Source organism: Amycolatopsis palatopharyngis, assembly GCF_003385185.1.
GTDB lineage: Bacteria > Actinomycetota > Actinomycetes > Mycobacteriales > Pseudonocardiaceae > Amycolatopsis > Amycolatopsis palatopharyngis.
Genome location: NZ_PQHZ01000022.1, coordinates 55,011 through 105,083, shown reverse-complemented (window position 1 = coordinate 105,083; position 50,073 = coordinate 55,011). Strand labels below are relative to the sequence as shown.

Annotated in this window: 43 protein-coding genes, 2 tRNA genes and 1 other RNA gene (1 of these 46 cut by a window edge); 18 read left to right on the top strand and 28 right to left on the bottom strand. The window is 68.7% G+C overall.

The genetic code is table 11. The features are described from left to right. Nucleotides 1-102: 102 nt before the first annotated feature. From ffs to D0C15_RS18375, 5 genes are all read right to left on the bottom strand, one after another. Nucleotides 103-197: signal recognition particle sRNA small type (gene ffs, locus D0C15_RS18395), an RNA gene on the bottom strand. Between the two features lie 80 nt (nucleotides 198-277). Then, a complete protein-coding gene (locus D0C15_RS18390; protein WP_116046968.1) occupies nucleotides 278-1,816 on the bottom strand; it encodes an acyl-CoA synthetase in 1,539 nt (512 codons plus the stop codon). A 119-nt stretch (nucleotides 1,817-1,935) separates the two neighbouring features. After that, nucleotides 1,936-2,187: a DUF397 domain-containing protein gene (locus tag D0C15_RS18385; protein WP_116046965.1), complete on the bottom strand. Its 252-nt coding sequence runs from the start codon at nucleotides 2,185-2,187 to the stop codon at nucleotides 1,936-1,938. 376 nt (nucleotides 2,188-2,563) lie between these two features. Next, the gene (locus D0C15_RS18380; protein WP_116046963.1) at nucleotides 2,564-3,415 is read right to left on the bottom strand and encodes an SAM-dependent methyltransferase; all 852 of its coding nucleotides are present in this window, start codon (nucleotides 3,413-3,415) and stop codon (nucleotides 2,564-2,566) included. A gap of 60 nt (nucleotides 3,416-3,475) precedes the next feature. After that, nucleotides 3,476-4,333 (bottom strand): helix-turn-helix domain-containing protein, encoded by an 858-nt coding sequence (locus tag D0C15_RS18375; RefSeq protein WP_116046960.1) that lies wholly within the window; start codon nucleotides 4,331-4,333, stop codon nucleotides 3,476-3,478. A 244-nt stretch (nucleotides 4,334-4,577) separates the two neighbouring features. Between D0C15_RS18375 and gndA the strand changes: the two genes are divergently transcribed. After that, complete coding sequence (gene gndA, locus D0C15_RS18370; protein ID WP_116046958.1) at nucleotides 4,578-6,017, top strand: NADP-dependent phosphogluconate dehydrogenase; 1,440 nt, start codon at nucleotides 4,578-4,580, stop codon at nucleotides 6,015-6,017. A 67-nt stretch (nucleotides 6,018-6,084) separates the two neighbouring features. Here the strand turns inward: gndA and D0C15_RS18365 are convergent, their stop codons facing one another. Beyond that, the gene (locus D0C15_RS18365) at nucleotides 6,085-6,855 is read right to left on the bottom strand and encodes a S1 family peptidase (protein ID WP_116046955.1); all 771 of its coding nucleotides are present in this window, start codon (nucleotides 6,853-6,855) and stop codon (nucleotides 6,085-6,087) included. 285 nt (nucleotides 6,856-7,140) lie between these two features. Between D0C15_RS18365 and D0C15_RS18360 the strand changes: the two genes are divergently transcribed. Together D0C15_RS18360 and D0C15_RS18355 are read left to right on the top strand one after the other, a co-directional pair. After that, nucleotides 7,141-8,484: a TrkH family potassium uptake protein gene (locus D0C15_RS18360; RefSeq protein WP_116047004.1), complete on the top strand. Its 1,344-nt coding sequence runs from the start codon at nucleotides 7,141-7,143 to the stop codon at nucleotides 8,482-8,484. Beyond that, complete coding sequence (locus D0C15_RS18355) at nucleotides 8,477-9,142, top strand: potassium channel family protein (protein ID WP_245975949.1); 666 nt, start codon at nucleotides 8,477-8,479, stop codon at nucleotides 9,140-9,142. The genes D0C15_RS18360 and D0C15_RS18355 overlap by 8 nt, the downstream gene beginning before the upstream one ends. Before the next feature lie 19 nt (nucleotides 9,143-9,161). Here D0C15_RS18355 and D0C15_RS18350 read toward each other — a convergent pair whose 3' ends face one another. After that, nucleotides 9,162-9,851, bottom strand: a complete 690-nt coding sequence (locus D0C15_RS18350; RefSeq protein ID WP_116046953.1) for a haloacid dehalogenase type II — start codon at nucleotides 9,849-9,851, stop codon at nucleotides 9,162-9,164. Between the two features lie 105 nt (nucleotides 9,852-9,956). Between D0C15_RS18350 and D0C15_RS18345 the strand changes: the two genes are divergently transcribed. Next, nucleotides 9,957-10,580, top strand: coding sequence for a CGNR zinc finger domain-containing protein (locus D0C15_RS18345; RefSeq protein WP_245975947.1), 624 nt, complete (start codon nucleotides 9,957-9,959; stop codon nucleotides 10,578-10,580). A gap of 13 nt (nucleotides 10,581-10,593) precedes the next feature. Here the strand turns inward: D0C15_RS18345 and D0C15_RS18340 are convergent, their stop codons facing one another. From D0C15_RS18340 to D0C15_RS18300, 9 genes are all read right to left on the bottom strand, one after another. Beyond that, on the bottom strand, nucleotides 10,594-11,814 hold the full coding sequence (locus tag D0C15_RS18340; protein ID WP_245975940.1) for a cation:proton antiporter: 1,221 nt from the start codon (nucleotides 11,812-11,814) through the stop codon (nucleotides 10,594-10,596). Between the two features lie 244 nt (nucleotides 11,815-12,058). Beyond that, nucleotides 12,059-13,306: an ABC transporter substrate-binding protein gene (locus D0C15_RS18335; RefSeq protein ID WP_116046948.1), complete on the bottom strand. Its 1,248-nt coding sequence runs from the start codon at nucleotides 13,304-13,306 to the stop codon at nucleotides 12,059-12,061. A 14-nt stretch (nucleotides 13,307-13,320) separates the two neighbouring features. After that, nucleotides 13,321-14,469, bottom strand: a complete 1,149-nt coding sequence (locus D0C15_RS18330; protein WP_425455403.1) for a branched-chain amino acid ABC transporter permease — start codon at nucleotides 14,467-14,469, stop codon at nucleotides 13,321-13,323. After that, a complete protein-coding gene (locus D0C15_RS18325) occupies nucleotides 14,462-15,340 on the bottom strand; it encodes a branched-chain amino acid ABC transporter permease (protein ID WP_116046946.1) in 879 nt (292 codons plus the stop codon). Before D0C15_RS18325 ends, D0C15_RS18330 begins: the two co-directional genes overlap by 8 nt. Continuing rightward, on the bottom strand, nucleotides 15,337-16,179 hold the full coding sequence (locus D0C15_RS18320) for an ABC transporter ATP-binding protein (RefSeq protein ID WP_116046944.1): 843 nt from the start codon (nucleotides 16,177-16,179) through the stop codon (nucleotides 15,337-15,339). Before D0C15_RS18320 ends, D0C15_RS18325 begins: the two co-directional genes overlap by 4 nt. Continuing rightward, nucleotides 16,176-16,988, bottom strand: coding sequence for an ABC transporter ATP-binding protein (locus D0C15_RS18315; protein WP_116046942.1), 813 nt, complete (start codon nucleotides 16,986-16,988; stop codon nucleotides 16,176-16,178). The genes D0C15_RS18320 and D0C15_RS18315 overlap by 4 nt, the downstream gene beginning before the upstream one ends. Nucleotides 16,989-17,283: 295 nt before the next feature. After that, the gene (locus D0C15_RS18310) at nucleotides 17,284-17,904 is read right to left on the bottom strand and encodes a response regulator (protein WP_116046940.1); all 621 of its coding nucleotides are present in this window, start codon (nucleotides 17,902-17,904) and stop codon (nucleotides 17,284-17,286) included. Continuing rightward, nucleotides 17,901-19,049, bottom strand: coding sequence for a GAF domain-containing sensor histidine kinase (locus D0C15_RS18305; RefSeq protein WP_116046996.1), 1,149 nt, complete (start codon nucleotides 19,047-19,049; stop codon nucleotides 17,901-17,903). Before D0C15_RS18305 ends, D0C15_RS18310 begins: the two co-directional genes overlap by 4 nt. 129 nt (nucleotides 19,050-19,178) lie before the next feature. Then, nucleotides 19,179-20,942, bottom strand: coding sequence for a glycoside hydrolase domain-containing protein (locus D0C15_RS18300; RefSeq protein ID WP_245975939.1), 1,764 nt, complete (start codon nucleotides 20,940-20,942; stop codon nucleotides 19,179-19,181). A 353-nt stretch (nucleotides 20,943-21,295) separates the two neighbouring features. Here D0C15_RS18300 and D0C15_RS18295 point away from each other — a divergent pair, with 353 nt between their 5' ends. The 10 genes from D0C15_RS18295 (at nucleotide 21,296) to D0C15_RS18250 (ending at nucleotide 30,371) form a co-directional block, all read left to right on the top strand. Further along, on the top strand, nucleotides 21,296-23,275 hold the full coding sequence (locus tag D0C15_RS18295; protein WP_116046938.1) for an SDR family oxidoreductase: 1,980 nt from the start codon (nucleotides 21,296-21,298) through the stop codon (nucleotides 23,273-23,275). Nucleotides 23,276-23,322: 47 nt separating this feature from the next. Continuing rightward, nucleotides 23,323-24,051 carry a TetR/AcrR family transcriptional regulator gene (locus tag D0C15_RS18290; protein ID WP_116046936.1) on the top strand — a complete coding sequence of 243 codons (729 nt, stop codon included), beginning with the start codon at nucleotides 23,323-23,325 and terminating at the stop codon, nucleotides 24,049-24,051. A gap of 86 nt (nucleotides 24,052-24,137) precedes the next feature. Continuing rightward, entirely contained in the window at nucleotides 24,138-24,410 is a 273-nt protein-coding gene (locus tag D0C15_RS18285) for a hypothetical protein (RefSeq protein ID WP_116046934.1), read from the top strand. Between the two features lie 65 nt (nucleotides 24,411-24,475). Further along, nucleotides 24,476-25,216, top strand: coding sequence for an SIS domain-containing protein (locus tag D0C15_RS18280; RefSeq protein WP_116046932.1), 741 nt, complete (start codon nucleotides 24,476-24,478; stop codon nucleotides 25,214-25,216). 67 nt (nucleotides 25,217-25,283) lie between these two features. Next, a tRNA-Ser gene (locus D0C15_RS18275) sits at nucleotides 25,284-25,373 on the top strand. A gap of 223 nt (nucleotides 25,374-25,596) precedes the next feature. Continuing rightward, entirely contained in the window at nucleotides 25,597-25,857 is a 261-nt protein-coding gene (locus tag D0C15_RS18270; RefSeq protein ID WP_116046930.1) for a hypothetical protein, read from the top strand. A gap of 6 nt (nucleotides 25,858-25,863) precedes the next feature. Next, entirely contained in the window at nucleotides 25,864-26,109 is a 246-nt protein-coding gene (locus tag D0C15_RS18265; RefSeq protein ID WP_116046927.1) for a hypothetical protein, read from the top strand. A 25-nt stretch (nucleotides 26,110-26,134) separates the two neighbouring features. Beyond that, entirely contained in the window at nucleotides 26,135-28,921 is a 2,787-nt protein-coding gene (locus D0C15_RS18260) for an FtsK/SpoIIIE domain-containing protein (protein WP_116046925.1), read from the top strand. After that, nucleotides 28,914-29,279, top strand: a complete 366-nt coding sequence (locus D0C15_RS18255; RefSeq protein ID WP_116046922.1) for a hypothetical protein — start codon at nucleotides 28,914-28,916, stop codon at nucleotides 29,277-29,279. Before D0C15_RS18260 ends, D0C15_RS18255 begins: the two co-directional genes overlap by 8 nt. 78 nt (nucleotides 29,280-29,357) lie before the next feature. Continuing rightward, on the top strand, nucleotides 29,358-30,371 hold the full coding sequence (locus D0C15_RS18250; protein WP_116046920.1) for a hypothetical protein: 1,014 nt from the start codon (nucleotides 29,358-29,360) through the stop codon (nucleotides 30,369-30,371). 7 nt (nucleotides 30,372-30,378) lie between these two features. Here the strand turns inward: D0C15_RS18250 and D0C15_RS18245 are convergent, their stop codons facing one another. From D0C15_RS18245 to D0C15_RS18225, 5 genes are all read right to left on the bottom strand, one after another. After that, on the bottom strand, nucleotides 30,379-32,862 hold the full coding sequence (locus D0C15_RS18245; RefSeq protein WP_342768583.1) for an endonuclease/exonuclease/phosphatase family protein: 2,484 nt from the start codon (nucleotides 32,860-32,862) through the stop codon (nucleotides 30,379-30,381). A gap of 332 nt (nucleotides 32,863-33,194) precedes the next feature. After that, a complete protein-coding gene (locus tag D0C15_RS18240; RefSeq protein ID WP_116046915.1) occupies nucleotides 33,195-34,127 on the bottom strand; it encodes a TauD/TfdA dioxygenase family protein in 933 nt (310 codons plus the stop codon). Between the two features lie 264 nt (nucleotides 34,128-34,391). Beyond that, nucleotides 34,392-35,879, bottom strand: coding sequence for a dynamin family protein (locus D0C15_RS18235; protein WP_211323250.1), 1,488 nt, complete (start codon nucleotides 35,877-35,879; stop codon nucleotides 34,392-34,394). Next, the gene (locus tag D0C15_RS18230; protein WP_116046913.1) at nucleotides 35,879-37,678 is read right to left on the bottom strand and encodes a P-loop NTPase family protein; all 1,800 of its coding nucleotides are present in this window, start codon (nucleotides 37,676-37,678) and stop codon (nucleotides 35,879-35,881) included. Before D0C15_RS18230 ends, D0C15_RS18235 begins: the two co-directional genes overlap by 1 nt. A gap of 93 nt (nucleotides 37,679-37,771) precedes the next feature. Next, complete coding sequence (locus D0C15_RS18225) at nucleotides 37,772-39,265, bottom strand: IniB N-terminal domain-containing protein (RefSeq protein ID WP_116046911.1); 1,494 nt, start codon at nucleotides 39,263-39,265, stop codon at nucleotides 37,772-37,774. Nucleotides 39,266-39,538: 273 nt separating this feature from the next. On the opposite strand from D0C15_RS18225, the gene D0C15_RS18220 reads away from it, so the two are divergent. Both D0C15_RS18220 and D0C15_RS18215 read left to right on the top strand, forming a co-directional pair. Then, entirely contained in the window at nucleotides 39,539-40,789 is a 1,251-nt protein-coding gene (locus D0C15_RS18220; protein WP_116046909.1) for an Hsp70 family protein, read from the top strand. 44 nt (nucleotides 40,790-40,833) lie between these two features. Beyond that, on the top strand, nucleotides 40,834-43,332 hold the full coding sequence (locus D0C15_RS18215; protein ID WP_116046906.1) for a helix-turn-helix domain-containing protein: 2,499 nt from the start codon (nucleotides 40,834-40,836) through the stop codon (nucleotides 43,330-43,332). 98 nt (nucleotides 43,333-43,430) lie between these two features. On the opposite strand, the gene D0C15_RS18210 is transcribed toward D0C15_RS18215, so the two are convergent. From D0C15_RS18210 to D0C15_RS18190, 5 genes are all read right to left on the bottom strand, one after another. After that, the gene (locus D0C15_RS18210; protein WP_245975937.1) at nucleotides 43,431-44,174 is read right to left on the bottom strand and encodes a class I SAM-dependent methyltransferase; all 744 of its coding nucleotides are present in this window, start codon (nucleotides 44,172-44,174) and stop codon (nucleotides 43,431-43,433) included. Nucleotides 44,175-44,231: 57 nt separating this feature from the next. Next, nucleotides 44,232-44,319 (bottom strand) — tRNA-Ser (locus tag D0C15_RS18205). Nucleotides 44,320-44,421: 102 nt separating this feature from the next. Further along, a complete protein-coding gene (locus D0C15_RS18200; RefSeq protein WP_116046904.1) occupies nucleotides 44,422-44,631 on the bottom strand; it encodes a CsbD family protein in 210 nt (69 codons plus the stop codon). Nucleotides 44,632-44,726: 95 nt separating this feature from the next. Further along, nucleotides 44,727-45,209 (bottom strand): nucleoside deaminase, encoded by a 483-nt coding sequence (locus D0C15_RS18195; protein WP_116046902.1) that lies wholly within the window; start codon nucleotides 45,207-45,209, stop codon nucleotides 44,727-44,729. A 5-nt stretch (nucleotides 45,210-45,214) separates the two neighbouring features. After that, on the bottom strand, nucleotides 45,215-45,697 hold the full coding sequence (locus tag D0C15_RS18190) for a tRNA adenosine deaminase-associated protein (RefSeq protein ID WP_116046900.1): 483 nt from the start codon (nucleotides 45,695-45,697) through the stop codon (nucleotides 45,215-45,217). Nucleotides 45,698-45,795: 98 nt separating this feature from the next. Between D0C15_RS18190 and D0C15_RS18185 the strand changes: the two genes are divergently transcribed. Beyond that, the gene (locus D0C15_RS18185) at nucleotides 45,796-47,022 is read left to right on the top strand and encodes a M20 metallopeptidase family protein (protein WP_116046898.1); all 1,227 of its coding nucleotides are present in this window, start codon (nucleotides 45,796-45,798) and stop codon (nucleotides 47,020-47,022) included. A gap of 6 nt (nucleotides 47,023-47,028) precedes the next feature. Then, on the top strand, nucleotides 47,029-48,006 hold the full coding sequence (locus D0C15_RS18180; protein WP_116046896.1) for a prephenate dehydrogenase: 978 nt from the start codon (nucleotides 47,029-47,031) through the stop codon (nucleotides 48,004-48,006). Nucleotides 48,007-48,124: 118 nt separating this feature from the next. On the opposite strand, the gene D0C15_RS18175 is transcribed toward D0C15_RS18180, so the two are convergent. Continuing rightward, nucleotides 48,125-48,364, bottom strand: coding sequence for an antitoxin (locus D0C15_RS18175; protein WP_116046894.1), 240 nt, complete (start codon nucleotides 48,362-48,364; stop codon nucleotides 48,125-48,127). Between the two features lie 105 nt (nucleotides 48,365-48,469). Further along, nucleotides 48,470-50,073 carry the 3' portion of an FUSC family protein gene (locus D0C15_RS18170; protein ID WP_116046892.1) on the bottom strand. Its footprint extends 349 nt past the window's final position, so only the last 1,604 of its 1,953 coding nucleotides appear in the window; its start codon lies beyond the right edge, outside the window — the gene reads right to left on this strand; its stop codon occupies nucleotides 48,470-48,472.

The following is a 50,073-nucleotide window of genomic DNA, read 5'->3' as shown; positions in this document are numbered from 1 at the left end:
CACATTGGGGACGTCTAAGTTCCCGAATGCCACATTGGGGAACTTCGGAAGGGCGGGAGGGCCGCACAGGGGGGCGTGGGGGCTCCCGACACCGAGCGGGCAATAAGGGGACCCCGCGCACCCGTCAGAGCCTGCTTATCCTTGCTGCCTTCCGGCCCTGGGGAGGTTCACAGGGTGGACGCCGCGCGGGGTCCACAGACCAGTGTACTCACGCCGCGCCGCGCCCTCGGGCGGGGGACGCGAGCGCTGCCGTGCAAGGAAGTAGGCGCCGTCGGCGTCACCGGTGCACGGTGGCCGCACTGCCCGCGTAGTTCTCCCGCAGCACGCGCTTGAGCAGCTTTCCCGTGGCATTACGTGGCAAGACGTCGGTGAACTCCACCCGGCGCGGGCATTTGAAGTGGGCCAGGCTCTCCCTGGTGAAGTCGATCAGTTCGTCCGCGCTGACTCCTTCGGCCGCGGGAACGACCACGGCGAGCACGGTCTCGCCCCACTTCTCGTCGCGAACGCCCACGACGGCGACGTCCGTCACCCCGGGATGGCGGTGCAGCACCTGCTCGACCTCGATCGGATACACGTTCTCGCCGCCCGAAATGATCATGTCCTTCTTCCGGTCGACCAGCCGGACGAAGCCGTCCGCATCGGCCACCCCGAGATCACCGGAGTGAAACCAACCGCCGCGCATGGCCTCGGCGGTCTCCGCCGGTTTTCCCCAGTAGCCGGCGAACACCGTCGGCCCGCGCAGCACGAGTTCACCGACCGCGCCTGTTGCCACGTCGTGGTCGTCGGCGTCGACGAGGCGGGCGTCCACGTGCATGAACGGCCGTCCGACCGAGCCGGCGTGGGAGACGACGAACCGGCTGTCCAGGTAGAGCGCCGCCGGGGAGAGTTCGGTCATCCCGAAGCCTTCCATGAACGTCCAGCCGAGGCCGGTGAAGTACTCGATCACCGGCAGCGGGCAGGGCGCGCCGCCGCAGAGCGCCCACCGGAGGGCGGAGAGGTCGAACCGCGCGATGTCCGGCACCTTGGTCAGCGCCGCCCACATCGCGGGGACCATGAACTGGGTCGTGACCCGCTCCTCGGCCATCAGGCGCAGTGTCTGCTCCGGATCGAAGTTCCGCTGCACCACCACCGTGCCGCCCGCGTAGAGCACCGGGAGCGCGGAGAGGCCGAGCGCGCCGATGTGGAACAGCGGGGCTACGGCGAGCGTCGTGTCGTCGCCGGAGATGCCCCTACCCGCCGTGATCAGGTTGACGGCGTTCCACAGCATGTTGTCGTGCGTGAGCATCGCGCCCTTGGGCCTGCCGGTGGTCCCGGAGGTGTACATGATCACGCACACGTCGTCCCCACGGACGGCGGCCGGTGGCCTGCTGCCCGGATTTCCCGTGATCAGTTCGTCGAGCCCGGCCCCGTCGCCGATCGCCAGTGTGTGCGCGACCCGGTGCCCAGCCTGACCAAGTGCCGCCTCGGCGGTCTCTCGGTAAGTCGCGGACACGGCCAGCGCCAGCGCGCCGGAGTCCTCGAGCACATAGGCGATCTCCGGCGCGGCCAGTCGCGTGTTGACCGGCACGGTGATCGCGCCCAGCCTCGCCGTGGCGAACAGGAGCTCGAGGTACTCCGCCGAGTTGTCGGCCAGCAGCGCTACCCGATCGCCCTGCCGGACACCGAGAGCGTGCAATCCTTCCGCGGCGGCGGCAACCCTGTGTTCCAGCTCGGCATAGCTCGCACGCCGCCCGGTGGCCACGTCCACCAATGCCGTTGCCGAGGGGACGCGCGCGGCTCTGCGCGTGATCCAGTCACCGATGCCGGCGTTCGTCATTGACCGCTCCTCCCGGATAACCATTAGACCGTACGGTCGGTCAGTCAGGGTCACAAGGTTCTCCCCGGCCGAGATTACGGGGCGGCTGTGTTCCTTGTCACTCGCAGTCGCGGTGCCAGCTAGGCCGGAAGGTCGAACTGGCCGGCTTTCACCGCCTCGAGAAACGCGTTCCACTCGCCGGCGTCGAATACGAACACCGGGCTCTCCGCGAGCTTGGTGTCTCGCACTCCCACCCGGCCGGAGCCGAGGTTGACCTCCACGCAATTGCCACCGTTGGGCTCACTGGCGAACGACTTCTGCCAGGTCGATGCGTCGAAGAGGTTCACCGCCACCAGCGGGTCATAATCGGCCTGACCTTCGTAATCGGCCATGACGGTACCTCCGTGCCAAGTCGCGGACCCGTAGCGAGGTCGCCAATGCGCTCTCGCTTGCCGTGCCCCAAAGTTTCGTACCTGCCCACGCCGTGCCGCCGTCCGAGCGACATTGCAGCGAGTTACTCGACAGCGTGATTAATCAGCGAGTAGGATTATTACTAGCGGGTACACGGGCTTCTGCGCAAATCGTGCGGAAGTGACGAAGCGCACCCGTGCAGGCGCAAGACTGGGGAGGACGAGAAATGGCATACCGCTGGCCACCTGGCACTACGCACAGTGGCGCGAACGGCACTCGCAGTACAGCACTGATCGAAGTGAGCAGGTGATCCGGATGGCCGTGCGACTGGAGGTCTGCGCACCCGCACCCACCGAGTCACTCCTTGAGAGCGACCCCGCCGAGGACACAAGCGGCGGACGGGTTGTCCGCAAGCAACGCGGGCGCCTGGGATTCAGCCTCGTCCGGACGCCACTCGGGCACCCAGGTGACACCGGGATCGACGAGGTCGAAATCGCCGAAGAACGACGTGCAGCCGCGATGCGTACGCAGGCAGACCGGCGTACTCGACCGCTTGTACTGCTCGACGACCAGTTCCAGCTGGGACTGCTGTTCCGCGGGAACCCCGTCGTCAGAGGCGTGTGACAGTACGAGATAGGAACCGGAAGGCAGCAGGTCCCGGTAACGCGCGACGGCGTTGCCGGCCTGCTCGTCATCTGGCACGAAGTGCAGCACCGCGACCATCAGCAGGCCGACCGGCCGGTCCGGGTCGAGCAGTCCGGTGTCAACGGCCCTCGACCAGGTACGCCGCACATCGAGCAGATCACCACGCAGCACCGCATGCCGTTCCGGATCCCCGTAGGAGTCCAGCAGCATCTCCGAGTGCGCCACGGCGACGGGCTCGTTGTCGACATAGACACAACGAGTCCGCGGGTCCAGCTTCTCCGCGACCTCGTGGACGTTGCCCACGGTCGGCACCCCGGAGCCGATGTCGAGGAACTGTGTGATGCCCTGCCGGACGCAGTGACGCACCGCTCTGCCGAGAAAGTCCCGGTTCGTGCGGGCCATGGTCCTGGCCATCGGCACCTTCGCGATCGCCAGCTCACCGAACTGCCGGTCGATGGCCCAGTTCGCGGTCCCGCCGAGCAGGTAGTCGTACACCCGCGCGGCATTGGGCCGCTCCAGATCGATGTCCTTGGGCACGAACTTCGGATCGGTCCACTCCCCCACGCGACAACCCCCTGTAGATGTGGCGAAACCCACCAGAGATTACTGCAGTGCCGGCAGAATTCAGATACTCATCTGTGAGCGGTACAGCTCGGCCAGCTCTTTGAGGAACTGCCGCGTGTCATGGCGTTCCAGTGCCGCACCACGTAGCCGATCCCAGGAGTCGACGAAGATCTGGAAGTCCTTGACGTCGTCAAGGTAGAGCCCGCCCGCCGAATGCTCAATATAGGCGAAATCCCTGGTGCGATCGGGAAAACGCATGATCGTGAAGTCGTTCGGGACAGACGCGAGCCGGGCGTCGAAGGGCAGGATGTGGATGTAGACCCGATCGCGCTTGTCCAGTTCCAGCAGATGCTCCATCTGGTCGAGCATCACCGCGGGTGCGTGCCCGCCCGGTGCCCGGCGCAGGGCCGATTCGCTCATGATGAACCGGTAGTACGGCGGTTGCTGCTGGTCGAAAACGGCCTTGCGATCGAGTCGGTTACGTACCAGCGAGGTCACGTCGGTGGCGCCGAACTCGGTGAACTGTTTGAGCATGTAGTGCTCGGACTGCAGCGGCCCCGGAATTCGCTCTCCGTGCCAGGTCATGACCTCCGCTGCCGCGGGCTCGAGATCGGTGAAGGTGCGGAACCAGTGCGGCACTACCGATCGGTAACCGGACCAATGTCCCCGTTGCCCCGCAGCGGCCCTGGCCAGGCCCATCAGCGTGTCGGCCTCGTCACCGTCGATCCCGAAGGCATCGAGCATCGCCCTGACGTCGCCCAGTTTGACACCGACGGCCCCGGATTCGATCTTGTTGACCTTGCCCTGGGTGCAGCCGAGAACCTCCGCGACCTGCTGCTGGGTCATCCCGGAGGCATTGCGCGCATGCCGCAGCTCATTGCCTAGCTGCTTGCGGCGAGAGGTCACCGTGCTGGCCATCAGAGGCCGCCCACCAGTGCCACGACACCCCACTCCCGGCAACACGGATTATTACGAAAGCTCGACAGTACCGCCTCGCGCCCCGCAATTCGAGCCCAGGTTGCCACCAGTTTCCCCAGCGCGTCCACAGTGGACCATCTGTCCACTACGGTCAAGCCCCTCGCCGAAGGTCGCACCGCTCGGCGTGACGGCGATAGTGTGCAGTGAGGCGGGACCTGCACGCGAGGAGAAGGTGGCGCAACCAATGAGTGACAAGGCGAGTATCGGGGTGACCGGACTGGCGGTGATGGGTCGCAATCTGGCCCGGAACCTGGCCCGCCACGGACACACCGTGGCGCTGCACAACCGGTCGGAGCAACGCACCCGCGACCTGGTGGAGCAGTTCGGCTCCGAAGGCGATTTCGTCCCGACCTACTCCGCGCAGGAGTTCGTCGACGCACTGGCCCGTCCACGACAGATTGTGATCATGGTCAAGGCCGGGGCACCCACGGACGCGGTAATCGAGGAGTTCGCACCGCTGCTGGAACAGGGCGACGTCATCGTGGACGCGGGCAACGCGCACTTCGCCGACACCCGGCGCAGGGAAGCGGAACTGCGCGACCGCGGTCTGCACTTCGTCGGCACCGGGGTTTCCGGCGGCGAGGAGGGCGCGTTGCACGGGCCGAGCATCATGCCCGGCGGTTCGGTGGAGTCCTACAAATCGCTGGGCCCGTTGCTGGAGGACATCTCCGCGAAGGTCGACGGCACGCCGTGCTGTGCACACATCGGACCCGACGGCGCGGGACACTTCGTGAAGATGGTGCACAACGGCATCGAGTACGCCGACATGCAGCTGATCGCCGAGTCCTTCGACCTGCTGCGTGGCGCGCTGGGTTACGAACCGGCGCAGATCGCCGAGGTGTTCCGCACCTGGAACACCGGGCGGCTCGACTCCTACTTGATCGAGATCACCGAACAGGTTCTCGCGCACCCCGACGCGGCCACCGGCAAACCGTTTGTCGACATCGTCGCCGACGAGGCCGAGCAGAAGGGCACCGGTCGGTGGACCGTACAGATCGGACTCGACCTCGGCGTTCCGATCACCGGGATCGCGGAGGCGACCTTCGCCAGGTCGCTTTCCGGGCACACCGAGCTGCGGGCCGCGGCACGCGGACTGGCCGGCCCCACCCGGACCCCGCTGACCGGAGCCGAGGCCGAGCGGTTCGCCGACGACGTCGAGCAGGCGCTGTACGCGTCGAAGGTCGTGGCCTACGCGCAAGGCTTCAACATGATCCAGGCGGGCAGCGCGGAGTACGGCTGGAACATCGACCTCGGCGCGGTCGCGTCGATCTGGCGGGACGGCTGCATCATCAGGGCGAAGTTCCTCGATGACATCCGTAGCGCCTACGAGGCCGAACCGGAACTGCCGACTCTGCTGACCAGTGGCGAGTTCCGCAAGGCCGTGGAGAACGGTCAGGACGCCTGGCGCTCGGTGATCTCCACGGCCGTGCGCCTCGGCATCCCGACGCCCGGGTTCTCCACCGCGCTGGCCTACTACGACGCGCTCCGCGCGGACCGGCTGCCCGCGGCGCTCGTGCAAGGACAGCGCGACTTCTTCGGCGCCCACACCTACCGCCGGGTCGACCGCGAGGGCACCTTCCATACGTCCTGGGCAGCCGAAGGCCGCCCCGAGGAACAGGCGTAGACACCGCTGTGGCCACCTTGGGGGTGTCTCTCCCAAGGTGGCCACAGCTGGTACCAGGTCCGGCCGGTCAGGCGCCGGTGTGCTGACCGATCCAGGAGGAGTAGGCCGGGGCCGAGGTGTAGATGGACGGCCCGGTGGCGCAGGTCGAGTCACCATTGCCGCTGCGGCTGGTGACGCCGATCAGCTCCCACTTGCCGCCCGCCTCGACGATCTGCGGACCACCGGAGTCGCCGTAGCAGGCACCGGAGTCCCCACCGGGGTTGTCCGTGCAGAGTTCGACGCTTCCGTCGATGTCGCTGCACTCACCGGCGTCGAGCACCTGCGTGTCCAGCTGCTGCAACTGCACAGGAGCGCCACATCCGCCGCGCTCCGGGCATGTCTGCCCCCAGCCGATCAGCCGGGACTTCGTATCCGATTCGGTCGCCGATCCGATGGGCACCGTCGCGGCCCGCACCGGCGAGGCGAGCTTGACCAGCGCGATGTCCGCACCTGCGCTCTGCCCGTCGTAGTCCGGGTGCACGATGATCTCGGCGGCCTGCGCCTCCTCGCCGCCCTGGGTCCGGTCGTTGCTGCCGATCCGAGTCGTGACCGAGTCCGCCGAGGTGCCCTCGACGCAGTGTGCGGCGGTGAGCACCCAATCGGACTCGATCAGCGAGCCGCCGCAGAAGTGGTTGCCCCCGTTCTGCAGCGACACCATGAACGAGTACTCCTGGTCGGCATCCGATCCGCCGACGATGTACGGCATGACGTCAGCGCTCGCCGACCCGGCCCCGACGACGCCGGCGAGAACGCACGCAGCGCTCGTCACCAGCCCCACGGCCAGAGAACGTGCCTTCATGTCTGCCTTCCTTCCTGATCACTTCGCCCTCTCCCCGCGGAGGGACTAACGGAAGGTAAGCAAGATCGGTGAATCGGTAACACCCGCCGAAAGTTCCGAGTAACACTTCAGGGTGTTTTTGATTCCAGTTTGATCACCGAGAGTCGAAATGCCCGAATCGACTTACCCCCGAACGAGTCACATTCGAATCGCGTGCGCCGTAGGCCAACCATGGCTACGTTGATCAGCGGAGATGTCATCGGCCGGAACGGGGGGACGCATGTGGTGACACACGTGCGCTCCGGCATGCGCAGACTGCTACCGACCTGGCGGCAACCGGCGCAGGTCGTGGTGACCGCGTTCGCGCTGGCGATTCTCGCGGGAACCGCACTGCTGATGCTGCCGGTCTCCAGTGCGTCGGGCGACGTGACGGGAATCGTGCCCGCACTGTTCACCGCCACCTCGGCCGTCTGCGTCACCGGGTTGATCGTGGTGGACACGCCGCTCTACTGGTCGACTTTCGGCGAGGTGGTGATCCTCGGGCTGATCCAGATCGGCGGGCTCGGCATCATGACGCTCGCCTCGCTGCTCGGGATGCTGATCTCCCGGCGCATCGGACTGAGGATGCAGCTCAACGCCCAGACCGAGACCAAGACTCTCGGGCTCGGCGACGTCCGCCAAGTCGTCTCCGGAGTCGTCCGGGTGAGCCTGATCTTCGAGGTCGTCACCGCCGCGTTCCTCACCGTGCGGTTCGCCGTCGGCTACGGCGAAGACTGGGGACGCGCCGCTTACCACGGGGTCTTTCACGCCGTCTCGGCGTTCAACAACGCTGGCTTCGCGCTGTTCAGCGACAGCCTGATGCGCTACACCACCGACGCCTGGATCTGCCTGCCGATCGCGGTGGCGGTGATCGCCGGTGGGCTCGGCTTCCCGGTGTGGTTCGAACTCTGGCGCCACCGCAGGCGTCGCGGCAGCCGCTGGTCCCTGCACGCGAAGATCACGTTGCTGGTGACCGGCGCCCTGCTGGTCATCGGCACCTTCGCGGTCACGATCGCGGAGTGGAACAACCCGGAGACACTCGGTCCGCTGGGAGTGCCGGGAAAGCTGCTGGCCGGGTTCTTCCATGGCGTCATGCCCCGCACCGCGGGTTTCAACAGTCTCGACGTGGCGCAGATGGAGTCCGGCACACTGCTGGTGACCGACATCCTGATGTTCATCGGTGGCGGCAGCGCCGGTACCGCGGGCGGCATCAAGGTCACCACCTTCGCCCTGCTCGCCTTCGTCATCCTCGCCGAGATCCGCGGCGAGCCCTCGGTGCACGTGATGGGCCGCAAGCTGACCCCGAGTACGCAACGGCAGGCGTTGACCGTCGCACTGCTGAGCGTCGGCGCGGTGATGAGCGGAACCCTGATCCTGCTGACCCTGACGCAGTTCCGGATCGAGCAGGTGCTGTTCGAGACCATCTCGGCGTTCGCCACCGTGGGCCTGTCCACCGGTATCACCGCCGACATCCCGCCCGCGGGTCACCTCGTGCTCGTCATGCTGATGTTCATCGGCAGGCTCGGGCCGATCACCCTTGCCTCGGCGCTGGCACTGAAGAATCGTTCCCGACGTTACGAACTACCCGAGGAGAGGCCGATCGTTGGCTAACAAGAACCGCACGGACCGCATCGTCGTGATCGGCCTCGGCCGGTTCGGCGGCTCGCTGGCCATCGAACTGGTCAAGGGTGGCTGCGAGGTACTCGGCCTCGACAATCGCCCCCAGCTCGTTCAGCGTTTCGCCGACCAGCTCACCCACGCCGCCGTCGCCGACACGACCGACGACGAGGCACTGACCCAGCTCGGCGTGCGCGAGTTCCAGCGCGCCGTCGTGGGCATCGGCACCGACATCGAGGCGAGCATCCTCACCACGTCGCTGCTCGATGACTACGGGATCCCGAACATCTGGGCGAAAGCGGTGAACCGCCAGCACGCGCGCATTCTCCAGCGGGTCGGCGCACATCATGTCGTACTGCCCGAGTACGACATGGGCGAGCGAGTCGCGCACCTGGTCACCGGGCGCATGCTGGACTACATCGAGTTCGAGGACGGCTACACGATCGTCAAGACGATCGCTCCGGAGGAGGCGATCGGCAAGCCGCTGTCGGAGAGCGGCTTGCGGGTCAAGTACGGCGTCACCGTGGTGGGTGTCAAACGTCCCGGCGGGGATTTCACCCACGCCGAGCCGCCGACCGTGATCAACCGGTCGGACATTCTGGTGGTGGCGGGAAAGCGCAAGAACGTGGAGTCCTTCGCCGACCGCACCTAGCGGCCGGCGAGCGGATCGCTCAGTCGCTCCCCAGCTGTTCGGCGAGGTCGGCGAGATCCTTGGCGTGCAGGTCGAATCGATCCGAGGACGCAGGGGGGTCCCCGACGGGCCGGCCGATGTAGGCGGTGCGCAGGCCGAGGTTCCGCGCCGCGCGCAGATCCCACGCGTGGGCGGCGACCATCAGCAACCGCTGCGGCGGAACCCCGGCCACGGCGACAGCGAGCGCATACACGGACGGGTCCGGCTTGTAGCTCAGCGCGTCCTCGGCGGAGAGCACCTGATGCCAGCGCAGACCCGCATGGGCGTTGAGTCCCAGCAGCGCCGACCGGCTGGCGTTGGAGAGCCCGATCAGCGGAAACCGTTCCGCGAGGCGGGAAAGACCAGACACGGTGTCGGGCCAGGCAGGCAGACGCCGGCCCGACCTGGCAAGCGCGTCGACCGCGGCCGGATCACCGACTCCGGCGGCATCGGCGACGAGTTGGGCGGCTTCGCGGTCGAGACCGTCGCTGGCGATGTAGGGCCTGCCGCCCTCGAGGATATGCCGCTGTTCGCTGTCGATGTGGCGTTGCCACAGCCGCAACAGCTCCTCGACGGCGAGGTCGTCGAGCGAAGGGGCGAGGTCGGCGATACCCGCGCGGATCCCAGCGGGTTCGTCGACGAGCGTGCCGAGCACGTCGAACACGAGGGCGTCGATCTCGGGGAGCGGCATGAGCGGGTCCTCTCGGGCGCGCAGGGTGTCAGGTCGACACCCACACCGCCGAAGTAAGGGTTAAAGTTGCTGTTAGCTACAACGCTAGCGAGAGGCAGGTAAGGGATGCAAGTGGTGTTAGACGATTACGTCTGGGCGGCGGGCATCGCGACCGATCTGATCAACACCACCGCCGAGGTCTGGCAGGGCGACGACCACCTTCCCGACCTCGCCGCCCTGGTGGCGTTCGCCGATCTTCACGACCACCACGAGCGGGACGAACAGGGGCGGCGCGGGCTGTCCGAACTCGCCCGGCGGGCCAGGCCCGCCGACCTGCGGGCGGTCCGCGACCTACGGGCGACCGTGCGCGACCTGATCGATCGCCCCGAGCACGGCCATCTCGTGGCCGGCGCGAGCGCACTGACCTCCGCCATTGGCGGCGCCACCCTCGTTCCCGAATCCGCGCAGGAGCACCGCGCTCACTGGGCAGTGTCGCTGCGCCCGGAGGCTACCGTCTTCGACGCCCTCTCCCTGATCTGTGGCGTAGGCATTCTCGGCGTCGTACACACCCTCGGTGCGGGTCGATTCCGCTCGTGCGGCGCACCGACCTGCCGAGGCGCGTTCATCGACACCACCCGGCCCGGGAGGCGCCGCTACTGCATGCCGGGCCTGTGCGGGAACCGGATCAACGTCGCCAATCACCGCGCCCGGCAAGCCGCCGTGCGCGGGCCGGACAGCGCCACAGAGTGACCGACGGCTCCGGCTAGGACTTGTCGTCCTTGTTCGGCATCCCGGTCGGGAGGTTGTCCGGCGGCTCCACCCGCAGTGCCTTGGCCACGGGAACATCGGTCGAGGAGTGCAGCACGATCGAGATGGCGATCGTGACCGCGACGAGGTCAAATACCACCTCGTTGCCGGGGATTCCGGACTGCAGCACCAGCAGTCCGTACACCACCGAGGCGAAGCCCTTTGGCCCGAACCAGGCCGCGGTGAGTCGTTCCGCTCTGGACAGCAACGGTGTTCGCGTCAGCGAGAGCAGCATCGCCGCCGGCCGCACCAGCACGATGGCGATTACCGCGAAGGCCCACTCGCCGACACCGAGGTGCGAAAGCCGGTCCGGGGTGATCAGTGCGCCGAACACGAGCAGTGCCGCGAACTTCGTCACCTCGGAGAGCAGGTCCCCGAGCGGTTCAAAGTGCTCGGCCGCGACCTTGTCCATTGTGGCCAGCGTGGAACCGGCGGCGAAGGCGGCGAGGTACGGGTTCGCGTGAGTGAGATGACAGGCGGCATAGAGCATCACCGCGATGGCGAGCGGGCCGAGCGCCTGTAGTCGCGGTTCTGCCGTGAAGACATCCAGCTTCCAGGCCAGGATCACCAGTGCAGGGATCACCACGCCGAGGACGAGACCCAGCGCAAGTTCACCCGCGATCACCGCCGGGTGCGTCGGTTCGTGCGCGACCGTCGCCAGGAAGATCAGCACGAACGGCAACGCGAGACCGTCGTTGAGTCCGGACTCGACATTGAGCAGCCTGCGCAGGCGGATGGGAACGTCCTTGCGTCCCACGATGGCCGCGGCGAAGACCGGGTCCGTCGGCGACAGCACCGCCCCGATCAGCAATGCCGTCGGCCAGTCCAGGCCGGCGAGAAAATGGGCGGGCACCGCGATTCCGAGCATGGTCAACGGCATCGCCAGGCCGAGCGCGCGACCGGAGAGCCGCCAGTTCTCGCGCAGTGCCCGGACATTCGCACGCTGGCCGTCGGTGAAGAGGACGGTGAACAGTGCGATATCGGCCAGCGAACTGACCAGTGGGTCCTGCGTGCCGATCTCGACGAGCCCCAGCCCGCCCTGACCGATGAGCGCACCGGCCAGGAGGAACAGCAACGCGGTGGAGAGGATGGTCCGTGCCGCGACGCCGGACAGCGACACACTGATCAGCAGCACGATCCCGAACGCCAGCACCAACTCCACCAGCAACCCCCGCATGCGTCGCCGAACACCTACCGGCTGCACAACGTACCGCCCCCCAAGCCCACCCGCCCACCACACAGAGTTGGGGTGTCTGCAAGTACGCCCAAGCAAGATCAAAAGCTACGTCAACTGCTACCAACCGCGTTGCTCGACGGGAGTTGCGGCGCCCAGGTTGGGGGGCAGTTAGCGACGAAGTGGATCTTGCTTGGTGGTACTTGCAGACACCCCAAACTGGGTGTGGGCGGGTGAGGGGTGTGGGTTACTTCTGGTGGGGGGCGGTGTAGGCCGCCGCGTCGGGCGCCTCGAAGAGTTGCTTGACGTACTTCATGCCGCCCTCGGCAGAGGCGTCCGGCTGTGCCACGTACACCTGCCGGGTGGCGGGTGCACCTTCCTGGGAGAAGTCCAGCGGAGCGACCAGGTCACCGGTCTCGGCGGAGGTGGTCTGCTTGAGAGCGGCGGCGATGCCCTCCCTGGTCAGGTCCTTGTTCTCACAGGCCTTGTTCAGCACCGTGCCCCAAACCTCGGCCACCGCGTAGCCGTAGGGCACACCCGCGTTCGGCGGCTCGGAGTAGGTCGCCTTGTACTTCTTCGCCACCTCCTGTGCCTTCGGGATGTCCGCCGAGAACGGCACGCTGCTCGCCACGACATAGAGCTTGTCCAGCGCTCCGGCCGCCGGGCTCTTGTGCAGCACGGGGTCGAACGTCGGGTTGTTGCCGAGTACCGGCACGTTCAGCCCGAGCGCCTTGTTCGCCGCCAGCGCCGATCCCGTCTGCGTCGGCGACGTCGTCAGCAGGATCGCCTTGACGCCGTCACCCTTGAGCCCGGTGATGATGTTCGTCAGGTCGTTGTCGGTGGAGGTGATCTTCACCTCGCGCAGGTCCAGGTTGTGCTGCTTCGCGTAGTGCTTCGAGCCGCGCAGCCCGTTCGCGCCGTATTCACCGTCGATGTAGATGTGCCCGACCGTGTCGCCGTCGGCGATCATCCCCTGTTCCTGAAGATAGGAGAGACCATCGATCATCTCGACGTCGTAGGTGGTGCCGACGATCATCACGTAGGGGTTGTCCAGCAACTCCGACGACCACGACGCGGGTGCCGCCACCGCCTCGTCGTCGGCCAGGTTCTGCTTGAGCGCTGCCACCACCGGCGAACCGAGCAACTGCACGAATCCGAGCACCTTCGGCTCGATCTGCGGGTAGAGCGTCTTTGCCGTGTCGGCCTTGTAACCGTGGTCGACCTGTTCCAGCGCCACCTGCCGGCCGCAGACGCCACCCGCGGCGTTGACGTCCTTCACCCAAAGCTCGTTGCCCTGCGTGATCCCGAGCCCGAGGTTCTTGAACACGCCCGTCTTGTCGGTCATCACGCCGAGCGTGATCGTCGAGTCGGTGACCCCGGCGCCGGTCTTGACCCCGGATTCGTCTGTCCCCCCGCCACCGGAGTCTCCACCCTTGGTGCCACAGGCTGTCAGTACGAGTGCGGCGGCACACACCACGGCGAGTGATCGCTTCATGCTTGTCCTCTCTTTCATGGCTTACTGAGACGGCCCGTGATCCTGCGGCCGATCGCCGCGAGTCCGCCGGGTTCGAACAACACGACGAGGATGATCGCCGCGCCGTAGACGAAGGAGCTGACCAGAATCGGAGTGATGGCGCCGTCGCCGGTGCCGGTGAACCAACCGAGGTCGGCCGAATAGAGCGAGAGCACTTGCGGGAGTCCGTTCACCAGCAATGCGCCAACCAGCGCACCCGGCACCGAGCCGAGACCGCCGATGATCACCATTGCCAGGAACGCGATCGACACGTTGATGCCGTAGGTGCCGAACTCGCTCTCGTCGGGTTTGAGGATGTCGAACCAGAGCACGGTCATCACCCCGGCCAGACCCGCGTACGCCGAAGACACCGCGAACGCGCCCGCTTTGGCCCTGGTCACACTCACACCCATGACCGCGGCCGCGGCCTCGTTGTCCCGCACCGCGCGCCAGGAACGACCAACTCGGCTCCGGAGTGCGCCCTGCGCCAGCACGAAGGCGATCGCGGTGAGTGCGAGGAAGAGGTACCAGGTGCGTTCCGCGGCGCGAATCGGCACACCGGCGATTTCGAACTCGGGGCCGCCACTCGAGAACGGGAAGCCGAACAGCTCGAAGGTGGCCGGGGTGCGCCCGGTGGAGGTTCCACCGGTCAGCGAGGACGCCGCCTGTCCGATGTAGAGCCCGAGGAAGACGAGCGCCAGCGAGGCGACACCGAGATAGATTCCCCGCAGCCTGCCTGCCACCGGCGCGAAAGCGACACCGAGCAGCGTGCTGATCGCGACCGCGCCGACGAGCGAAAGCCCGGGATCCAGACCGAAACCGACCAGTTCCGGGTCGTCAGTTGGTCCCGAAAGGACAGTGTAGGACGTCGCCCCGGCGAGCAAGAAGAAGGCGTGCGCGAGCGACAGCTGTCCTGCCTGGCCGATGAGCATCGTCAGCCCGATCGCACCGACCCCGCCGATCATCATGTACTGGCCCGCCTTGAGCCAGGCCGTCTCCAGGTAGAGCGGCATCGCCAGCAGCACGACCAGCAACGCCAGCCAGAGCACAATTCGCACCAACCGCAGCGGATCCTTGCGCCGCAACAGGTCGGTGACGGCCGGTGGAGCGACCGGAGGCAGACTTTTCACCGCTGTCTCAGACACGTGTGGTCTCCCTCGTTCCGAACAGTCCGGAGGGCCGGACGACGAGCACCACCAGCATCACCAGGAAGACCGCACTCTTGGAGAAGTCGAAGGAGATGTACTCGGCCGAGAGCGCCTCCACCAGCCCGACGACGAGACCACCGACCACGGCTCCCACCGTCGAGTCCAGCCCGCCGAGGATCGCCGCGGGGAACGCCGCAAGCGCTATGGAGTGCGTGCCTCTGGACAGGCCCGCACCGGAGAAGTCCTGGGTGGCGATGAACAGCACCGCGACCCCGGCGAGCAACCCCGCCACCAGCCAGGCGGTCGCGGTCACCCTGGAGGACCTGATGCCCATCAACGCCGCGGCCTCCCGGTTCTCCGCCTGCGCCCGCATGGCGACCCCCCAGTTGGAGAACCGGAAGGCCAGATAGAAGGCCGTGATCAGCACGGTAGCGACCAGCAGCGCCACGAGGTGGGTGCGGAAAAGGGTGATCTCGCCGATCTGGAAGGGCTTCGCGTCCCACGCGTCCCCGATGAACGGCAGGCTCACACCGAGCCGTCGGACGATCTCCTCGGTGATGATCACGTCGACACCGATGGTGAGCAGCGCGAGACTGTTGTGATCGGCGAGTTTCGACCGCGACAGCAGCAGGCGCTCGACCGCCAGTGCCAGCAGACCCGCGCTGATCACCCCGACCACGGCCGCACCGGCCCAGCCCAGCGCATCCCTGGTGGCCACGACGATGTAGCCGCCGAAGAGCACAAGTGAGCCGTGCGCGAAGTTGATCACTTCGGTGGCCTTGAAGATCATTACGAACCCGAGGGCCAGTAGCGCGAAAACCGCACCCTTGCCCAGACCGTTCATCACGAGTTGCAGAAAGGTGTTCACACGTTCTCCTCGGCTGCGTTCTCGGCTTCGGTGTCGTTCTCGGACCCCGTGCCCAGATAGGCCCTGATCACGTTCGGATCCGCCTGCACCTGCGCCGGTGGGCCGTCCGCGATGCACTGTCCGAAGTCGAGCACCGTGACCCGGTCGGCGATGCCCATCACGAGTCCCATGTCGTGCTCGACCAGCAGGATGGAGATCCCGAGTTCCTCCCGGATCTCGGTGATCGTCGCGGCGAGCTCCGCGGTCTCCACGGCATTCATCCCGGCGGCGGGCTCGTCCAGCAGCAACAGTGTCGGTTCCACAGCCAGCGCACGGGCGATGTCCACCCGCTTGGCCTCGCCGTAGGGCAGTGCCCCTACCGGAGTGTGCAGCACCCCGCCGATACCGAGGAAGTCGCAGATCTCCGCCGCCCGCACGGTATGCCTGCGTTCGGTGCGGGTGGTCCACGGCAAGCGCAGTCCGGCCGCGATGAAGCCGCCGCTGGTCAGCGCGTACCTGCCGAGCATCACGTTGTCGAGCACAGTGGACCCCGGGGACAAGGCCGTGTTCTGGAAGGCGCGACCGACCCCGCGCCCCGCCAGCTTGTGCGGCCGCAGGTGGGTGATCTCGTCATCGCCGAGATGAACCGAGCCCTCGCTGGCCCGGTAGACACCACTGATCACGTTGAAGCAACTGGACTTTCCCGCACCGTTCGGTCCGATCAGCGCGTGCAGTGAACCGGGTCGCACGGTGAACGAGACGTCGTCGAGCGCGCAGAGGCCGCCGAAACGCAAGGTCACGTGTTCCACCCGCAGCTCTGGCACGTCCGTCCGCTCGGGAACGTGGGTGGTCGCGGTCATCCGGCCCACCTCGACAATCCGCGCTTTCCAGCTCGGCTGCCTGCCGCCAGCACCTCGTCCTGCTGCGCGGCGGCCTGCGACTCGGCGTGTCCACCGAGGTACAGCCGCTGAACGTCCTCGCTGGCGGCCAGCTCGTGCGCCGGTCCGGCCAACGCGACGGTGCCGACCTCGAGCACGACGGCGTGGTCGGCCACCCGCAAGGCCATGACCGCGTTCTGCTCGACCAGCACCACCGCGGTCCCCTGTGCGTGGATTTCCCTGATGATGGCGCCGATGCGCTCCACCACCTTGGGCGCGAGTCCCAGCGACGGCTCGTCCAGCAGGAGCAGCCGGGGACTGGACATGAGCGCCCTGCCGATCGCGAGCATCTGCTGCTCACCGCCAGAGAGCAGCCCGGCACGCTGGCGGCCCCGCTCGGCCAGCACCGGGAACAGCTCGTGCACCCGGCGTCTTGCCTTGGTCCGCTGCTCGGCGGATCGGGCGCCGATACCGCCCGCACGCAGGTTCTCCTCGACGCTCATCCGGGCGAAGATCTGCCTGCCCTCGGGCACACCGACCACTCCAAGGTGGACGATCTCCGCCGGATCCAGCCGGTCGATCCGCTTGTCGTCGTACCGGATCTCCCCACCGGCCACCGTTCCCCGGTGCATACGGAGAGTGCCCGAAACGGCACGCAACAGAGTGGACTTGCCCGCACCGTTGCTGCCGAGCACCGCGAGCACGCCGTCGGCGGATACGTCCAGGTCGACTCCATGCAGCGCCGCGACCGACCGGCCATAACGCACCCGGAGATCTCGCACGCTCAACACAGTGTGTCCCAGTTCCGGGCGACATCGCGAAAGCAGCCCAACGCAGCCTCCTCCGGTCGTGTGACTGTCGTCACTGGCTGTGGCAGTGGCGGCAATCCTGAGCTGCCCGCCGCGAAACGGACACCCCCAATTGGAGAGGTAAGCGCGATGGTTAGGTGGACGTGACACCAGAATCAGTCTGGGTAGACACGTTGCACACCGAACGTGGCAGAGCAGCCCGGCACCTGCTCGCCACCCGGAACAGCGGGGCGCTCAGCAAGCTGGTCCGCCTCGGCTGTCAGTGGAGTTTCGCGAGTTACAGCAGCCCTGCCTCGCTGGCCTTTCCGATCGCCTCCACCCGATTGCGGGCACCGAGTTTGTGCAGGGCCGACTGCAGATACGTCTTCACGGTATTGCGGGTGAGCCCGGTCGCCTCGGCGATCTCCGGATTCGTCCTGCCCTGCGCGGCGAGCCGGATCACCTCGTACTCACGCCGGGTCAGGCCACTGCGGGCGAGCGCGTCGGAACGCTGTCCCGCATCGGGCAGGATGCGCGGGTCGACCACCCGTTCGCCGCGTAACACCCGGCGCAGACCGGAGATCAGGTCGGTGCCGGCGACGTCTTTGAGCAGGCAGCCGTTCGCCCCGGCCTCCAGCGCCGCGATGACCCCCTGGTGATCTCCGTGGGCGGTGAAAACGACGATTCGAGCCGGTGCGTACACGTGCCGGAGCCCGGCGATCACCTCCGGCGCGAGCATGTCCGGCAGCCGCAGATCGAGCAGCACGAGGTCGGGCAGCAGCTCGCCGATCCGCGTGATCGCCGCACGACCGGATTCCGCGGATCCGACCACCGTGAACGTCGGGTCCGACCGCAGCAACAGGGTGACCCCGTCCCGGACGACCGGATGGTCGTCGACCACCATCACCGTGGCCGTCATCGGCGTGGCAGTGGTAGCCAGGCGCGCAGGGTGCAACCGCCGTCGTCGTCGCGCACCAGGCTCACGTGGCCACCCAGCCGCGCGGCCCGTTCGGCCAGTGAACGCACTCCCATGCCCGTACCTTCTCCCGCCTCGGCCTGCTCGCCGGTGCCGTCATCGGCCACCACGACCTGGACCCCGTCGTCACACGGTCCCATGCTCACGACAACGGAAACCGCGGACGCGTGTTTCTCCACGTTCAGCAGGCCCTCCCGGGCGACGGCTACCAGCATCGCGGTGCGTTCGGCGTCCATCGGCGGAACCGAGGCCAGTTGCACGAAGCGGGCGGGAACGCCACAGCGAGCCTCGAACGACCGCGCGTGTTCGGCGAGTTCCACCGGCAACGCCCGTTCCGGGCTCGTCTCGGACAACGCGAGCAATGCCTCCCGCAGGGCACTGGACGCGGCGGACACGTCGGATTCCAGTCTGCGCAGACGTAGGTCGAGCATCGGATTGTCCTGAATGGACTGATGAAGGTCGCGAACCTGGACGCCGATGGAGAACAGCAGTGCGCCGACCGAGTCGTGCAATGCACTCTGCATTCGCTGGCGCTCCGCGGAAACCGCGTTGTCCCTTGTGTTCTCTGCCGCACTGGCGAGTCGCAGCGCGGTGGCCGCCCGATCGGCGATTGCCTCGAGATCGTGTACGGCCGCGTCACCGAACTCGCCGGACTCGCGCAGGGCCGCGTAGGCGATCGCGACGGTCTCCGGCTTCCCGCCCTGCCGGTCGAGGATCGGCACGGCCACCATCGCCGCGAGTCCCTCTCCCCTGACCTGTGCGTCGAACTGGTGAGTGATCGTCGGTGAGCTGACGTAGTCGCTGACCCTGGCCGGTTTGCCCAGCGCCAGTACCCTGCCGCCGACCCCCTGGCCGACGGGAACGCGCAGGTTCTGCAGGTTGCCGGTCCGGTTACCGCTCAGCCACCGGATCACCGCCTCCCCCGGCCCGTCCAGATCGGCCACGAAGCCGGAATGGGTGCCGAGGGTGTCGCGAATCAGTTGCGCCGTGCCTTGCAGTGCGACCACCCGGTCGAGCACCGCGAGCAGGTCGTCGCGCTCGCGAAGGAGACCGTCGAGCACTTCGCTCCGCTCGACGGCCCGCTCCATTGCGACGCGCTGCTCGGCAGCCACGCGCCAACCATCGCATACCGGTCACCGTTCGCGGTATCCCCGACTGGAGATATGCCGGTCAGTAACCGTGCCGACAGCAGTTCACAGCTCGCCAGGCCTGTCCGCTCATCTGCCTGCCTGCAACGCTGCCCAGGTGTTCGGCCCCACGATGCCGTCGACACCGAGTCCACGGGACGACTGGTACGTCCGTACCGCACTCGTGGTGTTCGGACCGAACTGGCCGTCGACGGCGAGCTTTGCCGAGGTCGCGGCGTTGAGCGCGCGCTGTAGCCGGGACACGGCGGTCCCGGAATCGCCGGAGTTCAGCATCGGGGTACTGCCCGCCGAGAGCAGCGCGGTCCACGTCCGCGCGTCCACGGTGCCTGCCGCCCGGAGCCCGACCTTGGTCTGGAACGCCTTCACAGCGGCCATTGTGGACTCGTCCATGATGCCGCTCGGCTGCTCGCCACCGGTGTCGTGGCCGTTGGCCCGCAGCAGGCACTGCGCAGCGGTGACCGCCGTGTTCTCGGCTCCCGCGCCGAGCGCGGGATAGCTGGCGAAGCTCAGGCGCGCGGTGGCACAAACAGTGGGCTCGGGTGGAGTACCCGCTTTGACATCGAGGTAATTGCGGTCGATGTTGATCCGCACGCCACCGTGAGTTTCGGTGACCTCACCGGCGTACTGCTTGATCCGCTGACCCTGCGCCCATTTCCCGGCGCCGAGGTACGGCCCGAAGTCGGTGTCGGCCTTACCGTTCCACCAGGCTCCCCAGAGGTGATCCGGCAATGTGTAGTTGGTGCTGCCGTGATGGTTGTTCATATCGTTGATGCCGGAGGCCCCGCTGGAGTAGAAGCCGGAGAGGTAGCCGTGCTGGTGTAGTCGTTCGGTCCAGCCGGAGGTGTGCGAGAGCACCGCGGCGCTACAGCTCCCACCTCGCGAGTATGCCTCGATGTCCAGGTAGATGGCGCTACCGCCGGGCAGTCCCAAGCGTTTCGCCGCTTCCACCGCGATGTTCGCCTGCTCGACCCCCTGCTGCTTCGCGGTGGCGGGGGTCGAGGAGAACCGGGACCGGTAGTCGGTGCAGGGTGCTTGCGGGCCGACGTGGATCGGCGTCAGCTTCCACCCCTTGGAGACCTGCCTGCTGACCCAGCTCGCGGTCAGGTTGCCCTGACCACAGGCCCTGCTGCTGCCGCTGGTGTAGACGCCGATCGCCCGGTAGGAGGATGACAGCCAGGCGTCCATCGCCGAACTCGACGGCGCGGCGCAGGCGTCGAACCCCTTGCCCTTGTACGTGCCAGGCTGGGCGGTGACCGCCGCCGCGTCGACGTCCCCGGCCGCCTGCGGAACTCGCATCGCGGAGGGGCGCGCGCCATCGGTGAGGACCGCGGATCTCAGCACCGCGACGACCCCGGCGGCGTCGGTTCCGTTGTGGACCGCCGTCGCGAGTACACCGGCGTCGTCGACGGCGAGTTCGAAGCTGCCGTCGCGCCAGCTGGGCCGGCCGGGATCCAGTTCCGCGTCTGGCGGCAGCGCACTGCCCGGTTCGGTCCGCACGGGCGCGCCCTCAGCGGCCGCGAGCGCGGAGGCGTCAAGCGGTTGCAGGAGCAGGCTCGCGGCCCTGCCGACCGTGGCTCCGGCGCAGCCGGACTGGTCGCCGGGGCGGCCGAGGTAGACCGTCGGGCTGTCGAACCGGACACAGGTTCCGGGGCTCGCTGCCAGGTCCACCACCGACCAGCCCGCGGGCAGCCGCACCGAGTACCCCCGATAGTCGACGGTGCGATCACCCTGGGGCTGCGCGGCGACGGCGGCCTCCGTACCCATCAGGAGGCCACTCGCCACAGCGGCGGCAGAAACGAGCGCCATGGAGTTCTTTCGCAGGGAACGAGACATGAATGTCCTCTCGAAGAATGCGATTCGCCTTCGCTGTCACAAAAACAAACGGAAATCGGAAGGTCGTGCACAATGCGGTCCACTGGGCTTCGGCCGGAGCCCGCCTGCCCGCATGGCAAGTGCGACACTAGCTCTACCGCAGCCGCCTCGACCATGTTCCGATGGCACCTTTTCACCGGAATTCACCGCCGATACTCCGAATCGCGCAGTAACCACAATTTCACCGAACTCGATTCGCGTGAATTTGGCGAATAGTTGGGTCCGTATGCCGAGCCGCAAAGTTAGTGATACGCAAAGTTCCACACACTTGCTACACTGCCGGGATCGGCAGGCGTGCGAGCAGGGAGGCGAACGTGGGCAGCTACTTCGTGACGGGCGGAACCGGGTTCCTCGGCCGCAGGCTGATCGGCAGGCTGCTGGATCGTCCGGGCTGCGAGGCGGTGTACGTCCTGGTGCGCGAACGATCGCGGCACCGGCTGTCCGAACTGACCGAGCAGTGGCCGAATTCCGAACTCGTCGTCCCGGTCGTCGGCGACCTCACCGCCGACGAACTCGGCGTCGACCCCGCGACGCTGCGGATTCCACTCGATCACGTCGTCCACCTCGGGGCCGTCTACGACCTGACCGCGGATCCGAAGGACAACGAGAACGCCAACGTCCTCGGCACCGCAAACGTCATCGCCTTCGCCAAGCGGGCAAGGGCGAGATGGCTGCATCACGTGTCCTCCATCGCCGTCGCGGGCGAGCACCACGGGCGGTTCACCGAACAGGACTTCGATCTCGGCCAGCGACTGCCGACCTCGTACCACGCGACGAAGTTCGCGGCCGAGAAGCTGGTGCGCGATCAGTCCGAGGTCGCCTACCGCGTGTACCGGCCAGCCGCGGTGGTCGGCGATTCCGTAACCGGCGAGATGGACAAAGTGGACGGTCCTTACTACTTCTTCCCCACCTTCGCGAAACTCGCCGGACTGCCGTCCCGCCTGCCGCTGGTCGCACCTCGCCTCGGCTCCAGCAACATCGTCCCTGTCGATTACGTGGTCGACGCGATGGAACATCTGATGCACACCGATGCGGATTCCGGTGCCACCTACCACCTCGCGTCCCCTCGGTCACAATCGCTGACCGAGGTGTACAACGTGTTCGCCGCCGCAGCAGGCGGCCCGAAGGTGGTGACGACACTGCCCTTCGACCTCTCGGCAGGGCTGCGCCGTTCAGGGCGTGCGCTCACCGGCACGGGCAGACAACCGCTGCGCCTGAAGGCGACCGCGGCGGTGATCAGCGAAATCGGCATTCCCGCGGAGGTGCTACCGGTACTCAGCACACCGGTGGAGTTCGACACCACCGCCACGCGCGACGCGCTGGCCGGTTCGGGGCTCCGGTGCCCGCCGCTGCGGGAGTACGCGGGTCAGCTCTACCGATACTGGGCCGACAACCTCGATGTGGACAGAGCACGGCGCGGACAGCCGATCCGCGGGAGGACCGCGTTGATCACCGGGGCATCGGCGGGCATCGGCAGGGCCGTGGCCGTCGCGGTCGCCCGGCAGGGCGCGACCGTGCTGCTGGTCGCACGGCGCGGCGAGGAACTCGAGTCCGTCCGCGCGGAGATCACGGCCACCGGCGGCACCGCCATGGCCTACCCCTGCGATCTCACGGACGCCGAAGCGGTCGACGCCGCGGTCAAGCGGATCCTCGCCGAGCACGGGCCGGTTGACCTGCTGGTCAACAACGCGGGCCGGTCCATTCGCCGGTCGGTCGCGATGTCCACCGATCGCATCCACGACTACGAGCGCACGATGGCCCTGAACTATTTCGCCCCACTGCGCCTGACGCTGGCATTGCTGCCCTCGATGATCGAGCAGCGCTTCGGCCACGTCGTCAATGTCACCACGCAGGGCCTGCAGAACCACACCCCTCGGTTCTCCGCATACCTCTCGTCGAAGGCCGCGCTGGACGAGTTCGGCAAGGTGGCGGGCAGGGACCTGCTCGCCGAAGGGATCACGTTCAGCTCTGTCCGGTTGCCATTGGTGCGGACCGCCATGAGCGCGCCGAGCGCGAAGGTCTACCGCAGGGTGCGCTCGCTGAGCGCGGAACAGGCCGCGGATCTGGTCGTGCGGGCCCTGCGAACCCGCCGCGAGGTGCTGAACCTGCCCGCGGGGACCGCTGCCGAACTGGCCGACCGGCTCGCCCCACGCACCATGCGCACCCTCACGCATCTGGCCGCCTACCAGGCCATGCCCGAGACCGCGCCGGACACACGGAGCAAGCAACGGCGGACACATCCGGTCGTCGCGGTCGCGGCCGCACTCACCCGGCTTGTGTGGAGACCCCGCTGACCGGCGAATTCGGAGCGAACCAGGGCCGGGAGAGGTAGGTTCGGCTGATGCCCGAACGAGCGAATCCGGTCAAGGACGGGCGCGCCGCGCGCTGGGAAGGCCAGCGGGAACGCAGGCGCGCGGAGTTCGTCGAAGCCGCGATCGCGGCTGTCGAGGAGCACGGTCCCGAAGTGCTCACGGAACAGATCGCGGCACACGCAGGCGTACCCCGGCCCCGGTTGTACCGGCATTTCGACGGCAAGGCCGATCTGCAGCAGGCGGTCTGCCGTCGCATACTCGAGCGCCTCACCGACGACCTCACGCCGATCTGGCACGGCGGCCGCTCGCCGGTCGAGTTGATCACCTCGGTGGTGGACACCATCGTTCACTGGCTCACCGAGCATTCCGCGCTGTATCGCTACCTCGCCAGACACTCCGCGGGCAGCCGCCCGGGTGGCACACAGGACCGGGCGGACGCCCTGACCGACTTCACCGGCACCTTGGCCGTACGGCTGAGCAAACTGTTGCGGACCGTGCTGGAACTGGCAGGCCGCGATGTACGCGGCACCGGACCGCTCGCCTTCGGTGTCGTCGCCTTCGCCGAGGCCGCGATCGGGCGATGGCTGGCCAAACCCGAGTGCCTCACGGCGGAGGAGTTCGGCGCCGCGCTCGTACGTGGAATCTGGACCCTGATCGCGGACTTCCTCGCCGAACGCGGGGTCGACGTGGATCCCGACGCTCCGCTGCCGCAGGGACTCGCGGCGAGCATGCTGGACCCCGCCGCGTCAGCCGAGTGACCACTCGGCCGCCAGCCTCTGCGCCGGTTCCCGCGTAACCATTTGCTGTGCACCGCCGATATGACGGACGCACAGAGGAGGAACCCATGGGCAGGGTGACCGCTGCCACAAACGGGCGGCAGCTGTGGCGTTATCTGCCACGCCTGCCACGGCTGGTGTTCTTCTGCACCGGCGTCTACTTCGCGTGCACCGCTATCTGGCTGGTGCTTTGGCTGCTGAACGCGCGAAACGGCGTACATCTCACGCTCGCCGGGATTTTCGCGACACTCGGACTCGCACACCTGACCGTCGAATGCCTGCGCGTACGCCGGAAGGACTTTCGGACAATTGGTCTGGACAAATCACGAGGCGCTCTCTAACGTTGCGAGCGGCGCGGTCGACAACCGTCCACTGTGGCCACCCGAGACGAAGGAGGCGCCTGTCGATGGCCGAGAGTGCCGGGAAGCGAGTCCGCGAACTACTCGATGAGGTGGACCTCGCACGAACCGGCCCCGTCACCGACGCCGCGGCGCTACTGCTCAGAACCATCCGCGGGGACGGCATCATCCACACCGCGGGAGCTGGCCACTCCCTCGCCATGGTGTGCGAGACGTTCTACCGTGCGGGTGGCCTCGCACCGGTGAGGCCGCTCTGGGAGACGCCGGTACTGCCGCTGGCGGGTGCGGTGCCGAGCACGAAGGCCGAACGAGAGCCCGGCCGCGGCGCGGCGATCCTGCATGCCGCCGCCCCGCAGCCGCATGACGTGGTGGTCGTGTTCTCCACAAGTGGGCGAAATCCGTACCCGGTCGAGATCGCCGCGGAGGCCGCCACGCTCGGAGTGCCGGTGATCGCGGTGACCTCGCTGGCCGCCTCGGCGCAGGCGAATGACCGCTCCGGCAGCCGGATCGCCGACCATGCCACCGTCGTGCTGGACACGGCCGTGCCACCAGGAGACGTCGTCTACCCCGCGCCGGCCGCCAGGACAGGCGCGGTCTCCACCGTCCTCGGCGCCTATCTGTGGACGCTGGTACTCGCCGAACTCGACGACCTCGCCACGGCCGAGGGGCTCGAGCTTCCGCTGTGGACGAGTTCGAACGTGCCCGGCGGCGACGAGCGCAACGCCGGACTGCTGGCGCGCTACGGGCCCCGGATACCGGAACTCGGTGTGCCCACCGACACCGCCTGATCTGGTTCCAACCGCTGCTCACACCCCGTATCCCCTGGTCCTCAAGGCATCCGGTAGCCTCTTCGGCGGAGGATTGGCCGAGCGGCCTAAGGCGCACGATTGGAAATCGTGTTGGGTGTAAAAGCCCTCACGGGTTCGAATCCCGTATCCTCCGCCATCGGCTGGCGGCGTATGTCCACGCACAACGCGGACATACGCCGCTCGCCTTGTTTCAGGGGTATGACTGGCAGCAACGGGCAGCACGGGAACACCCGCCCCGATCCAACCCTCACCGATGGTCACCCGATCGATGTTTCTCTACCCCACCTGCATCTGTCCGGAGTCGGCCGGTAACGCTAAGTTTGTAACGCCGACACCACACCTTTCAAGGAGCACGACCCATGCCCGGAGTGGAAGAGATCCGCGCGGGGATCGCCCTCGCGAACGAGAAGGCTTCCGCCAGCATCGCCGCCCTGCAGCAGGCCGCACAGTCCCTCGAGGAGGCACAGCAGTCGCTGGCCTCGGCCACCACGGGTAGCACCCAGGAGGAGGTGAACCAGGCTCACGGACTGCTGGCCGAGGCCCTTCAGGGGATCAACGGCACGCAGAGCACCATCCAGGCCTGTATCTCCTCGGCCGACTCGTACTCCGCCAGGCTTTAGAAATCGATGTCTCTGGACCAGCTGCACCAGCTGCTCGCCACGGTGCACGGCAGGCTCACCGACGCTCGCGCGCATACCGACCGGGCGCGTGAGCTGCTGGAGGATTCGCGCCGGGCACTGGTCGACGCCCAGGCACAGGCCCAGCCGTGGCTACCACCGCAGCTGGCACAGGCACTCGACCACATCGACACCTTCGACGATCGGCTGATCAGCGCCGATGACCTGCTGAACCGCTACGAAGCACGCCTTTAGCCGGCGTGGCCTTGGAGATGGTCTGATGGGCAGGAAGGCCAACGAACAACGGGCACGGGTGGTCACCGCACTCGACCAGTTGCGCCACCAACTCGGCCTCGCGCTCGGCTCGGCGGCCAACGCCAGGATCAACGCCGAGACCGAACTCGCGAAGCTCGAGCTGGAGCAGCGCATCGTCCGCGCGGGGATCGACAGGTCGGCGGGGGATCCGGCGATCGCCGAGCAGGCTCGCGACCCGGCCATGGCCGGTGTGCTGCCCTGGCTCGACACGGTGCGCAGGCAGTTCTACACCGAATGGGGAGATGGCCCGAACCGGCTGCGTGAACTGGTGGCGGCGAGCGCACCAGGTCCAGCAGGCAGGCCGCCGGGTGACTGGCTCGGCCGCGTGGGCAGCTACAGCGGAGTCACGACACCCGAGCTGTGGCGGATCGGCTCTGCCACGGTGGACGGATCCAACGCGGGCCGCACGCCGGGGGTCGAGCTGACCTTCGACGTCGCCGTTCCACTGCTCGGCGAGTCGCACATCAGCATCACCTCGGCACCTCCGAGCGCGACAACGCAGCCACGGGCAAGCGTCGACGCACTGGTCGAGAACCTGCTGGCCAGGGTGCTCAGCACCTTCGAACCGGGCTCCGTGCGGGTGCACCTGTGGGACGTCGGGCAGCTCACCGCGGTCCTGCCGAACTTCTACTCGCTCGGCCGCACCAGCGCGCTGACCGTGCACGATCCCACCCGGCTGGTCGACCTGCTCGATGAGCTGGCAGGGCACATCCGCCGGATCCACGCCTACACGATGCAGGCGGGGCACACGTCACTGCAGGCGATGCGCAAGGCCACCGGGAAGCGGGTCGAGCCGTGGCGGGTCGCCGTGCTCTACGGCAACGGCGAGACGCTGCCACCCGAGCAGTTGCGCGATCTCAAGCGCGTGGCGAGCGGGGCACTCGCCGCCGGGATCTCACTCGTTCTGGTGGATGTGCCGACCGCGCTCGGCGGCTCGGTGGAGTCGATCAGCCTGATCGACGAGCGGCGCGCCATCTGCAGCATGACGGGTACCGACCTCGTGGTCAGCCTGGATCCCCCGCTGCCCGGCGGCCAGGTGAACCGCGCGACCGCCAGGATCGCCGAGGCCCTGATCGCCAAGCAGGGTGGCCCTCGGTCGTTCGCCGACCTGCTGCCGGCCGAACTCGGTCAGGAGCACTCGGGGCGGGAACTACGGGCGCCGGTGGGCTTCCACGAGGGCGAGGCGGTCGAGGTCGTGATCGGAGACGCCAGCCCGCACGTGCTGATCGGCGGGCCGAGCGGATCCGGCAAGACGAACTTCCTCTACGCCATGCTCGGCAGCCTCACGGCCCGCTACTCTCCCGGCGAACTCGCGCTGTACCTGCTGGATTTCAAGGAAGGTGTCTCCTTCGCGGGCCTGGCTCCCGGGCGCAAGGACGCGAGCTGGCTGCCGCACGCTCGGCTGGTCGGCGTGAACGTGAACACCGACCGCGAGTTCGGGCTGGCGCTGCTGCGGTTCCTCGCCGACGAGCTGCGCAGACGCTCCGCCGCCGCCAAGGACCATGAGGTGACCAACCTGGCCGAGCTGCGCGAACAGGATCCGGAGGGGCACTGGCCGCGCATCGTCGCGGTCATCGACGAGTTCCAGTACCTGTTCGCCGGGCGGGACACGGTCACCGCGCTCGCGACCTCACTGCTGGAGGACATCGCCCGCCGTGGCCGTTCGCAGGGTATCCACCTGGTGCTGGCCAGTCAGGACGTCGCCGGGATCGAGGCGTTCTGGGGCAAGCCGGCGGTGTTCGAGCAGTGCACACTACGGATCGCGATGCCCAAGGCTCGCCGGGTGCTGGCCGAGGCCAACCAGGCGGCGGTCGCCGCGCCCCGCTGGCATGCGGTGATCAACCACGACTCCGGCGTCGCACACGGCAACCAGCTCGCGCACGTACCCGACGCGAGCGCGAAGGGTGTCTTTCCAGGGCTGCAGCAGCGGCTGTGGGAGCGCTACGCCAGCGGACACCAACAGCCGCGGCTCTTCGACGGGGCACACGCGCCCCTGCTGGAAGAAGCCACGGCGTTCACCTCGCTCGTGCCGGTGGCGCGCCCGCAGGCACTGCTCGGACAGTCGATCGACGTCGCCGAGGTCGCGCAGGGTGTCGAGCTGACGGGGGCGCCGGGGCGTAATGTCGCCGTACTCGGGACCGCGACGAAGGAAGCGGTGTCCATTCTGGACTCGGCAACCCGGTCGCTGGCGAAGCAGTTCCGGCAGGGCGAAGTGGAGTTCGTGCTGGCGTGCATGGTGGAGTCGTGCGATCGGGCGGTGAACGAGCTCGCCGACTGGCTCGCCACCGCCGGGCACAAGGTAGAGGTCGTTCCCGCTTCCGAGCTGCCTGCCAGAGTGGGTGCGCTCGCGGGTGAACTCGAATCGGCCGCCGTACGCAGGATGCTTGTGCTCTACGGTGCGGACGCGGCACTGCCCGCACTGGAGCAGAAGGCGCCGGGCCAGCAGAGCGGACTCGACCAGTTGCGGGTGCTGCTCAAGCAGGGACCGTCGAACGGCCTGCACGTACTGGGCTGGTGGCGCGGGACGGCAAGGCTGAAGGACACGCTCGGGTTCGGCGGCACCGACGACATCGGTGCGTGGGCCGCGCTGGACGTACAGGGCAACGAACTCAGCCCGTTCTCCGCCGGGCAGGTGGTGCACTGGTCACCCCGGCCGGGCAGGGCGCTGTTCTTCGACCGCAGCACACACGCGTCGCCCGAAGTGATCATTCCGTTCCATCGGCAGGAGACGGAGGAGGACGCACATGCCTGACGAACCGACCGCGGCCGTGCGGTACAAGGAGATCGTCGCGCTGGCCCGCAAGTCCGCCGACGACCTGCGGTCCTGGGAACTGGCGAGGACCGAGGAACTCGACGGTGCGATAGCCGGTGCGGTAACCGAGATCGACCGAGCCACCCAACGCGAGCAGAGCACCGCGGAACGGGCGAACCGCTGGTGGCGGATGGCGGTGGACAACGTGTCCAGGGTGTCCTGGCTGGAGGCCGGAGCACCGCCCGAGCCGGTGACCTCGGCGCGCGGGGAATGGCTGAGCCGGTACCTGGAGGACGTTCGGCCCGCCTATCACGAGCTGAACCAGGCGATTTTGAACCTGGGCTGGCGCGCCCGCTGAGTTTCTCCCTCGCACGGGGGAGCCGGGTCCACCGCAGCGGTGACCCGCACGACGGGCTCGTCCGGCAGGCTTTCGTCCATGAAGAGCCAAACGTGTGAGGACACCGCAGCCGTAGCCCCTGACCGGGGCGGGCAGGCGCAGCGTGCGAAACCGTTCGCGGTGGCCGCACTCGCGCTCGCCGTCCTCTATGGAGCGCTACGGATCTACTGGCAGTTCACTGGCCGCCCCGAGGAGCTGTCCGCACGCGGTGACGATCTCATCGGCTTCACCGCCTGGGGCGCGATCGGGCTGTGCGCCTTGGCAGCACTGGTCGCCTGCTCATTGGCCACGCTGCGGTTGACCGGCGGGACACGTAACGCACTACTGGTACTCGCCGTGGCGATCAGTGTCGCGCTGCTCGGTGCCAGTGCGATGCTACTGCTCGACGTGGTCGGCGGAATCCTGCCAGGACTGGAGATTCCCTTCTATCCGCTCGGGGCACTGAGCCGGGCAGCAGCGGCAGGCACAGCGGTACTGCTCGCTCTGGCGGCGCTGGCGTATCGGCGGGCGACCGTCTCCGGCTGTCCGGCCTGCGGGCGGAACTCGTCCACGGACCCTGCCGGTATCCCGTCGTGGGCGTACTGGGCCGCATATCTCTCGGTTGCGGGCTGCCTCGTGAGGATTGGCGCGCAACTGGTCGTCGGACTCGGCGAGACGCCGCTGGGCAACGGCTTCTCGGTGGTCCTTTTCGAGGTGGGGTTCGTCCTCGGGGGCACCTTGCTGCCCCTCGCGCTCGTGCACTCGTGGGGACGTATCTGGCCGAGGTGGGTACCCGCGCTGGCCGGGCGGCGGGTTCCCCGTTGGCTGGTGCTCGGCCCGGGCATCGGAATCGCCGGCGGACTCGTGGTCTACTTCGGACTGATGTTGCTGATGATGGTGGCCGAGCGGCTGCGGGGACGCGACCCGTTCCCGCCCTCCGGCGAACTGGTACTGCCGGAGGCCTTCTTCTGGGTTTCGGTGCCCGCCTACCTGCTCTGGGGTCTTGGGCTGGCGGGTGCGGCGCTGGCCTACCAGCGCCGCACCCGCCCCTCATGTGTCACCTGTGGAGCCTGACCGTGGCTCAGCGAGGGCCGAAGATCTGCTCCAGCCGGTCGAGCAACTCGTTGACCTCGTCCAGGGCCGGGTTTCCGGTCCCCGGCAGGAACCGGACGAGCTGCGGATCGTGGTCACTGGCCTGCTCGGCGAACTCGGCGTTGATGTGCACCACGTCATAGTCCACACCGCGGGGAGCGCCGGAGATCAGCACGTGGTCGAGTACCTGAGAGTTGCCCTCGAACACGTAGCTGTACCGATCGGCCTCGGGCAGGGTGTCGATCAGCGCGGTCAGCGCACCGCCCTCGGTCAGGGTCCGCACGGTCGGGGAGAACGAGTAGTCGTTGATGTCTCCCGCGACGACCACGTTCGCCCTCGGGTCTGCGGCCAGCACGTCATCGACAAATCCGCGCACGACCTGCGCCTGCGCCACCCGCTGCTCCTCGGAGCCGCGGTTCGGCGGCTGGAACCGGCCGTGCGTCGGCTGGTCACCGCCCTTCGAGGCGAAGTGGTTCGCCACCACGAACACCGTGCGGCCACAGAAAACGAACTCGCCGGCCAGCGACTTACGGCTGTCCTCCCATGCCGCGTTACCGGGGTCGATGCGGCCCGGCGAGACCGACAGCTTCGCCCTGCCCCGTTCGCGAGTCACCTCGACAGGGGTCACGGCGTCCCCACCTGGCCGGTCCACAAACGACACTCGTTCGGGGTTGAACAGGAAGCCCACCCGGATGTTGCCGCCGGGCTGACCGCCGTCGCTCAGGTCCTGCGGGTCGATCTGGCGCCACTCGTACCTGGGCCCGCCTGCCGCGACAATGGCGTCGACAAAACGACCCATCGTCTCGTCGGCAGCCACCACCCCGTCACCCCGGCCGTCCGGGCCGTTGTTGTCCTGGATCTCCTCCAGGGTCACGATGTCCGGCGAGGCGAGATTCTCCACGACACCGCGGGCGAGCTGGTCGAACTTCGCCTGCTCGTTCGCCGCGGAGAGGTTCTCCACGTTGTAGGTGGCGATCGCCAGTTCGCCACCGCGCTGTGCCCTGGTGACCTCTCTGACCAGCCCGTTGTCCTTGACCTCACCGAGTACGGAGGCGAAGAGGGTGTACCCGCCGAAGCTGTCGTACTCCACCGGACCGGAGGTCAGCCCGGTCAGCGCGTCACCGGTGTCGGCCTGCGGGAAGGGCCGCTCGGCGAACGGGATCAGCGACTCGATCTTCAGGATGCCGGTGTTCGGCCGGTCGTAACCGAGGTAGACCGTCCCGCCGCGCACCGAAGGGTTCTGCTTCGGCTTCGTCGTCACGTACAACTCGTTGTACTTACTGCTCGGCCCGACGACCCTGGCATCGCTGATGCTGATCAGCTCACTCTCGTGAGCCTCCCAGAAGTCCAGGGAGTAGCGGCCAGGCTCGAGGGGCAGCGGCTCGATGTTGCCACCGGGCTGGGCCACCAGCTCGTCCGGCAGGGTGTCCGGGTTGATGACCGTCGGCTCGGGAACCGGGTTTCCACTCGACGCCACCGTCCACCGCGCGTCGGTGAGTTCGGTCAGCGACTGGTACTTCGAGCTGGACGGGTTGTCCGGGTAGTACTCCTTGACCGTCGCGGTGACGGTCACCTCGTCTCCTGGGGCGACGTCGGGGACGGTGGACCCGGTGTAGACGAAGATTCCTTCGCTGGTGCGCGGATCGTCGTCGCCCTCGGGGTCCTGCAGCCAGAATCCCCGCGAGCCGAAGGTCCTGGTCGTGGTCACCACGCCGGTCACCCCGACCCGCTCGCCGGCCAGCGGCGAGATCCGGGTGGTGCCCTGGATGTCGTGGATACGCACGGTGGTCGGCGGCTCGGGCTCCGGGCTCCCGCCGTCTCCAGGGGTCTCGCCCGCGGTGTTGGTCGGGCTGGGCGCGCCCTCGGTGAAGTCTGCGGCGTTGGAGTCGGTGTCGGTCAGCGTCAGCCGCGAGACCGAGGTCGTGTTGCCGATACCGGGAGCGGGCGAGGTCTCCCTGACCACGGCGCCCCCATAGCCGACGAGGTCGACGATGCGGCTGTCCGCCGCGCAGTCCGCGGCGGTGCGGCAGGTCAGCGGTTCGGTGCCGTCGACGAGCGCGACCGTGCCCGCCGAGGCGGACATGGCGATATTGCCCGCCGCGTCCGGAGCAGGCAGGGGCACGGTTCCGCCCGCGCCCTTGCCCTGCGCGACGAGGTAGCGCGCATCGGGTTCGACCGCACCGGTCAGTGCCGTGCTCTGCCAGCGGCTGCTCGCGCTGGGCGAGGCGGGTAGGTACTGCACGCTGAAACCGTCGAGGGAGGCAGCGGCGCTGCCTGCCGTGGCGAGTTCGACGAAGTCGTTGGTCAGTTCGGCGCCGGAGTTCCCGCCGCCGCCGTAGACCTCCGCGATCAGTGCGCCGGTGCTCGGGGCGGCGGTGGCGACCGGCGCGGTGACCAGTGGGCCGAGCCCGATCGCGACTGCGGCGGTGGCCGCACCAACTCTTCGCCCCAATACTCGTGAACGTCTTGTCACGTTCCGTCCTCCTCGATTGTCCGGTCGTGGAATCGTCCCCCGAACAAGTGAGGAGAATGAAGACAATCCGGCAACTGTTAGTAACAGTTCACCCACCCAGCCTCCGGTCACCTTCTTTGGTACGTCTGCAAGTACGCCCAAGCAAGGTCAACATGTGCCCTAGCCGCTACCAACCGCCGGCACAGGAACGCGGCCTGCGGAACCTCATGCGCCGCTTGGCGCGAATCGGGTACGCCGCGCTGGGAATCTGGCCGCCGGTTGGATGCGGAAAGGAGCGATGTGGATCTTGCTTGGTGGTACTTGCAGACGCTCCAACTACATGGGGAGGTGAGTTAGAAGGGCTGGTCTCCCGCGATGGCTACGCGTTCGGCTACCCGGGGGTGCGGGTGGTAGTCGTTGACGGCGTAGTGCTGGGTCGCGCGGTTGTCCCAGAACGCCACCGAGTTCTCGCGCCACTGGAACCGGACCTGGAACTCCGGCACATGGGCCTGGGTGAACAACAGGTGCAGCAACCGGTCGCTCTCGGCGCGGTCCAGGCCGACGATATGTGTGGTGAACGCCTGGTTCACGAACAACGTCCGGCGCCCGGTCTCCGGGTGCGTGCGCACGACCGGGTGCTCGGCCGGCGGGAATTCCTCCTGCCACCTGGCAAGCTCGTCGTGATCACTGAAGCGGTCGAAGCCGGGGATGAAGTCGTGCATCGCACTCAGCCCGTCGATCCGCTGCCGCACATCCTCGGGGAGGTTGTCGTAGGCGGCGGCCATGTCCGCCCACATGGTGTCGCCGCCGACGGGCGGGACCTGCACCAACCGGAGGACCGACCCCAGCGCAGGGCTCGGACGGAATGTGACGTCGGTATGCCAGATGTTCTCGAAGGCAGGCATCGAGCCGCCCCTGGCGAAGCGCGTCACATGCTCGTCGTCGCCGACGGGGATGAACGGGTTGGTCTCCAGACCGCCCCAGTTCCGGGCGAACGCGCGCTGCTGCTCCGAGGTGATCCGCTGGTCACGGAAGAACAGCACCTTCCACTCCAGCAGTGCCCTGTTCAGTTCCGCGCGCAGTTCCGGCCGCAGCGGCTCGCCGAGGTCGACGCCCTCGATCTCAGCGCCGATCACCCTGCCGAGCGGGCGCAGGTCGAACAGTTCGTACGGCCGGGACTCGACGCCTTCGGGCAGGCGCCGCAGCACACGGGGGCCTTCCAGGATGCCGTCGGCGGGCACGCGGGCGGCGCGCAGGGCAGGGCGGGACGACAGTTCGATGGTCACGCTGGATTTCCTCTACTTCTCTGATGAGCCGATTGGTTCCCGTGAGCGCGCATGGCCGTCCGGCGACGACTACGCGCTGAATTCAGTTCGGCGGGGAACCGAGACGGCCGCGGCGCAGCAGCAAGGCGACTACGCCGACTCCGGCCGACCGCGAAACGCGGTGCAGCCGCGGGACAACAGAGTGTTCCCGGAGAAGTGGCATGCCCTGATACTCACTCACCGGATGCCCTTCGGTCAACTCTGCCCAGTTGCTGGGCTGAGTTGTCAGGCATCCACCGGCATGGCGACGACACCCTCACAGCTACGTGCGACCACCGCCGCGGCCCTGCGTGCGGCCGCCGAGAGGCTCTGGTCCTCCGCGTGCGCCCGCCACCGCCGCAGCGCGTCGAACGCCACGGGCCGCGGGTCGATCCCCGGTTCGAGGGCGAAACGTTCCGCTGTCGCCGCGCCACCGTCACCGAGTAGACGAAGGGCTTCCGTGCGCAACTCGTCCGGCAGCGCGGCACGCCCGCCGCGCAGTGCGGCCAGCAGCCGCAGCTCGCGGAACTCGTGCGCACCTGCCACGACACACTCGAGTTCGCCCGCGAGTGCCGCTGCCGCCGGACGTGGCTCCATCCGCAACACGACCTCCAGTGCGATGAGCGCGGAGCGCACCTTCAGCACCGGCCTGCGTTCGACGAAGGAGCTGTCGATCGCGTCCCGTAGCTCGCCGAGACCGCTGCGCTGCACGAGCTCGGCCGCCAGCGCGGGCAACGTCGTGGACCCGCGCCGCAGCAGGGTGAGCGCGAGCCGGACACCGAACAGCCCGAATCGGGTCAGCAGCGCCATTCTGAAGTCCGCGGGAACCGGGCCGGGCACGGCTGCGCCCGCGAACCGGTCCACAGAGAGCAGATACGGCTCCAGGTCCTTTTTGGGCAGACGAGCGAGTTCGGCGAACGCGTCGAACTCCGGCTCGCGCAACGTCCTGCCCGCGGAGGCGAGCATGCCCGACATTGCCACCACGTCCTGGCACAGTCCACCGATCTCCGCCTCGCGGCGATGCCTGCGTGCCACCTGGCGCGCCGAGATCAGCGCGTCCACCCTGCCACCGCCGAGTTCGTCCGCCCGGGAGACGACAGCCAGCATGTTGATCGGTGCGGCCCTTGCGATGGGATGTTCCTGGACCGCCCTGAGAAACCCCAGATCGCCGTAGTGCGGACGCGGCAGCAGATACAGCACGGCATCGGATTCGGAGTAGATCCGCTCCACGGCCTGCGCGAGCCCGCTGTCGTCCGTCTCCCCTTCGAGCGCGGTCCCGTCCAGTACCGGGTTGTCCAGCGCCGGAGTGTCGATGAGCGTCAGCTCACGCAGCGCGCGGTTCGGCCAGGACATCTCGACCCGGTCGATCCGTAGCCCGTCGAGCATCGCGGTGTCGACCTGCAACCGCTTGTCCTGCCGATTCAGCGGCAGCTCCACGGGCCGCCCGCCCTGTGGGAAAGCGAAGGCGGACGATTCCGTACCTCCCGTCGCGGCCCGGTACCAGCAGAGCGGGGAACCACCAGCCCGCACTGGCGCGATCTGCTCACCGGCGATCGCATTGACCAAAGTGGACTTCCCGGCAGACCGGGGCCCGACCACGGCGATGCGGACCGGCTCGTCGAACCTGGCGACGTGTGCGCGCAGCCAGGCGAGCGCGCGCGGACTGTCCCGGTAGGCGTCCATCGCCCTGTCGAGCAACGCCCGGGTCTGTTCCTCCAGCCGGTCGTTCGACATCACGCCGTCAGCTCGCGCCGCGGCGTCATCACCCGAGCGCCGGTCGGGTCGAGAGCACGCACCCTGGTCCGCAGTGCCGTCAGTTCGTCCATGCCGCGCTTGAGTTCGTGGGCACGGGCGGTGCGCCGCGCGGTTTCGGCGTCGATGACCTCCTTGATCTCCTTCGCCGACTCGGTGATCTCGGCGCGGAGTTCCTGTGCGTAACCGGTGAAGCGGTCGCGCAGCGCTCGATGGATCAGGCGCGAGGTGTCCTTGCTGTGCTTGCCGTAGCGCAGGAAGAAGTCGTCGACATAGCGATGTGCGGCGGTTCGCGCCGCTGCCTGCCTGCGCTTGAGCCGGTTCCCGCGCTCCTCGAACACGCTCTTCGCACCGAAGGCCGCGCCTGCCCCGATCGAGATCGGGTTGATCAGTGGCATTCCCGCGAGTGTGGTGGCGAGACCGAACATCAGCAGTCCGCTGTAGGACCCCCGCATCCCGACAAAGAGCTTCTGCCCCACCCCGAACCGCTCCACATTCGGCATTCGCAGAGTGCCGATGTGGTCATGTGCGCCGTCGCGCGAGATCGAGTCGGGCAGCACACCGGTGCCGTGCGGCGCGACCTCGAGGGCCAGTTTCCTGGCGATCCAGTCGAAACGGTCGAGCAACCACCCGGAATTCGTCTCGGCGACGGACTTGAGGTTGTCGCGCAGCCATTCCTCGAAGTCGGACCAGGACTTGGCCGGGTCCGCCGCCTCGAAGTACTCGTCCGCTTCGCGCAGGATCCGGCGTGTCCTGTCCCGTAGGTCGAACTCCACATCGGACATCAGGTCGGCCACCTCGTCACTGAGGAGCGTCTGCCACCGCGTCGACTCCCGCTGCAGCTCCTCGAGCCTGCGCCCCGCAGCCCGCCAGCGTTTCGTCAGCTCGTCGGTGTCGTTCTTCGACGCCGCGCCGTACTCGGCGCGCACCGAGGAAATCAACTGGTCCACGGCGACGCCGGTCGCCGCGGACACCGAACGTCCTGCCAGCGCGTCCGCGCGGCCCAGCAGATCGCGATGGAGAAACCGGACGAGTTCCCCGAATCCGGACTCCTCGTTGAGCGTGTTGTCGCCCGCGCGTGCTGCCGCGAGCCGCAACGATGCGGAAACCGGGATCAGCGTTGCGGGTAGCCCACCCCGGACGAGTTTGGCCCGATTGCGTTCGGCCACCAGCCGCCATCCGGGAACCAGGTCGATCTTGGTGAGGACCACGACGACCGTCGGGCACAGACGAACGGCACTGGCCAGCAGGTCCAGCTCGCCCGTGGAGAGTTCACTCGTGGCATCGGAGATCATCAGCGCGGCATCGGCCTGCGGCAACTCCGAGAGCGCTGTCGCGGGAGTGTCGATCAGCGCGAGACCAGTGGCCAGCAACGCCCGGGGCAGACCGATCTCGGCGCGCACGACGGTCCCGGCCGATCGGTTGGCCTGTGCCGTCGCCGATTCGACGGGCACCGGGGTGCGGTCACCCCGTGGAGCCTCGATCGTGGCCACTTTCCGGTCGTCGGTGACCAGCGCGGCCGCGGGGGCCTCGGCATGCCCGACGAATGCGGGGACGGTGGTGGTGCGGTCGCCGCCAACCGCACACACCGGTGCGTTGACGAGCGCGTTGACCAATTCGCTCTTGCCCTGACCGGACTCGCCGAAAACGAGGACCCGCAGAGTGGAGTCGAGCAACTGCGAGCGACGGCCGTGGAGCCATTGGACGAGGTCCGGACGCTCGTGCGCGGCGCACGTCCGGATGGTCTCGTCCAGGACGTCGATCCATGGAGCTGCCATCACCCCGGAGAGTGTGCCGGTTCCCGGCTCGAACGTGAAGGCGGCCGGGCCCGTCTCACAGGACAGGCCCGGCCGCGAACACCGTTATGTCGGTTATCAGCCGATCTGCAGGTCACCGGAGGCGTCACCGGACGCGCTGCCGCTCGGGGCATCGCCAGTGGCGCCGGGCAGCTCACCCAGCGGGCTCTCGGAGACGACGTCGCCGAGCGGGCTCTCGGACACGCCCTGCTCGAAGTCGCCGCGCATCTCGCCCGCGTCCGGCAGCGGGTTGGCAACCGGGAGCTCCGGCAGGTCGACGGGCAGGTCCGTCGGCAGCTCGGCTTCCGGCAGCTCCGGGGTAGCCGGGACCTCGGCCGGAACGTTGGCCGGCAGGCCGGCCTCGGGCAGCTCGGCAGGCAGCTCCGGGGTGGCAGGAACGTCGACCGGGAGGTCGGCGGGCAGGCCGGCCTCGGGCAGCTCGGTGGGCAGTTCCGCGGGCAGCTCGGGGGCGGCCGGAACGGCACCCATCGCGGGCAGCGAGCCCGCGAAGGCGTTGCCACCGGAGGAGACGTAGGTGGCGAGCGTGCCGCCCGCGGCCTCCTCGACCTTGCCCAGCGCGTCGGCGTCGAGCGCGTCGGAGCGCTCGGTGACCGCGCCGGCCTCGCCGAGTCCGGCCGTGGCCGGCTGTCCCGCGGTCTCCAGGCCGTAGTCGCCCAGCAGCGAGTCGGTGGACCCGCCGAGCGCGAACTCCTGCTGGTTGCCGGCGCCGCTGCCCTCGAAGGACATGTGCTCGCCCGCGAACGCCGCACCACCGGCGACGCCCTCGGCGCTGCCCGCGGAGAACCCGGCGAACTCGCCGAGCGCGGAGTCCGAAGCGAACTCGCTGGTCACGCCGTCAACGCCGGCGGAAAGGGTGCCCGCGCCGACGAACTCGTCGTTGGCGAACGTGCCGCCGCCCGAGACGCCCTCCGCGTCACCGGAGCCGGCGAAGTCGAAGGCGCCGAGCCCGGTGCCCTCGCCGTGGTCGAAGGAGACACCGTCCGGCCCGACGGAGACGGCAGCCTCACGGCTGAACTCGTCGTTGCCGAGGGAGCCGCCCAGGGTGGCGCCGTCGGTGAGGTTGCCCTCGCCGACCAGCGTGCCGTTGCCCAGGTCGGAGTCGAAGCCACCGATGCCGGCGACACCCTCGCTGCTCGCGGTGAACGCGCTGGCACCGCTGAGCTGCTCGCTCGTGTAACCGAAGGTCCCTGCGACGCCGTCGGCGCTGCCTCCGCCCGCGTAGGTGAACTCGCCGAGCTCGGGAGCACCCTGCACGGCGCCGGCCTCGGCGACCGCCTGCAGCTGCTGGATGGCACCCTGGGCGCTGTCCGCGGAAAGCTCTGCGGGCAGGTCGGCGCGAGCCACGTCGAGGCCGGACAGCGGGGCCGCGCCCGCTACGTCGGAGAAGTCGGCCACCAGCGGGATGACCTCCTGCACGTCCTGTGCGGTGACATCGCCCAGACCGGCGCCGGCCAGCGCGGCTGCCGGGTCGGCGGCGAAGTCCGACCGGGCGGACTCGTCGGTCAGCAGGTTGAGCACGAAGTCGTGCAGGGTCTGGTCAGTGAGTGACAACGAAGTCTCCTTGAGCGGGAAGTTTCAGTAGGCGTGCGGCATGAAATGTGCCTGCGACCGCGCCGACACTATGAGTCAGCGGGAGGGGCGCACATCGGGGATCGCCCCCTTCGCCGAGCGGAGTTCCGTTAGGGGATTTCGGGCCCCCGGTTAGGGGCTTAGGGGGCGATCACCGAAGGCACCTGGGACTGTCATTCGGGGACTCGCCTTTGGTACGAAAGGGGGTACCCCCAACGGGTCACCCCGCAGAGGAAATGTGAAGGAAATTCCAACATGCGCTATGTACTGGGCATCGACGTCGGCGGCAGCCGTACGACGGCCGCGGTGTCCCGGTACACCGGCGATACCTGGGCAGAGGCCCAGCCGCTGACACTGGATGGCGACCGGTTCGTCGAGTCGGTGCTGTACCTCTCACCGGACGGGGTGCTGGCAGGTCGCGACGCCCGCCGTGCGGGTGCGCACGACCCGTCGCGGATGGCGAGCGGCTTCCTGCGCCGTATCGGCGACGACGTGCCGTACGTGCTCGGTGACGTCTACTACGGCGCCGAGACACTGACGGCGGCACTGGCGGGCTGGGTGGCCGACCGGGCCGCCGAGCAGGAGAGCGGGGAGGCGACCAGGGTCGCCGTGACCCACCCGCCGGACTGGGGTGGATACCGGAGAGCCTTACTGCACGACGCGCTCGACGCGGCCGGGCTACCGGGTGCGCTGCTGCTGCCTGCCCCCGTCGCCGCCGCCGAGGACCACCGCGCCCGTGCGGAACTGGCGGCCGGCGCCGTACTCGCGGTGTGCAGGGTGGGTGGCGAGCAGGTCGAGACCACCGCCCTGCGCCGCACCCAGGCCGGGTTCGAACTGCTCGGTCAGTCCGCGGCGACCGATCCCCTCGGCGGGGCCCGCCTCGACGATCTGCTGACCGAGCACGTTCTGGACCGCCTCGGCGAGCCCGCACCGGACTCGGCGACGCTCGCCGAACTCCGGCTCGCCTGTGTCGCGGCCAAGGAACGGCTCTCGTCCGTCGCCGAGGTCACCGTGCCCGCGCCGTTCGCTCCGGTGGGTGGCATCCTGCTGCACCGAACGGACTTCGAACGCCTGATCCGGCCGACCGTGGAGATGATCGTGGCGCAACTGACCGGCACGGTCGCGAACGTGCAGGCCGGCCCGCCCGCGGTGGCCATCCTCACGGGAGGCGGGGCACGGGTGCCACTGGTCACCGAACTGCTGCAGGACGCGCTGGACTGCCCCGTCGCGGTGGAGGCAGACCCAGCGCACGCGCTGTGCCGGGGAGCCGCGGTGGCCGCACGCCCGCCGGTCCGGGGGCGCGTGCTCGACGAGCAGCCCCTGCCATCGACATCACTGGTGACGCAGAGCCGCGAGCTCTCCCTCGCCGAGGAGGACGACGAACTGGGCGAGCCACCGCCGCGCCCGCCCGTGGAGATCACCCCGCTGCAGCCGCCACGGCAGCGGTTCGGCCGGAGCCGCAAGGCCACGGCGTCCAGCACCGACACCGCGAGGCAACAGACGTGATAGGCACGACGGGGACGACGGGGACGACAGGAACAACACAGCCAATGGCACCGCCGGCCGAGATCGTGCTGGACGAGCCGACCAAACAGCTGTGCGCCGCCGTATCGCAGGGCAGGCAAGCCCCTGTCCGGCTGGCCATCCTGGCACCCGGCGGCTACGGCAAGACCGCCGTGCTCGACCAGTTGGAGCAGGGCTGCCTACGCGCGGGCACTCCGGTGGCGCGATTCCGATCGCATGGTGATCCTGCGCTGGTGCTGGTCGACGACGCCCACGAACTCGGTGACGCCGACTTCGCCGAGCTACTGCGAATCGCCGCGGATGAGCGGTTCGGCCTGGTGATCGCTGCTCGTCCTGCGCCGCGGCCCGCCGGGCTGAAGGAGGTACTCGGCAGGTTGCGCGGGCAACTGGTGCTGCGTCCCCTCGACACGGCCAGGACCGCACAGCTGGCAGGCGGGCTGCCGGCACGGCTGGCCGAGTTCGTCCGTACGCAGACCGGCGGGGTTCCCGGTTTCGCGAATGACCTGTCGTGGGCACTGGACAGCCGGAACAGCACCACGGAGCCGGAGATCCCGGCTGCCGCGCTGACCGCGTTCCGGCACGAACTCGACCGGGCGGATGCCGACACGCTGCGAGTGCTGCTCGCCGCGGAGATCGGCGCCGCGGGCGATGCCGAACTGCTCGCCGGGCTGTTGGAGTCCGCTCAACAGCGGGCCGGCGAGGTGGTCGACGCGGCGCGCGCGACGGGTCTGCTCGGCCAGGACGGCGTGCTGCTGCCGATCGCGGGCGTCGCACTGCGCGCGTTGCTGCCTGCCGACCGGCGCAGGGCCGTGTTCGGCAGGCTCGCCAAGCTCCAGCTCGAACGCGGTGGGCAGGTGCTGCCGTTCGTTCGCCCGCTACTCGGCGCCGGTCCCGGTGGTGCCGCACAGGGCGGCGACACCACGACGGCCGCCGTTTTCGCGGCGGCCGCGGGGGAAGCGACCTCGGACGATCCGTCGTTGGCCGCCCGGCTGTACGACGCCGCCGTAGCGGCGGGCCTGCCGCCGACCGAGATCGGCGCGAAACGGGCGGAGGCGGTGGCACGAGCCGGCGACCTCGACACCGCCCTGCGCCTCGCGGACGAGGTGATCGCCAGCGCCGACGCACCCGCGCGGGCCGAGGGCGCCATGGTCGCGGGTGCCGCGCTGGCGCACCGTGGGCAGCTCGCCCGCAGTACGCAGCTGTTCCGCTGGTCGGGCTCGGCCCTGTCGAGTGTGTTCGCGACGATCGGGCTGCTCGGCACCGGGCGACTGGACGACGCGCGGCAGCAGTTCGCGCGCCCGCCCGAGGACGAGCCCCCGACCCTGCTCGCCGGTGCGATGTCCGCGGCGGCGCAGGGACTCCTGGACACGGTGTCCGGGTCACCGACGATGGCACTGTCCACCTTGGTCAGTTCTGCGGAGATGCTGGAACCGGTCGGCAGGTCGGTGCTGTTGCCCGACAGTCCCGCCGCGCTCGGCGCACTGGTGGCGCTGCACAACGGTGAGCTGGCCATCGCCGAGACGCTGCTGGAACGGGCGATCGCGGCGGAATCCGGCGGCAGGGTGTTGGCCGTGCGCCATCGCCTGTTGCTGGCGTGGGTCGCGATGGTGCGCGGGGACGCCGAGGTGGCTTCGGCCAGGCTGGCATCGGCTGGGTCTGGAACTGGGTCTGGGTCTGGGTCTGGGTCTGGGTCTGGAAAATCGGAGCTCGCGCCAAGGGACTGGCTGTTCGCGGTCGCCCTGCGGGTCGGACTCGCCCGCAGGGCGAGTGACGTCGCAGGACTGCGGCGGATCTGGGGCCAGGCAAGGGAAGCGGTGATCCGGCACCCGGTGGACCTGTTCACCCTGCTGCCGTTCGGCGAGTTCGCGATCGCCGCCGCCAGGCTCGGCGAACGCGACCGGCTGGCCCCGCATCTGCGCCAGGCACGGGAGCTGACCTCCGCCCTCGGCGACCCACCACTGTGGACGACAACACTGCACTGGAGCGGGCTGCATTCCGCCATCACCGCCGAACGTCCCGAGGAGGCACGGGAGGAGGCCGCTGCGCTCGCCGCGGCATCGGGCCCGTACGCCGAGGCGCTTTCGACGGCTGCCGCATCCTGGCTGCGGCTGATCGGCGGCGATATCGACCGGGACGAGGTCGAGGCCGCCGCCACTGGCCTGCACCGCGCGGGACTGTGGTGGGACGGGGCCCGGCTGGCCGGGCAGGCCGCGATCCGGACGCCGGACCGTAAGGCCATGGTCGCGCTGCTGGAGACCGCGCGGCTGCTGCAGGGCGGACAGGCACAGGCGCCGCGCACCGAGGATGCACCCCCCGCCCCGGCAGGCGCCCCCCGGCTGAGCGAGCGCGAGTTGCAGGTCGCGGAACTCGTGGTCGCGGGAATGACCTACAAGCAGGTCGGCGACCGCCTCTTCATCTCCGCGAAAACCGTGGAGCACCACATGGCCCGCATGCGCCAGCGCCTCGGAGCGGCCAGCCGCAGCGAACTCCTCGCCCGCCTCCGCACCCTGCTCCTCCCCGACTGACCCGACTTTGCAGTTCCAGGGCCCGACTTTGCAGTTCTCGTGGCCGAGTTGGCAGTTCCAGGGCCCGACTTGGCAGTTCTGGTGGCCGAGTTTGCAGTTCAGTCGTGCGACACGACGAGCCGGAACCCCGCGTCGAAGTGCGGGAGGTCCAGCAGCCCCCGATGTCGCTCGTGCCAGCGACCACTGCGCAGGTCCGCAGCGAGCCGCTCCAACCCCCGGTCGACCGCGACGGGATCGGCCATCGCCAATGCCGAACAGCCGCGCCGGACGGCAGGATCGAGGTAAGCCTCCGGTCGCCTCCAGTAGGCCGGGAAGACCCCGTCGGCGAAATCATGCGGCAGCAGCAGTGGTGTCACCGTTCGCGCATCGAGCTCGTCCGCGATCCGCGTCGCGGACGGGCGAGACCGCTCCCGTTCGGCGATCTCCGGCACGTACTCCCGGACGAACCAGTAGTCGCAGTGCCGCACCGTTTCGTAAGCGAGCACGACCCGCAGCGGCGCCACGCGGCGCAGCTCCGCGAGCCCGGATCGCCAGTCCGTCCAGTGATGGACCGTCAGCACGGCCAGTGCGGCGTCGAAAGACCGATCGCGCAAGGGCAAAGACTCCGCGACGGCACGCACCACGGGCGCTGCCGCGGCAGGCCGCTGCCGGGTCATCTCGGCCGACGGTTCCACCGCGAGCACCGTGCGGGCAGGTTCGTAGGAACCAGTGCCCGCCCCCACGTTCAGCACGGAACACGCATCGCCGAGCGGTCGCGTGATGAGAGCCATCCAACGTGGGTCCGTGCGTCGTCCCAGCGAGTACCCGGTGCCGATCCGGTCGTACAACCTCGCGTCGCCCATCGGCCCACCCAAACAGCAAAAGGCGGGCACCGGAACCCGGTGCCCGCCTTTGCGGAGCGGTAGCGGTGGGATTTGAACCCACGGACGGGGGATACCCGTCACGCGCTTTCGAGGCGCGCTCCTTCGGCCGCTCGGACACGCTACCGGGGAACACCCTACCGGACGCCTTTCTCGCGTTCGAAAGGCCCGTCCCGACATACGCGGGCCCCGGTCCGGCAGTGCTGGACCGGGGCCGCTGCCCTGCTGATCAGTTCTTGTCGAACTTGTCCTTCATGTCCTGGAAGGCGCCGGTGGCCTTGTCCCGGAGGTCGTGTGCGCTCTCCTTGGCCTCACCCGATGTCTGGTCGGCCTTGCCGGAGTCCGTCAGGCTCTCGTTCCCGGTGACCTCGCCGAGCTTCTCCTTCGCGGTCCCCATCGCCTGCTCGGCCTTATCCCTCGCCTTGTCGAAAAGACTCATCGGATCGATCCCTCCTTGGCTGGCGCGCTCGAAGCGATGCGCGCACCAGGACTGATACCCCCGGCTGGCTGAACGTCACGGCCCGATGACGCAGATCACTCTTCGGTGGGATTTCGCCTGCCCGCGAAGAACTCCTCCAGCAACGCGGCGCATTCGTCCGCCAGGACGCCCCCACGCACCTCGGGCCGGTGATTGAGCCTGCGGTCGCGTACGACGTCCCACAGCGACCCGACCGCCCCCGTGCGCGGCTCCCAGGCACCGAACACCACCCGGGACACCCTGGCCAGCACCAGCGCACCGGCACACATCGTGCACGGCTCCACGGTCACGGCGAGGGTGCAGCCGTCCAGCCGCCAGCCGTCGCCGTACTCGCGGGCGGCGGCCCGGATGGCCAGGATCTCCGCGTGCGCCGTCGGATCCGCGAGTGCCTCGCGGGCGTTGTGCGCCCCAGCGAGCTCCACGCCGTCCGGACCGAACACGACAGCACCGATCGGAACGTCAGCCGTACCCCTGGCCAGCCGCGCATAGCCGAGGGCGGCCCGCACTGCGGCGTGGCCGGGGTCCTCAGGCGTGTCGATCGGGCTCAGATCTCGTCCAGCAGGGCCGCGAACTGGTCACCGAAACCACATCTCTGCGCGATCATCTGTAGCTGCTCGTCCGGATAGAGGTCGACCTCACCGACGATCACCTGCAGTTCGGCCCCCGGAAGGCCGAGGTCGGCGAGCACGTCGAGATCACCCTCCGGCCACACCGAGTCGTCGTCCTCGTCCGGCGGGTCCACCCGCAGGAGGTCGAGGACGTCGGCCGCGATGTCGTAGTCCAGCGCAGCGGCCGCGTCGGAGAGCAGCAACGACGCCCCACGCGGGCTGGGCCGCACGATCACGAAGAACTCGTCGTCCACCGCCAACAGGCCGAACACCGCGCCGGGTGAGCGCATCTTTCCGAGTTCTGTGATCGCGGCATCCAGTTCCGCGAGCGCAGCCGCATCCAATGGGCTGCACCGCCACTGACCGTCCTCCCGGACCACGGCTACTGCGAATCCCGTGATCGGCTCCTTCACCGCCATGCGCACACCGTATTCCGCCAGTCAGCCGAAAGCACGCGCAGTACCCACATGCGGCGCGTGGCGCCGGAGATCAGGGCCTCCGCGTGCAGAATTGCGGCATGGAACCAACCGACCTTCCCTCCCTGCCGGACGCCCGGTTCGCCGGGCTCCTGGCCGAGGCCGAGGAGCTGCAGCCGAGGACCGTCGACCTGCGGCGAGCCATCCACCAGCACCCCGAAGAGGGGCTCGACCTCCCCCGGACGCAGGCGGCGATCCTGTCCGCGCTCGAGGGGCTGCCGCTGGAGATCCACCTCGGCAAGTCCACCAGCTCGGTCACCGCGGTGTTGCGCGGGCGGCTGCCGGGCCCTGCCGTACTCCTGCGCGGGGACATGGACGCACTGCCACTGACCGAGGACACCGGGGCCGACTACGCCTCGACGGTCGAGGGCACCATGCACGCCTGCGGCCACGACACCCATGTGGCGATGCTGGCGTCGGCCGCGCACCTGCTCTGCGCCCACGTCGAGGAGCTGGCTGGCTCGGTCGTCTTCATGTTCCAGCCCGGGGAAGAGGGCTACCACGGCGCCCGGCACATGATCCACGAAGGCGTGCTGGACGTCGCGGGCGAACGAGTCGAGCGGGCGTTCGCACTGCACACCTACGCGAACCTGCCCAGCGGCACCATCGCCAGCAGGCCAGGGCCGATCCTGGCCTCGGCGGACCGGTTCGAGGTGCATGTGACCGGCAAGGGCGGTCACGGCTCGCAGCCGCATCTGGCCATCGACCCGGTCCCGGCCGCGGCGGCCATGGTCGGCGCGCTGCAGACGATGGTGACAAGGCGGATCAGCGTCTTCAGTCCTGCCGTGGTCTCCGTGACCCGGATCAGTTCGGGCACGACCAGCAACATCATCCCGGAGACCGCCGAACTCGAAGGCACCATCCGGACCATGTCCGAGCACACCAGGGCGCGGATCCGCGAGGAGCTGCCGAAGGTCTGCGAGGCCGTCGGGCAGACGCACGGCTGCCGGGTACTCGTCGACATAGAGCCGGGCTACCCGGTGACGGTGAACGACGACCGGATCGGCCCAGCGGTGGTGGAGCTGGCCGGGGAGGTTCTGGGCGCGGAGCATTCCCAGCTGATGGCGGACCCGCTCATGGGCGCGGAGGACTTCTCCTACGTGCTGCAGCGGGTTCCGGGTGCGTTCGCCTTCCTCGGGGCCTGCCCGCCTGGCACCGAACCCGAGGAGGCCGCGCCCAACCACTCCAACCGGGTGCACTACGACGAAGCCGCGCTGCCGAGCGGTGTCGCGATGTACGCGGCATTTGCCCTCAACGCGCTTCGTTAGGGCAGGATGTCGCACGTGCGAGAGATGTGCGTGATCGGACTCGGGTTGATCGGCGGCTCACTGTTGCGGGCGGCCACCACCGCGGGCAGAACCGCGTGGGCGGCTACGGAGTCCACTGTGGATGCCGAAGCCGCTACTGTGGACGGCTACGACGCCGGAACGGACGTGGCCGCGGCGCTGCACAGGGCCGCGCAGCGCGACGCGATCGTGGTACTGGCGGTTCCGCTGACGGCGGTGGACGACGTGCTGCGGCAGGTCGGTGAGCACGCGCCTGAGTGCCTGCTCACCGACGTGACCAGCGTGAAGGGGCCGGTGCTCGACTCGGTGCGACGGCTGGCGCCCTCGGCGAGGTACGTGGGCGGGCATCCGATGGCAGGCACGGCTCGGTCGGGCTGGGAGTCGGGCAGATCGGCGCTCTTCGCGGGCTCGGCGTGGGTCGCGTGTGTCGAGGAGGACACCAATCTCGCGGCCTGGGCCGAGGTGGCCGAGCTGGCGTTGGCGGTGGGCGCCCGGGTGGTACCGCTGCCCGCTGCCGTGCACGACGAGGTGGTCGCCCGGATCTCGCACCTGCCGCACCTGCTCGCCGCGGTGCTGGCCGGCGTCGGCGCGCAGGGCGGTCCGCTGGCGGCCACACTCGCGGCCGGCTCGTTCGCCGACGGAACACGGGTGGCCGGTACGCGTCCTGAGCTGGTCAGGGCGATGACCGAGGGCAACAGGGAAGCACTGTTGCCGATTCTGGACGAGGCACTCGGAAAGCTGGGCGCGGCTCGCGGGTCGCTCGCCTCGACCGGAGGTCTCGGAGCGACCATCAGCACAGGCAACCAGGCGGTCCGGACCATGGAGGAACTGCGCGCGGGCAAGCGGGCAGGAGTCCGCGTGGATCTGGCCGCCCCGGACGCACGGGACGGGCTCTGCGCACTCGGCGAGCGCGGCGGCCGGATCACGGCGATCGACGGCACCGTCGCGAGCGGCGAGGTCGCCTGAACGGGGGACCGACATCGCACTTTCCCGGGAAAGTGCGATCAGGGTGAACGCGAAGTAGGGCACTTTCTTCGTCCGAAAGTGCCCTACTGGTGACCCGGCTGCCGGGGTTACTACCGGGTCACTGCGGGGGCTGCTGCTGGCCGCCGGGCTGGCCGCCACCGGGCTGGTCGCCGCCGCCCTCGTCGCTGTTCAGGAAGCCCTTGGCCTTCTCCGTCGCGCTGTCGATCTTGTCGGAGTGCTCGCCAAACCTGGACTTCGCGGCGTCGCTCGCCTTGTCCATCCCCTGCTCGACCTTGTCGCTGTGCTGGCCGAGCGCGTCCTTCGCCTTGTTCTTCATGTCGTCAAAGTTGATACCCATGAGAATCCTCCTTCGCACTACGGAAATTCGCGACCCCCACCATCCCAACCGGACAGAACGGAGTTCGCAAGGCGAGTGCGGTCAAGCCTCACCCACATGGGGTGGTTATCCACCCTGTCTGCGCCGAAACGGAAACCACGAGCGAGTGAAGTCCGGTCCGCAGACGGCTTGGAACGCCGCGTCGACCTGCTCGGCCACGTCCGCCAGCCGAGCCGAGTCCGGTAACACGACATCCACCGGTTCGCGCTGCTCGCGTACCGCCTCCGCGAACTCGGCGAGCGCATCGGTGAGCAGCCGGACGTCGTCGGGATCGGGCGGATCGGCGCCTCGCTCGATGGCCACGACGACCTCGGTCACCGCATCGGCGACCCGTTCCAGTCCGACGATCGCGGGCCACCAGGCCGCCGCCTGCCTGCCAGCCGCCGACGGCTCGACCACGGCCTGCTGGAATGCCGTGCGCAGGTCAGCGAGGCCGCGATAGGCGCGCCGCCTGCGGCGAGACCGATCCGTTCGCTCCTCGGCCGATTCCGCGGGGCGCAACCCCCGGTCGACGTAGAGCGCGACCGTGTCGGCCACCTCGGCCAGCCTGCCGCCGACGCGCGGGCGCATGCTGCCCGGCCAGAGCAGGTACCCGAACACCAGCACGATCGCGCAGCCCAGCACGGTGTCGACAAGGCGAGCCAGCACGACCGCCCAGTCTCCCCGGCTGGCCAGGTCCATCTGCACGATGATCAGCGGTGTGACGAACGCACTGAGGATGCCGTAGTTGCGCACCTTGCCGATCGCCACACCCGCCGCGAACACCACGACCAGCGCCACCAGCACCCAGCCCCGGACGCCGGAGCCGAGGACGAGCGCACCGATCCCCACCCCGGCCACGGTGCCGATCCCGCGCAGGACCGCGCGGCCGAACACCGACCCGAAGTCGGGTTTCAGGACGATGCCCACGGTCAGCGTGATCCAGTAGGAACGATCGACCGGCAGGACGAGGCCCGCCCCCTCGGCCAGTGCGACACAGAGCACGAGTCGCAGCGCGGCGAGCCAGGTCAGCGGGCCTGCGGTGAGGGAAGCCATCCACTCCCGCAACAGCGACCACGGCGACGTCCGCTCCCTGCGTTTACGCTCCGCGCCTTGCCCGATGGTGGCCAGCCCCGAGTACAGGGCGGCCAGAACGCGATCGGCAGGCCGCTCCTGACTCGGGGTGGGGGCAGGGGGCAGCGGAGCCGCCGCGAGAACTGACGTCGCGACGGCGGTGAGGTGACCGATCACCTCCGGTGGCGCCTTCCGGCCCGCATGCGCCATCGCGACCCCGGCCTCCACCGCCGGCGTCGCGGCGGAGAGCAGGTTGAGCAGGCCACGGTAGGTCTCGTCCCGGCCGGACAACCAGGACCTGGCGCCGAGCATCCGGTCGTAAGCCGTGTTCAGCGCCGTGGTGAGCTGGTGACGTGCCGCCCTGGAGGTCGCTTCGTCCTGGGCGGAGAGCATCGCGGCCAGTTCGATGAAGACGTGCGCGACCGCGGTGCGCTCCGGCGAGGTCGCGCGCACGGTCCACCCTGCGAGTGCGACCAGCAGTCCCCAGCCCGCGCCTGCGATGAAGCAGACCATGGCGAGGTCGGCGGGCACGCCCATCGCGTGCTGGCCGGTACCGAGCACGGTGAACACGAACAGTTGCAGCGCCGCGACACTCGCATTGCTCCCGGCCGCACTGA

Bases quoted from the DNA above. Each gene is read 5' to 3' on its own strand.
- D0C15_RS18390 (WP_116046968.1), bottom strand. From the start codon at position 1,816: ATGACGAACGCCGGCATCGGTGACTGGATCACGCGCAGAGCCGCGCGC.
- D0C15_RS18385 (WP_116046965.1), bottom strand. From the start codon at position 2,187: ATGGCCGATTACGAAGGTCAGGCCGATTATGACCCGCTGGTGGCGGTG.
- D0C15_RS18375 (WP_116046960.1), bottom strand. From the start codon at position 4,333: ATGGCCAGCACGGTGACCTCTCGCCGCAAGCAGCTAGGCAATGAGCTG.
- gndA (WP_116046958.1), top strand. From the start codon at position 4,578: ATGAGTGACAAGGCGAGTATCGGGGTGACCGGACTGGCGGTGATGGGT.
- D0C15_RS18365 (WP_116046955.1), bottom strand. From the start codon at position 6,855: ATGAAGGCACGTTCTCTGGCCGTGGGGCTGGTGACGAGCGCTGCGTGC.
- D0C15_RS18360 (WP_116047004.1), top strand. From the start codon at position 7,141: ATGCGCAGACTGCTACCGACCTGGCGGCAACCGGCGCAGGTCGTGGTG.
- D0C15_RS18350 (WP_116046953.1), bottom strand. From the start codon at position 9,851: ATGCCGCTCCCCGAGATCGACGCCCTCGTGTTCGACGTGCTCGGCACG.
- D0C15_RS18345 (WP_245975947.1), top strand. From the start codon at position 9,957: ATGCAAGTGGTGTTAGACGATTACGTCTGGGCGGCGGGCATCGCGACC.
- D0C15_RS18340 (WP_245975940.1), bottom strand. From the start codon at position 11,814: ATGCGGGGGTTGCTGGTGGAGTTGGTGCTGGCGTTCGGGATCGTGCTG.
- D0C15_RS18335 (WP_116046948.1), bottom strand. From the start codon at position 13,306: ATGAAGCGATCACTCGCCGTGGTGTGTGCCGCCGCACTCGTACTGACA.
- D0C15_RS18320 (WP_116046944.1), bottom strand. From the start codon at position 16,179: ATGACCGCGACCACCCACGTTCCCGAGCGGACGGACGTGCCAGAGCTG.
- D0C15_RS18310 (WP_116046940.1), bottom strand. From the start codon at position 17,904: ATGACGGCCACGGTGATGGTGGTCGACGACCATCCGGTCGTCCGGGAC.
- D0C15_RS18305 (WP_116046996.1), bottom strand. From the start codon at position 19,049: ATGGAGCGGGCCGTCGAGCGGAGCGAAGTGCTCGACGGTCTCCTTCGC.
- D0C15_RS18300 (WP_245975939.1), bottom strand. From the start codon at position 20,942: ATGTCTCGTTCCCTGCGAAAGAACTCCATGGCGCTCGTTTCTGCCGCC.
- D0C15_RS18290 (WP_116046936.1), top strand. From the start codon at position 23,323: ATGCCCGAACGAGCGAATCCGGTCAAGGACGGGCGCGCCGCGCGCTGG.
- D0C15_RS18285 (WP_116046934.1), top strand. From the start codon at position 24,138: ATGGGCAGGGTGACCGCTGCCACAAACGGGCGGCAGCTGTGGCGTTAT.
- D0C15_RS18280 (WP_116046932.1), top strand. From the start codon at position 24,476: ATGGCCGAGAGTGCCGGGAAGCGAGTCCGCGAACTACTCGATGAGGTG.
- D0C15_RS18270 (WP_116046930.1), top strand. From the start codon at position 25,597: ATGCCCGGAGTGGAAGAGATCCGCGCGGGGATCGCCCTCGCGAACGAG.
- D0C15_RS18265 (WP_116046927.1), top strand. From the start codon at position 25,864: ATGTCTCTGGACCAGCTGCACCAGCTGCTCGCCACGGTGCACGGCAGG.
- D0C15_RS18260 (WP_116046925.1), top strand. From the start codon at position 26,135: ATGGGCAGGAAGGCCAACGAACAACGGGCACGGGTGGTCACCGCACTC.
- D0C15_RS18255 (WP_116046922.1), top strand. From the start codon at position 28,914: ATGCCTGACGAACCGACCGCGGCCGTGCGGTACAAGGAGATCGTCGCG.
- D0C15_RS18250 (WP_116046920.1), top strand. From the start codon at position 29,358: ATGAAGAGCCAAACGTGTGAGGACACCGCAGCCGTAGCCCCTGACCGG.
- D0C15_RS18235 (WP_211323250.1), bottom strand. From the start codon at position 35,879: ATGTCGAACGACCGGCTGGAGGAACAGACCCGGGCGTTGCTCGACAGG.
- D0C15_RS18220 (WP_116046909.1), top strand. From the start codon at position 39,539: ATGCGCTATGTACTGGGCATCGACGTCGGCGGCAGCCGTACGACGGCC.
- D0C15_RS18215 (WP_116046906.1), top strand. From the start codon at position 40,834: ATGGCACCGCCGGCCGAGATCGTGCTGGACGAGCCGACCAAACAGCTG.
- D0C15_RS18210 (WP_245975937.1), bottom strand. From the start codon at position 44,174: ATGGGCGACGCGAGGTTGTACGACCGGATCGGCACCGGGTACTCGCTG.
- D0C15_RS18200 (WP_116046904.1), bottom strand. From the start codon at position 44,631: ATGAGTCTTTTCGACAAGGCGAGGGATAAGGCCGAGCAGGCGATGGGG.
- D0C15_RS18190 (WP_116046900.1), bottom strand. From the start codon at position 45,697: ATGGCGGTGAAGGAGCCGATCACGGGATTCGCAGTAGCCGTGGTCCGG.
- D0C15_RS18185 (WP_116046898.1), top strand. From the start codon at position 45,796: ATGGAACCAACCGACCTTCCCTCCCTGCCGGACGCCCGGTTCGCCGGG.
- D0C15_RS18180 (WP_116046896.1), top strand. From the start codon at position 47,029: ATGTCGCACGTGCGAGAGATGTGCGTGATCGGACTCGGGTTGATCGGC.
- D0C15_RS18175 (WP_116046894.1), bottom strand. From the start codon at position 48,364: ATGGGTATCAACTTTGACGACATGAAGAACAAGGCGAAGGACGCGCTC.